The sequence below is a fragment of the Chitinophaga sp. CF418 genome (assembly GCF_900142925.1).
In the GTDB taxonomy this organism is placed as follows: Bacteria; Bacteroidota; Bacteroidia; order Chitinophagales; family Chitinophagaceae; genus Chitinophaga.
On sequence record NZ_FRCN01000011.1, the window covers coordinates 1 to 57,671 of the forward strand.

Consider the following 57,671-nt stretch of genomic DNA (forward strand, 5'->3'; position numbering starts at 1 on the left):
CCTATTATGTCAACGATGGTATGCTACATCCGGATAATAATCCGTGCGAGAGGAATATCCGTCCAGTGGCCCTGGGGCGTAAAAATTTTTTGTTCGCTGGAAGCGAGAAGGGAGCACAACGCCTTGCGATGTTATACAGCCTCATTGGAACGTGCGCTATGAACAATGTAAATCCTTTTGAATGGCTAAAAGATGTCTTCGATAGAATAAATAATCATCCAGTTAATAGGCTTAATGAACTCCTGCCACACAACTGGAAATCATGACATCAATTTTGCAAGCACTATAGTTTTATTGGTTTACCTCCAAGACGCTCTATCTCGAGTGCATACACATCGCCAAAGAGCAATGGGAAAAACTGGATTACGCTGCATTCCAATTGACGGTATCCCGTGACGATCTCCAAAAGGCAGCAGCGAATATCACCGCACAAAATTACAGCAACGCACTGCAGGTGTTACGGATTGCCATTAACGCCTACCTTACCTATGTGAACCTGCTTCCAATGTCCACAGTAGCTGGCGGTGATCCCTCCGGCCACGGAGAAGGAGTAGCCAGAGGGGAGATAAACTATTTCGAATTCGCCGCTTCACAGAAGTTCCAGAAAAACGAAGAGACGCCCTCCGGCAACAACCGCCTGGAATCCTATACTCCCCTGGATGACGAAGCACTGAAACATGAGAACTTTACGGGCATGGATACAGAACTGCGGAAGCTGTTGAAAGGTGAACTGCAGAACGAGGAGCTGGAAGTCTACAAAAAAACAGTCCGTGGAACCCTCTGGACGATGTTCGCCGCCGAAACGCCGGAAGTATTTGCGCAAGGTCACCAGCATACACAGAAAAAGGAAGTGCGGGAAGAGATCTGGGCTTTATCCCTGCAGAATTTCCTGCGTACTATCAGGGTGGCCTATCCTTTTGCCTACGATTTCAGTCAAATGCATGATACTGCACTTCTCACAACAGACGTAACACTAAAGGCCCCTGCGCTGAATGCTGCACATATCGTGAAACTTGTGAATGGAGAAGAAAAGTTTACCAACATCGCCGGGACTTATACCTTCAAAGACGCGAACGATAAGGTAAAAGTGGAGTCAGAACTAGGCGGATCGGATAAACTGGATGAATCGAGCGTACGGGGTGGCGCCTTTGGCTATTCAGATATTGCCGGTGGCGGATCCGGCTTCCAGGCGACCGTACTATTGAATAACCGGGATGATATCGGCGATATTATCACCACAGGACGTACCAAGAGTCCCTTCAGCGGTACCATGGGGGCTCATACCACCGCCTGGGCCGTTCACCAGGATGCTGTCATCAATTCTCTCCGTGGCCTTTCCCTCTCAACGGCGCTGCTGCAACTGTCACTCATGACCCAGGAAGCCATGAAAAGTCCGCAACTTGAATTTGCCGGTGTGATCGATGAAAAGCACCAGATCTTCCTGGTAGGTGCATTTAATAACGCAAAGAAATATGCAGGCATGGTGGGCGAAGTATTTAAGCAGGATATCGCGAAAAAGACTGGCTTCCTGGAGGTTTTTATTGCTGTTTATCTTCACCTCCTAAATGTCACTCCCCTGGCAACCATCTCCAAAGGAGGTGTTCCTGGTGGGCGCAAGGAAGGAATGCACCGCCAGTTCCTGAAAAAGTACGAGACTGACGGCGACGCTGTCTTTAGTCCGGATCAACTGGCCGGTAAAGAGAAAATTATTACGGATCACCTGATCGGCATGTTTGACGCCAGTGGATTGGCACATTTTCCCCCGAGCCTGGGCCAAAGGGAAAAGACAAAGATCGGTGAATATGTTGAAGGGGGCTTTGAAGAAGGGCATGAATTGTGGAACTTCATTAAGGATAGAGGAACCGATAAGGCTAATCAGAAAAAGAAAAAGTACGCACTTGATCAATTCCTGCACACCACCGCAGAAGCCTACCCACGCTCGCTTAAAAATAGCAATGTGGTAGAGGCCCTGTCAGTCAAATATGATATCAGCTTGCAGTCGCCGGAACGTCCCAGGAATATCATCGGCCAGCAGGTAATGGTCATCGGCAATAAGCAGGATCAAAACGCACAGTTGTACAAAGGCTATGCAGGCACTATAAAACAGATCAACGCCTATGGCATCTCCGTATCACTGGATGCCATTTTTAAAACCATCGTACTGCAGCCGGAATCTATAAAATTCGTTTTGCGATAAGGCTACGTCTATGGCTCGGTTTCTTCCCCAAACAGATTCCATCGTAAATGGTATCATTACAGCAAACTAACATCAGGATTCACTTAAGCCAACTCAAAGTCAATCGCGATTTCCCTCTTTCCGGCTTCTGAAAACCTGGCCTTCCTTCCCGGTAAATTTGTAACTAAAGCTAAGCCTGAACCTTGCAGCATTAAAATTGTCGGTTTGGTCTATGATGTAATTTTCCCCGGTAACCACTGACCTTATCTTACGGGAGTTCAAAACATTAGTTCCGTCCAGGGTTAGCGTACCCTTATCGTTTAGCACGTTTTTGCTTAACCCTGATGAGAGGTAGTGGTAAGCGCTTGTATGTCTTTGTGCATTGTTGCCAGGGCCCTGCAAATCATACCTGGCCTGAAACGCTGATCTCCAGGGTAGCTTAACACGTATATTGATCCTGCCATTCCAGGAAGTGTTTGTAAAATCAAAATCAGTTTCTTTATAGTAACCCTTCTGCCTGAACCCGTAAACGCCCAACTGGCCGTTGAGGTTCAACCATTCTACAGGATCATAAATAGCGGATAACTCAACACCGTAACGGTTTTCCTTGTCCAGATTGAACGGCATCGTTATAAAGGTGCCTTTATCGTTATGATAGGTGTACTGCTCAATGGGTGCCGTCGTGAAATGTGCATATACCGTCGGGTTAAAAGTAAACTTATCCCATTGCCTCAACAACGCCAGTTCGATGACATTGGTGTAAGAAGGGTTTAAGTCAGGGTTCCCGACAAATTGTGTATTGAAATCCGTTAGTTCATTGAAGGGGTATAAATACCATAATTCAGGCCGGTTGATCCGCTTTGCATAACTCATTTGAAGAGTCGATCCTTTACCCATTGCATAGCTCAGATTGATGGTTGGGAATATTCTGCCATAATACTTCTCTTTATTAAAAATGCCTCCCTTGTCCCGGATCCCGATTTGCGTCCATTCGTATCTTAAGCCCAGCAAGTAATTGAAACCACCAGCTTTGCTGCGGTATTGCGCATAGGCGCTCCAGATGCGTTCATTATAATGCAGCTTATTGTCGATGTTGTCAAATGTTACCCAATCCTTGTCAGGACGTTGCTCCGCCCTGAAATAGCTTGACACAGATCTGTTTTCCCCTTTAATGCCTGATTCCAACATCGATTTATTTTTAAAAGGGTTTACTATATCCGACTGCACGACCAGGTCTTTGCTGGCGCCGATAGCAACTGTTCTGATGGGATACAAATCGGTAACTACGGGAAATGTTTTCCGGGTCGACAAGTCCCAGGTTTTATTACTGTTCCAGAAGTCGTATTGCAAATCAATTGTGAACTTTTTGCCCTCTTTATCAAAAGTCCTCGTATAGTTTGATTCCAGTTGATTATAACTGCGGACTTCCCTGGATCTCCCCTTCCGTGTGATGCCGCTGTCGATGCCTGTACTCCCAAAATCATAATCCAGGGTCGTCCCGTCTATGTCCTTTGTGGCATTTCTAAAGAATGCCAATGTAAAGGTGTTCCGCGGGTTAATGAAGTAGTCCCCTCCGAAATAAACAAGCCTGCCATCATCATGCCTGTTTTCATGTTGCACCTTACTGAGCGAGGCAGCCGCAATACCTGTCGTCGTTTGTTTCGTGGTATACAACCCGACATAATCCGAATAGCGGCCGCCTAAGGTAGCAAACAGGTTCAGTTTGCCTGTTTTGTAGTTCAGGTTAGCATTCAGGTTATAATCGTTTGGAACACCCAATACCAACCTGGCCTGGCCGCTGAGCCCTTCTTTTATATTTTTTTTGAGCACAATATTGATAATCCCGGCAGAACCGGCAGCATCATAACGGGCAGAGGGACTGGTTATAATTTCTATCTTTGCAATACTGGCAGCTGGAATTTGTGTCATCACATTGCCGGACGTAAGCCCCGAACGCCTCCCGTTTATCAGGACAGTCACGTTGCTGTTGCCCCTCAGCCTGACAGCGCCGCCTGGTTCAACCGCAACTGAAGGTATGCCGTTCAAAATGTCGCCAGCCGAGCCACCCTGGGACAATATGTCTTTACCGATCAAATATACTTTCTTGTCAGGCCTCAGCTCCAGGTCGGATTTTTCCCCGGCCACCACCACCTCGTTGAGAGAGACAGTACCTTCTTTCATAGGTAGCGTGCCCAATTCCAACTTTGCCGTTATACCAGTCACCGTTAGTGGTTGGGTATACGGCTGGTACCCCATGTAAATAATTTCCAATACATAATTGGCCGGTGGCAATGAATCGATCTTAAAATACCCGTTCTGGTCGGTCAACGAGGCAACTATTGTTTTTCCCGCACTGTCTTTAATTATCACCGATGCATAAATGACAGGCTCTCTCCTCTTTTCGTTCATCACTTTGCCTGAAATGGCACTCTTACCCAGGTGGCCCTGGCCGGCAGTTGATGGCTGCTGCCCATAAAGGGCAAAAGGGTAAATGTATGTGGTTATACCTATCATCAAAAGGAACATCTGAATTGTCTTTCCGGATATCATTGCAGGGAGCAGCAACGATGGATAAAGCCTTTGCCCGATCCGGGAACACTTGTTTGCAGGGTATAGCGTGGACATAGTTGGTCTGAAATGTTTCATTGCAAATGAACGCCATTAAAACATCCGCTTCACAGCATTTTGCCAAACCACAAACTGCAAGCCCTATAAAGCCTGGCTGAACCGTTTTTCTGCATACAGTATGAATATGTGCTGAAAACTGCTCAAAAACGGTCGTTTGTCGAAAAGTCGCCATGTAAAATGTCAAAACACTAAATTTGGTCTGATAAAAAAGTTACGCGAACAGGCTAATAACAGTTAATGACGAAACGTTTTTATATAGCGGGGAACAGGTTACTTACCCATATCCTTTTCTGGCTCGGCTATCTTTTGGTCTATACCAGTGTACATGCGGATGGGGAAGGCGGCCTTTTCAAATATTTCCTGGATGAATTACAAAGGTTGCCGGCAGCAATGCTCGTAACCTATATTAACATCTATCTATTGTTTCCCCTCCTCTTCAAGCAAAAAAGATATATCGCTTATGCTACATCTGCCATAACGCTCCTGTTTGTGGCTTCTCTGTTGGACCGCATATTACTGGAACGGTTTATCGAGCCTACCTTTTTTCCGGATACCACCTACTATGAGGCCATCTTTGTATGGTATCTGATTTTCAAAGTGATGCTTTGGTTTCTGACGCCGGTACTTTTGTTTACGCTGCTGGTTAAAGTGCTGGAACATTGGTTTGACCAGGAACGGATCCACCAGGATACGCTACATGAAAAACTGGAAGCGGAACTGAATTATTTGAAAGCCCAGGTACATCCACATTTCCTGTTTAATACCCTGAACAATCTTTATGCCCTTACACTCCAATCTTCCTCCGATGCGCCAAAAGTAGTGCTGAAGTTATCGGGGCTGATGAGTTATATGCTTTATGATTCACAATCGGAAGGCATCTCGCTTGCTAAAGAAATAGCACATATCAGCAATTATATCGAGCTGGAAAAACTCCGTTACGGCAACAGGCTTGATGTTTCACTTAATGTATCCGGTGAAATTGAAGGTAAAAAAATAGCACCTTTGCTCTTAATCCCGTTCGTGGAAAATGCCTTTAAACATGGAGTAAGCCATGAAACAGACAACGTATGGGTTACTATTGATGTCAAAGTAAAAGATGAGTGGTTAAGCGTAAAGGTCGAGAACAGTCATACGGGGACGGATAGCAGCCCGGCCGATAATGTTACCCATGGGGGCGGGATTGGCCTGCTTAATGTAAAGCGAAGGCTTGACCTGCTATATCCGAACACGCATAGATTGATCTTACAAAAGGAACCGGAATATTATACTGTTGACCTTAAAATAAAATTGCAATAATTCGATGGCAGCAAGCAAAATCAGGTGCCTGGTTGTAGATGATGAACCCCTGGCAATAGCTATCCTGGAGGATTATATCGGCCAATTGGAAACTTTGACCCTGGTGGGCAAATGCGACAATCCCATTGAGGCATTGCTATTTTTGCAAAAGAATAAAGTGGACTTATTGTTCCTTGATATCCAGATGCCGAAACTGACAGGTATCGATTTCCTGAAAACACTATCCAACAGGCCGAAAGTAATTTTTACTACCGCATTCCGGGAGTATGCGCTGGAAGGTTTTGAGCTCAATGTCCTGGATTATCTGCTCAAACCGATTCCTTTCGAACGGTTCCTGGCAGCAATTAATAAATACCATTCCGCAAATGAGTCATCAAATCCTTTACCGCAAATTTTAATTCCTCAGGATAGCGGAACACCTGGCGAACAGTTTATTTATCTTAAGTCAGATAAGAAGATGGTTAAGGTTTTTTTGAAAGACATCCTTTACATCGAAAGCCTGAAAGATTATATCAAAGTAAAAACATCCGCTCAGGAAATAATTACCTACCAGCGGATCGGTTACCTGGAGGAAAAGTTGCCTGACATACAATTCTTGCGTATCCATCGGGCATATATCATTGCAATAGATAAAATCAAGTCATTTAGTACCTCTGTTATTGAGGTGGGGGACCTGGAGCTTCCGATTGGCCGCCAATATAAAACAGAGGTCATGAAAGCCCTGGGGATGCGGGAATGACAGTGTGATGTCTGAAGTTAAGAAATCGCGGTTATTAAACTACTTAAAGTATGCAGTATGAGTGATTGATAATTGAAAATCGCCACATTCGCGTTTTAATGTTCTTTAAAATTGCATTCCGTGAGTTAATCCGTGAGTTCATAATATAGAAAACGGTGTAACTACTTGGAATAATATAATTAGCAGGGTACATATAGGAATCCACGCTGCTCAATGGCCATCTTATCTACACAGAGTTCCTGTAGTTCATCCAGAGACGCTTTTATCCGCCGCACGCCACTATTATCCTCCACTAATTTAAAATTATCATTGAATAACACAAAATTTGAATATACATTAGGCAGATCATACGGACTCTCCTTCTGATTCTTTTCTTTTAATCTTTGATAATCGCTGTTAGGATAAAAACAGGCATCAGGGTATTGGAAGTATGAAATAAGTTTACTTACTTTGTATTACAAAGCACTTCTATGATATCAAATACGGAAAAATTCAGGAAGGAAATAAAGGTTTTGCTTATCATTTTTATCATTTCCCTTCTTTTGAGTGGTATCACCGCCTTCTCTGTAGAAACCGAGCTACGATGGGCCTGCTCCTGGTGGCCTGAGCAATATTCCGACTTTTATAAATGGTTATACGCCTGTTACCACGCAATAAAGAATACCAATGAACAATATCCTTATCTTGCTTATGGATACGACTGGCTGGCATTTGCACATATTGTAATCGCTATCGCATTCATCGGTCCTTTTAAGGATCCTGTAAAAAACATCTGGATCATTGAATTCGGCTGCATAGCCTGCATATCTGTTATTCCTCTCGCCTTTATAGCTGGGCATATCCGGCAGATACCTGTTTACTGGCGATTGATTGACTGTTCGTTCGGAATTATTGGAATAATCCCCTTGCTGATATGCCATAGAAAGATAAAACAACTGGAGAAAGCGATAGCTTAAAAAGTAATTGTGATGAAGACATTTGTAGAGGATACGTCAATTGTAAAGAAAATATGGAGCACGACAGATATTACACTTTTTATATTTGCCGGCGCCAGTGCAGAATTTGCCCTGAATAAGCAGGTTGACTGGTTATACTTTACAGGTAAATTGCCTGGTGATCCTATCGGACGTTTGTTCTCAACGGTAAAATACGCACAGTACATTATTTTCAAAGAAGAAAAAGAAGCCATCGCTTCGATTGAAAAAATAAATACAGTACACCAGAATGTTGAATCAGCGCGTGGTTATAAAATATCCAATGAAGGCTACCAGAGTGTATTATACATGTTGATCCATTATTCGATCACCTCCTTTGAATTATTGCAAAGAAGATTAACCGATGAAGAGCAGGATGAAATTGTAAGCACCTTCACCAGAATCGGTCGTCATATGCAGATCCGCGATATTCCCTCTAACTACAAGGAGTGGAAAAAAATGTATGAATACCAGTTGACACACAACCTGCTGAATAGTTCATTTACCAGTGATCTTTTTCAACAATATAAAAAGCATTTAGGCGCCTTCCGTTATTTTTTATTGTTGGATATTCAAAGAATACTGGTACCCAAACAAGTGAATCATCTACTCGATCTGGGACGTCCACGATTTGTTCAGTTGCTGATTCCGGTTTACAGGTTAATCCGCAAACACCGATGGCATAAACAGCTTATACTCATGATGGTGCCCCGTAAGTTCAAAGAGCAGGTAAAGGCGATGGAGCAAAGATAAAGCCCCCGGATTTACCAAGGGCTTTCGATGGTATGCTTATAGCCTAACCTTCGGCCTCTATTTCATTATTGGTACCGGCAAAGGATAAATAAGATCTTATAGAAATCCCTTCTGTTCGGAGAGATATAATTGTCACAAGCAATCTCTTCCGCGTTTACTACCTTGATATTCCAGTTTTGAAAGTAATCGCGCGTCACTGGCGTACGGGTGGGAAAGTCTTGAAGTTGGGAAATGTCTGCCATTTCCTTTCGCTTGAATAGAACTGCCACTAAATTAGCTATTTATCTTAAAAAGTGACAATGGAGATAGAAGCTAGCTACTCTTTCCCACCTATAGCCACAACAGGGTCGAGACACTACGGCCAATTTATGCAATCGTTGCCGGTAACGATTGCGTAAAAAAATCAACCAAAGCCTAATCAACCTATCATTTAATTGCTGAAATTCAGTTTACCCCTCATTACTATCTTTCAATAATTAAAACCCACATTATGAAAAACAATTCCCTCATTATTTTGCTTTGTATGGCCCTCGCCAGTTGTCAGAAGAACAATTCACTATCCCCCGGCATTGCTGACGAAAATCTGCCCTCTTTGGCTGTTGTTACTGCAGCCGCCAGCAGTGTAACAGTAAATACAGAGTCAGCCCTGAAATCGGCTATTAGTGCCGCGAAGGCAGGCGATATCATCACTATCAGCGGCACTATCAAACTTACCAGTACCTTACAGTTACTTAACAGCGGCACCTCCAGCGCCAAGATCAATTTTACCGGCGGCGTGCTGGATTGTTCGGGCATCTCCTCCGGCTGGGGCGTGAAATGTAATGGGAGCTACTGGAACATTACTAACATGACTATCAAGAATGCGCCTGATTGCGGCCTTGTATTCCAGTATGGTGGTTATAACTATGTATATAACGTTACCACTTCAGGCAATCACGATTCTGGTTTGCAGATCTACAACCAGTCGCATCACAACAACATCAGCTATTGTAACTCCAATGACAACTACGATACGCAGAATGCTGGTGAAAATGCAGATGGCTTTGCATGCAAGTTATCAGCCGGGGCAGGTAACCGCTTTGATCACTGCTCGGCCAATCACAATTCGGATGATGGCTGGGACCTGTACGGACAGCCTTCTACGGTTACCATCACCAATTGTACAGCCACCAATAATGGCTATGGCGGCAATGGAGATGGCAATGGCTTCAAATTGGGCAGCTCCGGGCAGAACGTACCCCATACCGTTACAAACTGCACATCAAGCTACAATAAAGCATCCGGTTATGATGGAAACGGAAATACCGGTCATATTACCACCACCGGGAGCACTGGTACAGGTAATGGAAAAACGCTGTTTTACAGGATATATTAAGACAAGGCTGGTTAGAGGAGAAGGCTGGTTTTAGACTTTCTAAAGATCCGGAAGCAACAAGAAAAGTCGAGACTCCTAAGATGAGTTTCGACTTTTTTGTTGCAAAAAACGGCGGACAATTCTGCAGCAACATATCTGCCTCGTTTCAGCTATTTAAAATCGGTAACTGACAGCTCCTTTTCATATTATTATCTATTCTTCAATTTCGTGATTTTGTAAATGCTCCATGTGGATTGCCGTGCCTATGACCAATTAAGTTCGCTGTACTTTCTTCCAATATCTCATGCAACAAACCATCTCCAACAAAAATACAAACTAGTTGGTATTTCCCTTTACCAACTTCCGGCTTAACTTCGGGCTATACGTGCTCCACACATCAATATCGTTCTATCAAATACCGATAAATCATATTTGCGATGGACTCATACCACAACCATAAACTCAGTTCATACTGGAACCTTTTATCGGGCAGCAATGGAAGAGTCAATGAGAATTTATTGGACAAAGCTGCAAAAAATTTCCAAACTCTGCTCCGGCTTATAGGCAAGATCTTAGCAGATGCTGCTGTGGAACTCCTTTATCTTATAATATTCTGGTTTGTCATAACCAAAATGAACCAGGGAAGGGACTTGATTGTAAGTTTGTTTGAGCCTGACGGCATCTATGGTGAATACAGAGTCTTATTTACAATATTAGCTGTAGTCAGCTTTTCTTTATCGATGTGGATAATTCCCGCATTTATCTTCCAACAAAGAGATGACCATTACAACAAAACCAACCCGGGGGAATATACATCCATTTTTAAGCGTCACCTCTTTTTTTTCCATAGGACCCTGCCGCTCATACCATTTTGGTTGCTGGCTTTCGCGTTGTTTAACGGGAAGCATATCTGGCTGTGGTTTATCGGATTTTCCATTATTGAACTAATCATATTGTCTGTCATTACCAACATACACAGTTATAAAGCACGCACATGGTATATTCGCATATTAGTTATTCTGACGCTATTAGCGTGTGGCAGCACATATTATCTTTTTCACCGTACATACTTTGAAGCTAAGGTTGCATTAGCAATTCTTCTCTATTTGCTCTCCTTCCTGATGCATTTCTTTTATTATAAAAGCGATAAACTCATTATTGAACGACATGCAACGGCGGGCGGTACTCCTTTTAAGAAATACAAGGAGAACAGCGATCTTTATATATTTCTATTGGGAGTACACATAGCACTGGTTTTCGCTCTTTTCTTCTATCACACAATTTCCGAATTTGCACCAGAATCAATACTACTATATATATTTTCACTCAATATCTTCTTTATCGATTTTGTCGCATACCTGATTAACGTAAGCAACAGGCGAAAGTTCATAGCAATGGTACTTGGGATACTAATAATAGCCCTCTATGCTCTTAGTGATTCGGTTAATCTAAACCTGGTACATTATACGTTAGATGCATGCAGCGATTCCATTGGCTGGAAAAATATAAACAGAGCAACATTTGAAGTCAAATATAAAATGTTAAAAGACGATATGGACAAAACCCCTGCCACAGTGCCCTACCCTATTATTCTGGTTGCCGGAGAAGGTGGTGGCTCAAGGGCTGGTATGTGGTTCAGTCAAAACATGATCAACTTTGACTATTATACAAGGGGTGAATTCCGTAAACACATTTTTTCCATCTCAACTGTATCAGGAAGTTCCGTAGGGCTAAGTACCTTGTTTGCATTCTGGCAGCAAAATGGCACAGCAACAGACGTAGATAGCAGTTGGCTGCATCTACCTTCAATGGTTTATAAGAACAACTTTGTGGGCAGCTCCATTAGCGGATTATTATTTACAGATCTGTGGAAAGCATTGTTGCCCTTGGATATCAGTTCAGATGACCGCAATAGCGAACTCCAAAATGAAGAAGCGCTCTATACCCAACAAGCATGCAATGAGATTTCGGGTGGAAAAAGTACTGATATGATACTTAAGAAGAACTTCATGAGTTTCTTTTATAACAGAGATAAGAATGGCTTAACACTGCGGGTTGACCGTCCACTTGTTTTTATTAATACATGCAGAAGCAATGATGGGCGCCGGGGAATATTCTCACCTGTTAAATTAAGTAACGATTATTTTAACGACGCCATCGATATTATTGGATATTTATATGAAGACTCCATATGCGATTTTTCAGGGCGGAAAATTCACGGAAGTTTAAAGAAAAATATTTCACTCGTACAGGCTTGTAACACCAGCGAATTATTTCCCCTCTTCAGTGCTCCTGCCTATATTGATAGCCTGGGCAATTTCGTTGACGGAGGATATCATGAAAATTCGGGATTAAAAACAACCTTAGATGTCTATAGAAAGCTACGGGCAATGTTTTATAACGATTCTACGTATAAACATGCATATGTAATTTATATTGTATACCTTAAAAATAGCCCTTCACAGAAACAACTTTATGATTCCCGGAAATCCGAAACACCGCTGGTGGGTCCTCTCCAAGCCTTTGCCAATCAGCCTTTCCAGGGTAGTGCTTCTTATTTTGAAGAACAAGCCAGGTTTCTTAGCAGAATTGATGAAAAAGTCAAATTTATTGAAGTAGGACTTGATCATCAGTGGGTAATTGATGCAGACTCAACGAAAGAAGGCATGAAGCCTTCACTAATTGATAAACAGATTTTAGAAGATCTCCGGACCAGCGCGGACACAGTAGATGGTAAGATAGCGCTGAATTTTCCGCTCGCACGATGGCTCTCAAATTCAATCATACGGAGGATGCGCGTCAATGCGTCTTTGTACAGGAACCGTAATGATAGCATTTTTGGATTGCTTAACACAGTCAATAGCGTTAATCATGTACAGACTGCTTCTCTAGAGCCGTTTAAAAGATTATCCAGCAATGTTAACAAAAAGATGGCAGTTGTCTCTGGTAAAAAGAACCGGAATTCCCCCTAACAACACTATTCAAGCCCGAATTTCTTTCGCAGCCAATTCCGATAATATTGATGCCATTCCTTCCCTAAAGGATGCGCTTTCTCTGGTAAAATATGGTATTCCTTTTCCGCCCTGATATTGCCGAATGCGGCGAAACCTATTCGCGGAGGACAATCATCGTCAAACAATCCAACTCCCATCAAAACAGGACATCTGATAAGTCCTGAAAGATTAATATTATCCACGAGGTTCATTGTTTGATACATCTGCTCAGCGCTGGTATTATAGTCGCGGGTATAATAGTTCATCTCATCCATATACACAGTCCGGATCTTAACATGATCAGCGAAATCACACAGGAACGGACTACCCGCAACGCAATACTTAACTGTAGTTGAGTTCCAATTTCGATTTTCTTTCCTTTCAAAATAGTCCACTGCGTTCGAACCAGGGAAAGATTTCACGAACTAAAAATATAAGAAAATTTGTTTAAATCTGTGGCAGTGACAGTCCCGGACACCTCCCTATGCAAGTCCGTACTATGTTTTCCCAAAGTAATAATTATATTTGTCATACTAACACTTAACTGAAACGTTATGAAAAAAATACTGGTTGCTATTATTCTTCTTGCATCCCATAAAGAGGTTATTGCCCAGTCAGTGAAAATAGATCAGCTCCTGTATGGCGTTGCATACTACGACGAATACATGCCTTATGAGCGTCTTGAAAAAGACGTACAGATGATGAAAGAAGCCGGTATTAATGTAGTTCGCATCGCAGAATCAACCTGGAGCACAGTAGAACCGCAGGACGGTGTTTTCGATTTCTCGCATATTGACCGGGTGCTGAACGCCATGCATAAAGCCGGTATTAAGGTGATTGTAGGCACTCCTACCTATGCCGTCCCCACCTGGCTGGTAAGGAAATATCCGGATGTGCTGGCCATCACGCCGCAAGGTCCCAGCCGCTATGGCCCTCGTCAGAATATGGATATCACCAGCGAACATTTCCTCTTTCACGCCGAACGGGTGATACGCAGGATCATGGAGCATGTAAAGGACCATCCAGCCATTATTGGTTACCAGATAGACAACGAGACCAAGCATTATAACTCAGCAGGTCCTGATATTCAGAAGAAGTTTGCAGCATATATAAAACAGAAATTCGGCTCACTCGACAGCCTCAATAAGATCTGGGGCCTGGATTACTGGAGTAACAGGATCAACAACTGGGAGGACTTCCCATCTATGGTTGGGTCTATCAACGCCAGCCAGACAAGCGAATTTGCGAAGTTCCAGCGAAAAGCGGTCACAGACTATCTCACATGGCAGGCAGCTATTGTCAATGAATATAAACACCCCGGGCAATTTATCACACAGAATTTTGATTTTGAATGGAAGGGGTACTCTTATGGCATACAGCCCGATGTAGATCATTTTGCTGCTGCTAAAGCACTGGATATCGCCGGTGTAGATATCTACCATCCCTCGCAGGATGCATTGACTGGTTTGGAAATTTCCTTCGGTGGCGACGTAACCCGTTCCATGAAAGGGGGTAAAAACTACCTGCTGCTGGAAACAGAAGCACAGGGCTTTCCCCAATGGGTGCCTTATCCCGATCAGCTCCGGTTGCAGGCATTCAGTCACCTGGCTTCCGGCGCCAATATGGTAGAATACTGGCACTGGCATTCCATTCATAATTCTATAGAAACGTACTGGAAAGGCTTATTAAGCCATGATTTTGAGCCGAATCCCACCTATGAGGAAGCAAAGACGATCGGCAGGGATTTTCAACGACTGAGCCCACATCTGGCCAACCTTAAAATTAAGAACAATGTAGCGGTCCTTTTCAGCAATGAAGCGCTGACAGCCTTTAACCAGTTCAAGCCCGGACGGGAAAACTATAACGACATACTCCGGCCAATGTACGATGCGCTATACAGGATGAATGTAGGCGTTGATTTTATAGACCCTTCAAGCACCAATATAGAAGACTATAAACTACTGGTGGTGCCCGCTTTATATGCAGCGCCAGACAGCCTGCTACAACGTTTAAACCGTTTTGTACGTAACGGCGGACATATCGTATATACCTTTAAAAGCGGTTTTGCAGACCAGAACGTAAAAGTGAGGGCCAGCCGCCAGCCCGGGATCATTGGTGAGGCCTGCGGCATCTACTACAGCCAGTTCACCACTCCCCAAAATATATCTTTAAAAGGCGATCCTTACCAGGTGGGCAACGAGAATAATAAAGTAAGCACCTGGATGGAGCTGATCACGCCGACCACAGCCAAGGTGCTTGCGTACTATGATCATCCTGTATGGGGAAAATATGCAGCCGTCACGCAGAATAACTACGGCAAAGGCCAGGCCACCTACATTGGTTCAATGCCCAGTAACACTGTAATGGAAAAAATACTAGCTGATGCTCTAAAAAATGCCGGTTTGTGGAGCGAAGAACAACAGCTTTATTTCCCCGTCATTACAAAAAAGGGCGTTAATAAATATAGCAAGGTGGTCCGTTATCTTTTCAATTATTCTGCACAACCAATTACAGTCAATTATACATTTGGAAACGGGCGTGAATTATTGCAAGGCGCAGAGGTTGATAAAAACAGCGTAATCAGGCTGGAGCCCTGGGGACTTAAGATAATAGAGGAATAATGCTGTGAACATGAGGGATCACAGCAATGCTTGCTCCTATCGCCATAGATGCTGCATTCAATAAACGCAACATAAAGCATATATCATGTTCGTACCGCTATCATCGTCGCTGTCATTTTTGCGATAAGTTGTTGTTCTTCTGAATCGTAAACATAACCTTCGCAAACAGTCAGCGTTTTGCCAGATTGCAATACTTTACCTAATGCAATAAGCTTAGAAGTTCTGGCCGGCTTTAAAAAATTCACCTTAAACTCTACGGTTAAAACGGCTGCATCATCAGGCATCAATGTAAGAGCCGCATAACCGCAGGCGCTGTCAACAATGCTGGTAGCAACGCCTGCGTGGAAATAGCCATTTTGCTGAGTAAGCGCTTCTGTGAAGGGGCAGGATATTTTCACCATGCCTTTTTCAACAGCGGTCAACTCTGCTCCTAAAGTCTGCATCAGTCCCTGCTTATAGAAACTTTCTTTTACCCGGTTGTGCATGTATACAATTTATTTTGCTACAGGTAATCTTGCCTGATAGGTGTAAAAACATCCAATACTTCTCCAGCTTCTATTATTTTTATAGAATGCTCAACATTAGCGGGTATGGAATAACTGTCCCCAGACGATAATTCATATTCCCTTCCACCAAAGCTTAGTACATATTTTCCCGAGATCACATAGCCGCTTTGTTCGTTAGGATGCTTGTGAACAGGTACGTTATCAGTACTTTTGTACAACATCTTTGTAACCATAGAATCATTACCAATAGCCAGTACGACAAAGTCTACCCCTAAAAATTGCCTTGATACACTATTCTCCTGTTTTACTACATTTTTCATACTACTGATCTTAATTGTATAATATTAAATGAATATTCCCCCTTTTAAATATAGCACCGCTCTTCCTCCCAATTCAACTCTGTCATTCAATAAACGGCAGGTAACCTCGCCACTTCGGCTTGACAACTGAAATGCATTCAGTTCAGTCTTATTTAACTGTTTCGCCCAATATGGTGTTAAGGTAGTGTGAGCAGAACCACAAACAGGATCTTCATTTATGCCAACTGCAGGGGCGAAAAATCGGGAAACGAAATCATATGTTGTTCCTCTTGCAGTAACTATAATTCCCCTGGCCTTTATTTTGGCAATAGCAGCGAAGTCGGGCTGTATGGTACGTATATCTTCCTCATGCTGAAACACCACCATATAGTCGGTCTTACCTTTAAATGCAGCTATTGGTTTTTTATCAGTTATTGATAACAACTCATTAGTTAGCTCAACTTCCTCAAAGTTATCTACGGGGAAGTTGAGTAAAAACTTATCTCCCTGAACAGTCACAGGTAAAGCTCCGCTGCGTGGAGATGTAAAGTTGATCACATCTGCCTTAAAACCTTCAAGGTTACGCAAAACGTATGCAGTAGCTAGGGTTGCATGTCCACAAAGGTCTACTTCTACGCCTGGTGTAAACCATCTGATTTCAAATCCATCGCCTTTAGGTACGTAAAAAGCCGTTTCAGAGAGGTTATTTTCTACTGCGATTTTCAATAGTACATCGTCCGGAAGCCATTCCTGTAATGGGCATACCGCTGCGGGATTGCCAGTGAATATTTTGTCTGCAAAGGCATCAACCTGGTATAATTTCAATTCCATAGTCCTGATTTTTTGTAAAACTAAAAAAGTAGCAATTATGGATACAGATACAGATATAACTATTTATTAGGGTACAGTTCAAAGTGCGTTCTTAACGATATTACCTAGCTTCTTAAGGTCCCTCTCCAGCTTCTCACTCCATTCAAGTGCAAAATTCAATCGCATACAATTTCTATATTGGTCACGTAGTGTGAACATTCTTCCTGGCGCAAAACTTATTTTCTGCCTGAGGGCGGTAGCGTATAGTTCTGAGGTATCTATTTTTTTATCCAGTTCAATCCAAAGTACAAATCCTCCCTGCGGTTGGGACACCTTCGTATTATCAGGAAAATAGCTCTCTATAGCCCTCTGAAATTGCAGACAATTCGCATATAAATTCTTCCGGAAAGTACGCAAATGATGATCATACCTACCGAATTCCAAAAAATCCGCTATTACTTCCTGATACAAGGTTGGAGTAGAGATGGTCTGTAATAGTTTTTGCCTGATGATCTTTTCCTTAAATTTCCCTGGCGCTACCCAGCCTACTCTGTAACCAGGAGCCAAACTTTTTGATACAGAGCTACACCACATCACTATCCCTGCTTCATCGAATGTCTTGCATAGTGTAGGTCTTGAACTGCCAAAGAACAAACTGCCATATATATCATCTTCTATTAACGGTATATCATAAGCTGTCAGCATTTTTACCAGTTCTTTCTTATGTTCCTCGGGCATCAGGCATCCTAATGGATTGCTAAAATTGGTAACAAAACAGCATGCACTGATCTTATGCAGCACTTTTTTTAGCGCATCCAGTTCCACACCTGTAACCGGATGCGTCGGAATCTCAATTGCTTTTAACCCAAGAGAGCCTAATATCTGAGGTAGCCCAAAATAAACAGGGCTTTCAATAGCTATGGTGTCTCCTGGTTTAGTAACAGCCATCAGACAATTAAAAATGGAATTCATAGAGCCGGAGGTAGTGACAATATCATCTTCTGTAACTTTCCCCTCAAGTACCAATGACCACTTTGCGATGGTCCTTCTGAGATTAATATTACCCTGAACAGGTTCATAGTTTATTCCTCCGTCCTCCAATCTGTTCAACACCTGCATTGTGCTCTTATTCAGCCTTGCAACGGGCAATAGACTTTTGTCTGGTACACCAAGTGAGAATTGTGTAATCTCCTTATCTCTTAGCGTTTCAAAAACTTTAGTAATCAGATCCTCCGGGTGTTTTTCATTATTAGATGATTGCAGTTTGCTTATACTTGGCAGCGAAAACTTCCGTCTGGATGTTTTACTGACGAAGTAACCGGATTTGGGTCTTGATTCTATCAATGATTTACTCTCCAGTTCCAGGTAAGCCTGTATAGCAGTATTTATACTTACATTGTAAAAGCTTCTTATCTCTCTGATTGAAGGCAACTTATCACCGAGTTTCAGCGTTTCATTTTCAATTTGCTCCTCAATTACCCTTGCAATTTTTGTATATAAGGTGTTCTCTTTCATTTTTCACGATTCTGTACCCTACAAAAATATGCAATTTGAATCTGTATCCACCTCAGGAATTCTCTCTCCTTCAGTTCACCCACATCTGATGCAGGCGCCATCCAATGTAATATTGGCAGGCAGGTATGTGTTTGATTCTGATCATCTTACTATATATAATAAAAAGGTCATTAGCTGTTCTAATGACCTTTGTTACTTATCTCCTAAATAACACCGCTTTAAAGAAATTCACAGGATCTGTGTTATTCCGGGATTACCTATTTCGCACGTGGCTGATAAGTAAACTTCTGTCCGCCGAGGGCAGCCTCAAGCATCAGCCCACCTTTCTCCTGGCTGAATACCAGTACACCATCCCGGTACTTAACATTGGCAGCAGCCCCCTCTTTAGCAGCGATCGCTGAAGCCTGGCCGGAAAATTCAAGTTTGTTATCCTTAAAGTGATCCAGTGCCGCTTTATCTTCGAAAAAGATCACTTCCCTGTACGCCTGACCACCAAACTGGAAACCGGCGGTTACCTGTATCATCTTTGCAAGACCAATCAATTTTCCTTTTTCATATACAGCTCCTCTGCCGGCGGCTCCGCCAACACCTGCTGCGCCTTTACCCACATTGGGAAAAATGACGTATCCGTAACTGTGGTCAAAAAGGGCGTCCATGAGTTTGTCTGTCTCAATAAAGGCCGCTTTGGCCTTTTTACTATCGCCTATAATCCTTTCTTTTTCCTGCCCTCTAACCATCAACGGAAGCAATGATCCTGCTAATAAGATAATAGCAAGTCCAATCAGATACTTTTTCATAGTAATATCTTTTGGTTAGAAATGTAACCGGGCGCGACAATCTGTATCTATTAAGCTGCCGGCACGATCTGTACCCTCAATAGTACAAGTAATATGCCATCGGGGATCATGCCGAAAGATCAAGTTATCTTTATATTTTATATGGGATTAATTTACACTTTTAGCTGGTAACATTCATTGGTTGCTTGTACGATCCATGCTCTCAATGCCTTGAGCAGTTTGCTCAAATAGCATTGCCACATGGTTGATATACCAACTATGTCAAGCTGCTCCAATTTGAAATGATAATGTGTTGAGTGAGCTTATCACTGTCTAATCATAAGAGGCCCCTTGTCAACAATTTACAGTAACCCTCAGATAAGTAGCCGGTATTACAGTACCCTTCTCCGATCCGTTCTTATTCTGGTTGTTAAAAAGCTCTTCCAACTCCTGTTGCAAATCCGCAGATCTTCCCTCCTTCTCAGCAGCTTCAAAAGCATTCATTGTAGGTCCATAAAAACTTCTAAATACCGTAACAAATTCAGCCGGCGAAAATGGGGCAACAAAAGTATAGGTGTCTCTGGTAAATGATATATTCTCTTTTGCGATACCCGCGTTGCCAAAGCGTTCAATCACATTACTCTCAATACCCCAGGTCATCGGACTGATAAAACCTTCTGGCGGAGGTGGTGTGTAAGATGAACTGATCTTCAGTATCTGGGCCACGAGCGTTGGATCGCCGGGAATCCAGTTCCCCATAACTATTTTCCCTCCTGATTTTGTCACACGAACCATTTCCTTCGCCACATCAAAAGGCTTTGGTGCAAACATGGCCCCGAAGATGCTCACCACCATGTCAAAGGACTTATCCTGTAATTCATTTAAGTTACTGGCATCCCCTTCCTGGAATACGCAATTAGTGAGCCCCGCTTCTTTAGCCCTCTGCTTGCCCGCTTCTACAAGATTTCCTGCAATATCAACACCTAAAACCTCGGCGCCAATTTTTGCCTCAGGAACTGCTGTAGTGCCATCGCCACAGCCCAGGTCAAGCACTTTCATTCCTTTCGTAACACCAATTTTAGACACCAGCTCCTCCCCACTTTGACGCATGGTCTGAGCAATACGTGTAAAGTCTCCTTTTTCCCATAATGCTTTGTTTGGATTCATACTGTTTCATTTTAAATGTTCAAAAAATTGCTGCCACTTATTTGAGCCGGACGACCGGACAGGCATACCGGAAAATGTCAGCCGATAACAAAGTAACAAAAGCCAGCTGCGACTGGTTCAACCTGCCTGTAAAAATTACAGTAACAAAGGATGCAAGCAGGAGTTTTTTGCATCAACTAAGATCTATATAGGTAGAAAAGTTTATTTAACATTAGCAAATGTTTAGCATAACCTGTGTCCGAAAAACACTTATATTCGTTACGATATTTTTTTTTAACCCAGACACAAAAAGAACCATTATCTATGAGAAAGTTGTTCCCTGTTGCATTAATGCTATGCGCATTCTTTTCCTTATCCAGTTTTGCTCCTGTACGCTCTGACGCTCCCGTAATCAAAGAAAGTGCACGCAGGTACTCCTTTCCGATTACCGGCACCACTGATGGTACACCGGGACAAGGCCAGCCTGCCGGCACCATTGCCTACGAAGTAAATGGCAGTGGAACTATACCATCTTCTATTACGTTCAAAACGCTGTCCGGTACTGTACTGGGAACTTATTCTTTTAGCCTGAGCTCTCCCGGAAACTACCTGGCTGGAGGCATGAAAACACAAACGTCTATTACAGCCGTGTATTTTCATATCAGCAGCGCTTGTGGTACTGGATACTGCCTGGAGTTCATTGGCGCAATTTGATGCTTAGTTGATCGTGCTACGAGACACAATCAGGCATCTCCAGCATAGCCGCTGATGCCGCTGCTTTTTAAAAACTCAATGTACTATTTATGAAAAAATTGTTGTCCATTGCACTATTACTGTGCCTGTCCTTCTCTTTGTTCAGTTTTGCACCTGCGCGCCAGCCCCCCCCGGTGGCAAAGCAAAATGTCGCTTCCGTTACTTTCCCGATCACCGGGCAGACCGGCAGCAAACTTGGTACACTGGATTATGTGATAGACGGTAGTAGTAATGTACCTTCGAGTATCACTTTCTACCTGGCTGGTACATCAACGCAAGTTATTTCCAGGCCTTTTACCGTTTATCCGTCGAGCGCCAATACCTGGATTGCAGACGACCTGAAGACAACTACAGGTATCACAGCCGTCCTATATCATAGTATAAGCAGCTGGCCAGAATATGCTATTGAGATCATCAGCCCATACTGATCCTTTAATTTGTTCAAATAAAAAGACCTTCCCGGTACATGGGAAGGTCTTTTTATTTTCATTTTCACACATCATTTCTATTTCCTTCCACTGCAAGACAGCATCCATCTGATAACCGAAAGATATAACCATAATAATGAAGGTTAAATTCATTACACACCGGGTTTCTATCCCTCCGTCTGAGCAGTATCAGCCATTCAAATCCTCAGAATCAGTAATACCCCTGCTCTTAGTCACCTTTTTCATATTGTACCTTCTCTAGGTTTGTGTCCACAAGAAACCAAATTACAATTATGAAAAAGGTACTATTATTCAACATCTTATGCTGCCTCAGTGTATTAGGATTTGCTCAACAGAAAGGAGAATGGCGTGCACGCCTGAGAGCCACGGCGGTAATTCCTGACGCCAGCGCCACTATCAGTACAATAGGCGGCAGCGCTGACATATCCAATACTGTTATACCAGAACTGGACTTTACCTATTTTCTTTTTGACCGGGTATCTGCAAACCTCATCCTGGGAACCACCAGGCATAAGGTAACTGCTACGGGCACCGCCCTTGGCGATGTAGACCTGGGGAAAGTATGGCTGCTGCCTCCTACCCTGACCTTTCTGTATCATCAGCCTGTAAGTAAGGGGATACTACCATATGTTGGTGCAGGTGTTAACTACACAATATTCTACGGTATAAAAGAAGGTCCTGCTATTGCAGATATTTCTTACAAGAATAAATTCGGCTTTGCTACTCAGCTGGGTATTGATATAGACATCAGTAAAAAATGGTTCATCAACATAGACGCAAAGAAGATCTGGCTGAAAACAGAGAATACGGTCACCACGGTTCCGGAAGTAGCCGGCGGCGCGACCGTATATGCAGATACAAAGATTAATCCCTGGCTATTAAGCGTAGGCGCAGGATTTAAGTTTTGAGAAAGGATACACTAAAGCAGGAAGTACCCTGCAGCACTTCGAATATGATGACACACATAAAAAGAGCTGCACTTAAGAGCAGCTCTTTTTATGTGTGTCTCCCCCAAAGTCACGCCTGACCTATTACAACCTTCTCTCATTAATATTTAGCATCAGCTTTTAAGTGGATATTCTTCTTTTCGGTTTGCTTCTGAATACTTTTATATATCCGGTTTGTAAACGAGCTATCTACTTCCGCTGACTTACGACTCTTAAGATCCTTCTCTATAAACTCCTGCCGCTGTTTTGTAAATTTGATTAATTCCCTGTCTAAGCTATCTCTCTCAGCAATTTTCTGTTCAATGAATACTTTCCTTTGAGTTGCAGTCATATTTTTCATAACATCAGGCAATTCTTCCTCCTTGATAGTATCAAAGCTCACTGACTTATCTCTGTAACTCTCTAATAATTCCTTCTGACCATAATATGCAACCTTACCGGCTTTGGTCGAATTATATTCTGCCCGCTGCGCTTTTACATTTGCCTTAACTCCACCTGCAATCATTTTACTATTAGAGATTTTTTTATAGGCAACAGACTTTTCATTTGCATCGCCATAATAGATCCTTGTATCATCCAGCTTGTCCGATAAATCAGCAATCGCAGCATCATACGGGGTATTCACAGCTATATCATTGGCGTCCATTCCTACCTGCGCATAGCTGCCCTGATTACATGACGCAATTTCCTTCCATATACGCATTGCTTTGCTGTCATTTCCCATCAGAATGGTGTTTAACACAATATCTCTCTGCTTAGCCAGCCCACAACTCACCGGGTATTTCACATCATCCTGGTAATCCATATGCGGTGAGCGGTCTCCTACCAGGAATACTGTTTTATATGTGTCATTAGACGTATCCCAGTTAAACTTTGTCACTGCCTCATACAAGGCCTGATTAACACTTTCCGGCTCATCTCCCCCACCTTCTGCGGCTATCTGCATCAGCTTTCCATATACATCGTCTATATCGCTTGATAAAGCGACCTTTCTGGTCACAAATACATCTCCCTTATCCCGGTAAAACAATAACCCTATCTCAATTACGGGCGCCGGTTCTGCCTGTGCGAGACTCCCTGCAATTGACCATATCTTTTCCTTTGCGGCGCCTATAAGGCCACTCATGCTGCCTGTAGCATCTAAGGCAAATACTATCTGGATCCTTGATTGAGCAGGATTCGGCTTATCCGGAGTTTTATCCGGCTGTACCGTCAAAGTCCGCTGATCTTCAGTCCGGGGTTGCTGCGTATAAGGATATAAGTAACTGATAAACAAAGAGGCTCCAACAATTGTCAGAATAGGAAAGAGAATCTTCTGGCTCATGAAAAGTTGATTTTAGGTGATACATTAGAGGATTCCCCGAAAATCAGTTTTCCATAAACGTAATTGTTAAGAAAATCACAAAAGGAGAATACATTGATTTCCATTCAATTGCCAATTGAAAAAGTGTCTCCTTTTGTAAAAACGATCGAAGTATTTTAGCTTTGATGTGTTTATTGCTTTAAATCATATGTATGCCACTTTTCGCCCCACGATCAGAACCAGTCAAAAAGCGGGAACAGGTACAGCAAAGAGAGATGGAGCTGGTCCTTGCTATAAAGAATCAATTTCCGGATAACAAACTGGAAAAGCTTGCAGAGAGATACCGTCAGGCTCAATTAAGCTTGTTAAAAGCCCAACTGCATACCATTCAGGAAATGGAATTTCAGGGGAAGAAAACAACTCTCAGACAAGCCAAAATTGAACAGGAGATTTTGATTTATTCAAACAAATCGCTTGCTGAATTAATTACGGAGGTTCAAAAGTTACCAAATCATCCGTCATCTCTTTGAATCCTATAGCGTTTTTTTTAAGTAAAAAAGTTAAAACAGTTATTCCCCCAGAGATGAACACAGCATTAAGTCCAAGTCAAAGACATGGTAAAAGCGTATTAACAATCCGTAAAAACACACTGAGAGATAAGAGGTATTGACTTCTTTTTACTTCCTTCGGAATACCCCTTCCAGGTTCATGATCCTGATATTCCTGAAGTCTATCGGCTGCCCCTCGCTCTGCAAGGCAATAAACCCTGCATTCAGGATCTTCCCGTCCTGCTTCTGCTTAGGATCATACCTGTTCACCACCGGACCGCCGATCTGTGGTTTGGAATACCGTAATACCGTATCACCATTGATAATATGTGTGATCAGCGAATCGCCCAGCACGATCAGTTCCGCCTGTACCCATTCGTTCTTGCTGTAGGTTTTAGAGCTGGAGTTGATACAATGGCGGGTATCCAGTTTTCCCTCGTATACGATATGTGTACCCGGAGAGCACATATTCCCGGTGGGTCTCGGCTTACCATCGTCCAGGCCAGCCAGCAACTGCATCTCAATAGAAATAGGCCAGTCCTGTTCCTTCGGCATAGTACGAGGGTCCTGTGAATGATACATCACTCCGCTGTTAAGGACGGTATAAGAAGGGGCTGTTTTTACCCATTCTCCTGTAAAACGGTACTCCAGTTTAAGATGGTAATAGGAAAACGGGACTTTATAATACAGATGTCCGAACTGCTCGTTAAAATCACCGTATTGGTCATAGCGCACCTGAATAGTGCTGTCCTGCACCCGGAAGGTATTCCCGAAATTATCTCCGGTTTCATGATGGTGGATCTTTACGATCCAGTCACTAATATCTTTGCCATTAAATAAGGGCGTCCATTGTTCCTGCGCCCGCGCAGCATATTGAAAGATGAGAACTGACAGCAGAAAGGTCAGCATTCCTGGTTTGTTTATCATAACGGTTAATGAGTGGTAAGCTTAAATATAATCAGAAATTATTTCTTTTTCATTTCTGGCCACTGGTGAACCCATCCTCTTATTTCTTGTTATAGATTAATATTCCCGGCTGGGAATACTGCCAACTTCGTGATCATTAGTCAAACCATACATCATTTCTTAACCGGCTTGCAAACCACAAAACACACAATCATGAAAGCTGTCGTAATCGGGGGCACCGGCCTCATTGGTAGAAAACTTGTTGAAATATTAAGTGATCGTGGCCATCATGTAATTGCTGCTTCCCCATCTTCTGGAGTCAATTCTATCACGGGTGAAGGCTTAGACGAGGCATTTGACGGAGTAGATGTTGTGATAGATGTTTCAAACTCTCCATCTTTTGAAGATAATGCAGTGCTTAATTTCTTTCAAACCTCACAAAAAAATATTGCCGCAGCGGAGGCGGCTGCAGGTGTAAAATTCCATGTAGCCCTGTCCATTGTTGGTACGGACCGCCTGCCGGATAATGGCTATTTCCGGGCTAAAGTGGCCCAGGAAAAACTGATCCGGGAATCCGGTATACCTTATACCATCGTACACGCTACCCAGTTCATGGAGTTCGCAGGCGGAATCGCCGACTCCTCCATGAAAGGTAATGATATATACCTGTCTACCGGCGCCATCCAGCCGATTGCAGCTGCAGAAGTGTCTGAAGCCCTGGCTGATGCGGTCGAAGCAGGGCCTATTAACGGCATCACCGAGGTAGCAGGACCTGAGCGCTTCAGTATGGCAGATTTTGTACGCCAGTACCTCACAGCAAAAGGAGACAACCGGAAAGTAGTCGCTGATCCGCAGGCCCTTTATTTTGGAAGCGTAATTGATGCTCAGTCCCTCGTTCCGCTTGGAGAAGCGCGGCTGGGTAAAATCACCTTCCAGCAGTGGCTGGACAAACAGGCTGTTCAGGCCTGATCCGCCTATGCAGAATAACGTTGTTTTCAGGTGCCTCACTTCGCAGCGGATTCTGAATTCGCAATTATCCATTGCCTCAGACAGTGGATGACCAGGAGCAGCAGAAATAGCGTTTCTCAATTAAAGCAAGTTATTACAGGCCCCTTTCAAATTGAAAGGGGTTTCTTACATTCTTAACTAACATCCCGCGGATCTATAAGCCGCCAAACGCAAAACCAGCATGTATTAAAACCGGACATCAGCCGTTCACAAATGGTCAGGTCCAATAGTGCCCGACACCAAACAATCAATTGATTTACGTACAATTAATACATTGGCATATATCTGGCTAAAAAGCTTCCGGCATCACCTTACTGATTATTCAAGCCATAACGAAAAAAATGAAAAGAGCGCTGATATTCCTTTTATTGAGTGGATTGATTTTTTCAGCCAATGGGCAGACCGACAACAAAGCAAAACGTGCAGACGATTTTATGTCTGCAATATTTAACCAGGGACAATTCTCCGGCGCTGTTTTACTGGCTGATCATGGCAGGATCATTTATAATAAACGCCTGGAAAAAATGTATGGGATAGCAAAATGTATGGAAAACAGGGCTATGGTTATGGCTGGTTTATAAGCGGCGATAAGGACGATAAAATCATTCAGCACGATGGTGGGTTTGCCGGATTTCGTGCATACATAGAACGTCAGGTGAATAAACACAACACCATCATTTTCATCAGCAATGTACGTCATGAGCTGGTAGGCAACATCAGGGAAGCCCTTGTGAATATTCTGAACGATCAACCATATACTATTCCTAAAATTTCAGGAGCAAACTGGATAATGAGCAAAGCGAAGGAAACAGGGGTGAAACAGGCTATCGTTGATTATAGATCCTTATTAAAAACCAAAGACAGTAATAACTATTATTTCAGTGAAAGGGAATGTAATTCTCTTGGTTATTATTTACTCAGGAATAACAGGCTGGATGATGCCATTGAACTGTTCAAACTCAACACAGAAGAATATCCTGCATCCGGTAATGTCTTTGACAGTATGGGCGAAGCTTATTTAAAAGCTGGAGATAAAATCAATGCATTATCAAGCTATAAAAAAGCGCTTGAACTGGATCCGGGTAATGGCAACGCAGCAGACGTCATCAAAAAAATGGAGCTCCGGCAGTGAACCATCTTCCATCCCCAGGGGTTATTATCTATAGTCAATTGGTTAATTTTCCTTAACTTAAGGAACACGTGCAGATTAAAACTATTGTTTACCGCACAATACTCATCAAATGCCCCGCTCATTAGAAGACCCCATTATGCAGGACGTGTTGAACGCACAACAGTCCACCATACTCACTTCATCAGGAAGTGCAATTCCTTATCCATTCCCCTCGCCTGCTGACTGGCGTGATCACTGGATCTATTTCTTACTGGTAGACCGGTTCAACAATCCTTCCGGACCACCATCCCCCAACGTGTATCCCTGCTCTGTATACCAGGGAGGTAAGTTCTCCGGTATCAAACAACAGCTGCCCTACCTTAAAAAGCTGGGAGTTGGCGCCCTATGGCTTTCTCCGGTACTAATGAATCCGCAGTGGTTCCATAACTATTGGGGAGGCTATGGCACCCTTGATTTCCTGCGCATAGAGCCCCGGTTTTGTGATGATCCTGATGCCGCATTAAAGAACCCCGCTGCCGCCGATGCAGAATTCCGCAGCCTGGTAGATGAGATCCATGCCCATGGCATGTATGTGATCCTGGATATTGTCCTGAATCATACCGGTGATGTGTTTAACTATGAAGGTATGCGCGATGAAGCACCATGGAACGACGCAAGGGAATATACAATCTATTGGCGCGACGGACAGGGACAGGCAAAGGGCGACTGGACAGATATCGACAATATTCAGAATCCACCCGGCAATGGTCTCATCTGGCCAGAGCAATTACAACAGAACGACTTCTTCCGGCGGCGTGGTAATGATGGCCTTCGTGGCGATTTCTCCCGCATGAAAGAACTGGTCACAGAATACCTTATTCCAGGCACGAGCATCTATCCCGTGCGTAATCACCTGATTAAAGCCTATCAATACCTGATGGCCAGGTTCGACCTCGACGGCTACCGTATCGATACACTGCAATATGTGGAAGCCGATTTTGCCCGTGTATTTGGCAATGCCATGCGCGAGTACGCGCTATCGATCGGTAAAAAGAACTTCTTCACCTTTGGTGAAGTGTGGCAGGACGATGACGAAGCCAGAATTGCCGAATTTATTGGCCGTAATACCGAAAAAGATGAGGAATTCATCGGTGTGGACGCGGCTATCGATTTCCCGATGCGTAAGCGCCTGGTTGATGTCTGCAAAGGCTTTGCAGCTCCCAAAGACCTTGCGGACCATTTTGATTACCGGCTCAAAATCCTTCGTCAGATTGTGAGCTCTCATGGCGATGCAGGTAAGAACTACGTCACCTTTATCGACAACCACGACCTTGACCGTCGCTTCCATAATAAACAGTTCCCCGGACAAACAAAACTGGCCCTTACCTGCCTTCTGTGCATGCAAGGTGTTCCATGCATATACTACGGCACCGAACAGGGGCTCAATGGCGCCGGTAACATGCGCGAGTACGCCAGAGAAGCCTTATGGGGCATGCGGAATGCATTTAATGAGCAGGAAGACATGTATAAGTTCCTCTCTGAGCTAAGCAGCTTACGCGCTGTCGTACCGGCACTGCGCTACGGCCGGCAGTACTTCCGTCCCAGCAGCGGTGATGGTATTAATTTCGGACATTCACCCTATAAAGGCGGTGTCGTTGCTTTTTCCCGCATACTGAACGACGAGGAAGTGTTGATCGTCGCGAATACAAATACGGAAAGCGATGCACTGGTGGATGTCGTGATCGACAAGAACCTGCATCCTGAAGGCAGCGAATGGGAAGTACTTTTTCCATTTGCAAAACGGGGAATACTCCCGGCACGCAGCAGATCGCAGGGCGTTTTCAGAACGATACAGGTACAATTATCACCGATGGAATGCTTAATTCTTAGCTGACAACTACCGTCCTGTTTATCCCTGTACCTTCAAGCTACTAAAGCAAGAGAAACACCGTTCATCCTATTTCGCTGATAAACAGCGAAGCATCTGAAAGTCTGCCGGTGAGCCAATGGCTTTAACCCACTTTGATTTGTCTGTAAACTATGAAAGAAGTCCGGGTGCCCGATACCGCCAGGACTAAGATATCCTGCCATTAAATTAAATATGGACAGGTGGCAGAACTCCAGTACCTTTGACACAAATTTTCTCCCCAAAAACCGGACTCTCAACCTAACCATCCTATCTTATTTAAACCCCATATTACAAACAACGCTTTGCAGAAATTATCGGATCAACCTATAAATTCTTGTTATGAAAAAGAATTACCTGCTTCTGCTAATTCTGTTCTGTAGTATAAGCCCTTTGGAGGCTCAAAAACGGTTTATAAGAATATATGACCAACAGGGTCAAATGATTGCCAAGGGGGATTTTACGGCCACCACAGACACCTCCATTGTACTTCAGGCTCACAAAACACAGCTTGAGATTCCGCTGAGAAACATCGGCACCATCAAAACAAAAAGAACATTTGCTCATGCAATCGCAATAGGGGCAACTATCGGAGTGGTGTCCGGCGGGCTTCTGGGTTTAGCATCCGGCCAGGCAAATGAAGACGTATATGGCTCATTGGGATATGAGAGTTCCCCCGGTGATGACGTTGCTGCAGGCGCGCTTATCGGGCTTGCGACCGGTGCTGTTGTAGGCACCATTATCTCCGTAGCCCAAAACAGAAGTACAATCGTCATAAATGGAAATACGACTGACTGGCAACTGAAAAGAAAAATCCTTGATCAGTGGCATTGATGCTCATATAATTGCTTACAATCTATGATTAACCACCTGCCGGCTTTGTTAAAAAGGCCGACCTATATTTGTAGTACCTCCATCTCCCAATAATTTGATTGCAACAATCATTAAACACAAACTATTGCTTCTCAACTTTCTCCCATTTCTCCAGGTTGATCAGATATTTTTTTTCAATTTCTTTTGCCATATTGTTAAGCCTTCTGGCTATTTTTTAAAGTCATAAATATTGTTACTCCTGTCCACATCCGGATAAACCTGATCCGGATCGATAACAATCCTGGAAACCCCCTCTTTCCTGGACGCCGCAAAGGTATACACAGTATTATATTGCCATATCTCCACGGGGAAGGACCTCCGCTCATGTACGCCGCTGACGTATGCGATATCAACCACAAGTGGCATTGCCGCCCTCTCTGTATTTTCAATGGTCACAAAGGTGCTTTGCTTATCAGCATTTTCAACTTTAGCAATCTTCTGATCCATCTTAAAATTCTCAATAAACATGGATTTCCAGAACCAGGTCAGGTCTTCTCCTACAGAAGCATTCATACTTCTGAAAAAATCCCATGGAGTAGGATGTTTATACGCCCAGTCATTGACGTATTTCCTGAAAGCAGCATCAAAACGTTCAGTTCCGACGATTTCATTGCGGAGTAAGGCCAGTAAATAAGCCACTTTCTGGTACTGGATACTATATACCTGGTTACCAGGTATAATATCAGGACGGCTTATAATGGGCAATAACGTATCCGCAAAAAGGGCGGTGACAGGCATATCAATTTCAGCATAACCTTTGAATTCTCCTTTATTAAACTCCTTTGTTGCTATATTATCCATAAAGAGGTTGAATCCCTCATCCATCCACGCATATTTGCGTTCATTACTACCCACTACCATAGGAAACCAGGTATGCCCCAATTCATGATTCACCACTGCCCAATAAATATTACCGGTATCCCTGGCTGAACAAAACACTATACCTGGATATTCCATACCATCCAGGTTGGAAGCAACATTGACAGCTTTGTTAAATGGATAGGTAAACCACTTTTCGGAAAAGTGCTGTAATGTAAATTTGATGTACTCGCCGGATCTTGCCCAGCTATTAGTTTTATCAGATTCAACAGGATATAAAGAACTACCCATCACCTTTTTTCCATCTCCCAAGCGGAACGCTGACGCCTCCCAGATGAATGAGTTAGACGCTGTCCATGCAAAATCCCTGGTACGATCCATCTTAAACTTCCAGGTACATGTAGGCTTTGCAGGCCTGGAAGAAGCTTCCAGCACTTCTTTTGCTGACCTAATAAATACACGGTCGGCACTTTCCTTAGCTGCTCTCCACCGTTGAAGCTGAACAGGAGTTAACACTTCCTCCGGATTCATCAGATCGCCGGACGCCTCTACGAGGTAAGATGAAGGCAATGTAATATTCACCTGAAAATTACCGAAGTCAAGATAGAATTCCCCATTACCAAGATATGGCAATGTATTCCAGCCCTCTATATCATCCAATACACACATCCTTGGATACCACTGTGCCACAGCATAGATATTACCATTCCGGGAAGGCATGATATCCGTTCTGTTCACCTGAAAATCAGCATTCTTATAATTGACAGGAAAGAGATAGCTATATTGTATCCGGAAAGTTAACTGCTGTCCTTTTTGTAGCGGCTCAGACAAAGATAACTTCATCCTGGTATCATAAATATCATAAGAGATACTACCTGTAGTGTTACCGGCAGGTTTTACATCCTCAATCTGAAATCCGCCATCCGCTACGTGTTCATCAGCGTTCTTGTATTGAAATAGTCCTGACAGGATACCTCTGGAATTATGCTTATAAACATTCTGATCCAGCTGCAGCCATAGTGAAGAAAGCGCCCGGGGACTATTATTCGTATAAGTGATCGTTGCAACTCCTTTAATAACATTTCGCTGGTCATCAAGCGTTGCATCTATTACATAATCAGATTGATTCTGCCAATAGGCGGATCCCGGTTCCCCGGTAGCCGTCCGGTATTCATTGCCTGGCGGTAACAAGGGAAGTGCCGGAAATAATACTGCCGGATCGTACCTGGATTGACTACGTGATATATGACCGGTAAAAACGATGATAATAATGGCTGCAATTTTTACAAAACTCTTATCCATGTTGTAATTAGGTTACGAATATTACCGGGAAACAGCCATTCAGCTTCTCATCTGTATCAAAACCAGTTCAACATCTCATTATTCACCTGCCCGCACATCCCCATGACAGCTTAGATCGCGGAATTCTGACTCCGGATGCCCAATATAGGTAAACTACAATAATTTTTTACCAAAATGGAATGTCCACCATTATAACTCCCTTCGCATCGCTTTTCTCATTACCCTATCGATAAACCCTGCCGGCAAAAGCGACAACACATAGGTCTGAACAGCATGAGGCCAATATGGATAAACACTTTTTCTCCCGGCGCCTGCCATTCTTATAACCCTCTTTGCAAAAACTCCTGCATCAGGGCGCATGAAAGAAACCGGCTTAGTGTTGCTGCCTGTATGCACGCTGCCCACCAGCATAGATATTACCGTCGCGTTCTCAAGTTCTACAGAAAGCGCCTTGGAGAAAGCATTGTTGTATGCTTTAGTGCCAGCATAGACAGCAAGGAATGGCGGCGGAAACAGGCCGGCATACGAAGAAATATTAATGATGAGAGATAGCTGATTTTCCAGCGCAAGCAGAGACCGCGTAAGATAAGTAGGAAAGAGAATATTCAAATTTACAGTCCGGCCAATTTCGCTGACAGGGAAAGTGGCAAGGGAGCCAATAGGTCCAACACCCACATTATTCACCAGCACGGTCACAGGTAGCCCTTTTATGGATGATATATCCGATATTGGTTCCTGACCACCGTCCCGGCAAATAGTAGTGATCCTGCAATCCGGATACATTGCATTGATCTCATGCTGAACAAGCTCCAGCTTTTCAGTGTTCCGTCCATGTAAAATAAGATTAAATCCATACGCTGCAAGCTCGATAGCGATAGCCTTACCAATGCCATCTGTAGCACCTGTGATCATGGCATAGGCATTTTCCTGGAGATGACACTTCAGAGATGAAGGTGAGGAACGTATATACAGGTATATAAATGACAGCAGCTGATACCCCCTATATGTAATTGTGATACATACCAGAACAAAGCAAAAACTGAAAAATGCAGAATGGTCCATGTTACCTTTTTGCCTGCAAAGCAACGATCTGGCAACACTACTTCAAATGGATAAAACCGGGTACATCCTGGATTATTCCCTGGAAGCCCTCCGAAAATGTAAAGGGGCAGCTCCTGACAATTTGGTAAAAAATCTTGAAAAGTAATTGTGGTCCTCAAATCCAAGCAGACAAGATATTTCTTTGATAGAAAGATCTGTAAAGAAAAGAAGTCTTTTTGCCTCCGTAGTCACTTCCAGCTGGATCCAGTAAATTGGCGGAAAGCCCGTATGTTCCTTTATTACCTCATACAAATATGTATAGGATATATTGAGCATCTTTGCATAGTCTGATGGCGCCTTATTGTCTCTGTAGTTTTTTGAAACAAGTGATCTGAAAGAGCTGCTGATCGCCGCTGACCTGGACATGCCGGCTTTGGCAGATCTCTCCTGACTCTCATATCCCTGCGCTATCATTCCTAAGGCAGCATGTATCAGCGAATGGAGTATACTGGCATTCAGATCCCCCCCTTTATACAAAGCCCGGGCCTTTAGCAACAAAAGCAATGTTTCTTGCAGCATAGCTGCCATCGATGGCTCCAGGGATACCATCGGTAGCAGCGGAACTTGTACGCCCAGGGCATTACGATGCGCCTCACTGATGAATTCTGCCTTTATAGCTATAAACCAGGCCACAGTGCTCTCTGCTGAAATTGCCCCGTGCACCTGTCCCGGCAATATGCAACCCAAAGCCGCTCCGCTAAGTGATACCTCCCGAAAATCAATCGTCACTACACTCTTTCCCTGCTCCTGGATGATAAAAATATAATGATCATCACGGTGAACCACCTTGTCGATCAGACGCACAGTTTCACTTTCCACATATCTTCCGATAAAAAAACCGCCGTCTGCTACTTCGTCTATTGAAAAAACAGGTATCATAGCATTGTCACATAAGTAAATAAAATTCGGCTATTAAATTAATATAATTTAACTTTATTACTCATTATCCACGTATTTATTAGTATCTATTACCCCTCCTCCTTTCTACCTTTTTTTTAATTTTTAAAAACCAAAGTCGATGAAGCAATTAAGATTCTCATGTGTCCTCGTTTATGCAACTATGATAGGTCTACTGACCGCCTGCGGTGGCGGTGGCAGAGAGAAAACCAACACAGACTCCACTGCTATGGACACTACTCCCCCCGCTGAAGTTGCACCTGTGACAAGCACCATTGTAACAACACCTCAAAGTATGATGGTAGCAAAACACAAGGTTGCCAACTTCGACAAATGGCTGACCTCGTACGAAGGGCATGACTCCATGCGTATGGCAAATGGAATACACAGCTATGTAATTGGCCGCGGCTTACAGGATCCAGACATGGTACTGGTTGCTGTAAAGGTTGATGATATGGACAAAGCAAAAGCATTTAGCAAAGACGCCAGCCTGAAAGAAGCCATGAAAAAAGGAGGTGTTATGGGGGCCCCAACCTTTAATTTTGTTACCATGGTATTTCAGGACACAGCCATGTCTAGTACAGACCTCCGGTCCAGTACAATGTTTACCGTGAAAGACTGGGATACCTGGCAGAAAGCATTCGAAGAAGGTAAACAGAATAGAATGGATAATGGTATAGCAGTAAGAGCTTATGGCCATGATGTAGACGATAACCATAAAGTAGTCGTGGTAACGGCATTGACTGATACCGCCAAAGCGTACGCATATTGGAAATCAGATATGCTTAAAAAGAGAATGGCAGATGCAGGCGTAGTAGGTGAACCTCAACGGTTTCAATTCCGCGTTGTAAAACGTTATTGATAGAGATAATTTAGCTAAGAATCCCAGATAATCTCCCCGTGCTAAACTGATAGTGTTATAGTGTAACCCACCTGAAAAAAAGTGGGTTACACTATAGTAGCCTTATTTTTGTATAACCCGTTGCACTGCACTCATGTCTCCTTCCAACATCCGCTGCATATTATCCAGCTAAACAGATTCATATACTGCTTTCTCCTCAAAGACATTAAAAAGGTCTTCGCAGTAAAGAAAAAAGACAGACTGTCTTTGTCGTGTTCACCCCGTAGAGATACTTTAAAACTTAGAAGATAATGTTAATAAGAAAACTGCCGGTTCATCACCGGCAGTTTTCTTATTTGATAGATTATTACCATTACTTCCGACTGCAGCCCTGACACTTTAAATATTTTTAATATATTATACTACATTAACAGCACTATGAAAGTACAGGACAGTTAAAACTGATCATTTTTTATCTTGAGCAATCAAATTATTAATCATAAACTCCCCGTTATGCAAAAACTGGTGCTTTTGTGCCTGATCTTCTTTAGCTTTTTTGCCGGCGCCCTGGGCCAAACCCAGGTGAATAGCCTGCTCTGCGAGAACCGCATCAATCCAACCTGTGTCGACATATCCCAGCCCCTGCTCAGCTGGCAGTTATCCGGTAACCGTAGGAATATCCGCCAGTCAGCGTATGAGCTGCGTGTCAGCACGTCCTCAAAACTGCTGAACCAGGGGAAAGAACTAACATGGAACAGCGGCAAAGTAACGGCTGATCAATCCGTGCACGTGGTCTATGGAGGTAGTCCTCTCAGCTCAGGTAAAAAGTATTTCTGGCAGGTCAGGATATGGGATGACAAGGGACAGGCTTCCGGCTGGAGCCCTGTAGCTGAATGGCAAATGGGATTGCTGCAACCCGGCGACTGGAAAGCCAGCTGGATTGAACCCGGTTTCATCCAGGACAGCATTTCACGACCCAGTCCCCTGTTCCGTAAAACATTCCAGGCAGGTAAAAAAATACAGTCCGCCACGGCCTATATCACTGCTCGCGGTATGTATGAGGCGCGTATTAACGGTCAGCGGGTAGGCGATGCCCTCCTTACTCCCGGGTGGACCAGCTACCGGAAAAGACTGCAATACCAGCAATATGACGTAACCAATCTGCTTCGTCAGGGAGCCAATGCCATTGGCGTAACATTGGGTGTGGGATGGTATAGCGGTTACCTGGTATGGGAAAATAGCAAGAACCACTTTGGCTCCAGAACAGGACTCCTATTCCAGTTAAACATCCAATATACCGATGGTACCGAAGAAGTGATCACTTCTGATAACAGCTGGAGATCGTCCACCGGCAGTATTCTTAATTCTGAGATCTACCACGGCGAAACCATTGATGCCAGAAAAGAAAAAGAAGGCTGGTCTGATCCCGGCTATGATGATCATGCCTGGTCCGGTGTTCAGCTAAGCAGTGATAACAATAAAAGTATCCTGATCGCCACTATAAATGAACCAGTGAGAAAGCATGAACAATTCAAACCTGTACGGATATTCACCACTCCTGCCGGCGAGAAAGTGATGGATTTTGGTCAGAACCTGGTAGGATGGGTACAAGTACAGATCAAAGGTCGCGCAGGCGACAGTATTGTGCTCCAACATGCAGAAGTACTGGATAACAAAGGAAACTTCTATACCGAAAACCTGCGTAGGGCCCAACAGAAAAACACTTACATTTTTAAAGGAAATGGCACTGAGCTTTTTGAGCCCCACTTCACTTTCCAGGGCTTCCGTTATGTTAAAATAACCGGCTTTAACGGTGAATTAAACCCGGATAACTTTACCGCTTTCGCGCTCTATTCTGATATGCCTGCAACCGGCGACTTCAGTTGTTCCAATCAACTCATCAATCAGTTGCAACACAATATCCAGTGGGGCCAACGCGGCAACTTCCTCGATGTTCCGACAGACTGCCCTCAGCGCGATGAACGGCTTGGCTGGACGGGTGATGCACAGGCTTTTTTCAGAACTGCAGCATACAATCGCCAGGTGAATAACTTCTTCGCCAAATGGCTGAAAGACGTAGCAGCCGACCAAAGGTCAGATGGCAGCGTTCCTTTCCTTGTGCCTAATGTGCTGGGCGATCAGTCCATGGGATCTGCCGGCTGGTCGGACGTAGCCACTATTGTTCCCTGGAACATGTACCTGGCTTATGCAGACAAACGATTGCTGGAACAGCAATATCCCAGCATGAAAGCCTGGGTGGAATATATGCATAAACAAAGTCCGCAGGACCTCTGGAATACCGGTTTTCATTTCGGTGACTGGCTGTTCTATCACCCTGATGATGACCTGGATGGACGAGCCGCTATCACGGATAAATATCTCATTGCGCAATGCTTTTATGCCCATTCCACACAACTGCTCATCAATGCGGCACAGGTGTTGGGCAAAACGGCCGATATAGCCGAATACACCCCACTGTTGCAACGTATTAAAGCGGCATTCTTAAAAGAATATGTCACCCCTAACGGTCGCCTGGTATCCAGCTCCCAGACAGCATACGTGCTGGCCTTAAATTTTGATATGTTACCAGAAAGCCTCCGGGAACAGGCCGCCCTCCGATTAGTAGAAAATATCAAAAGTTATAATAACCACCTTACCACGGGCTTCCTGGGCACCCCCTATTTATGCCACGTTTTAAGCCGTTTTGGCCACCTGGACATGGCTTATACACTTTTATTGCAGGACACTTATCCTTCATGGTTATATCCTGTTAAAATGGGTGCTACAACTATCTGGGAGAGATGGGATGGAGAAAAACCGGATCATACCTTTGAAAATGCTGGCATGAACTCATTCAATCACTATGCTTATGGCGCTATCGGCGATTGGATGTATAGAGTTACTGCGGGAATTGATACGAAGGAGGATGCTCCCGGGTACCGTCAGATTATTATCCGGCCACGTCCTGGTGGATCACTTACACAGGCAACCGGCACCTTGCAGACTTATTATGGGCAGATTAAATCATCCTGGCAGCTGCAAAATGGTCAGTTTGTGCTGGATGTGGAGATACCAGCTAATACAACGGCTACGGTTTATATGCCGGTGAAAAGCGGTAATGCGATAATGGAAAGTGGTAAGGCTGTTAGCGAGCAGAAGGATATACGGCTTGTTAGCAGTGATAAGGAACAGTCGCTGGAAATAGGATCCGGGAAATATCATTTTACAGCAGCGCAATAAACAGGTATTGCCTCAATACAAAGGGACCCGCAATTGTAATCCATAGACAATGCGGGTCCCATTATGATATAACGTAAATAATGTTGGGCGCCTCACTCCGTCCTCAAACTCTTTATCGGATCAGCCACCGCCGCCTTTATTGATTGATAACTCACCGTTAAAAACGCTATTGCCAGCGCCACACATCCGGCTAATGCAAACATCCACCAGCCAATATCGATGCGATAAAAGAAGTTGTCCAGCCATTTATTCATTGCCCACCAGGCCACAGGAAAAGCAATTACAAGTGCAAAGGCCACCAGCCGGATAAAGTCTTTCGTAAGCATAGCTACAATGCCCGCTTCACTCGCCCCCATCACTTTTCGTATACCTATTTCCTTAAAGCGTTTTTGCGTAGCAAAGGTTGCCAGCCCGAAAAGCCCCAGGCTGGAAATGATGATAGACAAAACGGAAAAAATATTAAACAGCTTGCCCATACGCTGTTCTGCGAGATACAGCTTTTGCAGGTCTTCATCTACAAAACCATAGGAAAATGGATAATCGCCGTATACCTTTTCAAACACTTTTTTGATAGAACCTATAATAGCCTGCATATTGCCCGGTGTTGTGCGCATCACCACATAGCCACCCGCAAAATTATTTTTCATTACCAATGGCTCAACAGGTTGCTGTATAGGTTTGAAGTTGAAATCTTTCACTACACCAATGATAGTGCCTACAGCGTCATTGAACGTTATTGTCAGACCAATCGCTTCTGAAGGGGTAAGATGCATGGCCTTTATCGCGGTCTCGTTTACTACATAAGTAGTATCATCGCCTTTCATATCTTTGGAAAAGAACCGGCCGGCAACCAGCTGCATGTTAAAGGTCTTTATAAAGTTCGCGTCAGTACGCAGGCGATACCCCATCAGATAATCCGTCGACTTCATGGCAGGCCCCCGAAGTTCCATACCGTTTGAAATATAAGTTGGCAGATTATCGGCGATTGTATAGGAACGGATACCTGAATACTGATCGAGTGTAGTTGTAAGCGCCTCCTTGTTAGCATGCAGATCGCCCACTTCAGGCATTTTTACATACAACAGGTTCTCCTTATCAAAACCGATGTTTTTGTTCTTTATAAATTGCAGCTGTCTATATACCACCAGTGTACACACCATTAAAATAACAGATATAGCAAATTGTACGATCACCAGCCCATTCCTTAAAAAGGACTTTCGGCCATGTAGCCCTGCTACACCTTTTAAAACCTTCACCGGTTTGAAGGAAGAGAGGAAGAATGCAGGATAACTGCCGGATACTACACCTACCAATACTGCTGTCGCTAAAAGCGATGATACGATCCTTATACTTAACAGGTTAAGGGAAATACTCTTTGAAGTCAGATCATTAAATAGGGGTAATAGTAATGCCGCAAGCGCAATAGCTATCACCAATGAAACAGCTGTAATTAGTAAGGATTCGCCCATGAATTGCAGAATGAGCTGAAAACGTTCAGCGCCTATGGTCTTACGTAGTCCCACTTCCTTAGCCCTCTGTGAAGAAAGTGCTGTTGACAGGTTCATAAAATTGATACAGGCAATCAGCAAAATAAAAATCGCTACCAGTGAAGATATCATTACGTAGTCTTTATTCCCCTGGCCGGGCACATCCAGCATATAATGCGAGTACAAATGAATATCAGTGAGCGGTTGTGCAAAGAATGACACAGGGAGCGGGAATTTGTCGTTCCTGGCGCGTATCTCATAGGCCTGTCGCGCAATTTTACTAAGTGCAGCATGATCCGACAGCTCCAAATAAGTATACACATCAAAATTGGTCCAGGCCCCATCGGGACTGTTGATCTTATCATACAGCTGCATGGGCAGCAACAGATCAAATTGCAAATGGGAATTGGCCGGAACATTTTTTAAAATGCCTGTTACTGTCAGGTTCGTCCCTTTTATGTCATTGTCGATGTAGATAGTTTTTCCAATGGCGCCATCTGCGGTACCAAAGTATCTGATAGCAGTTGCTTCCGTAAGTACTACGGCATCCGGCGCGGCAAGTGCAGTATTTACGTTTCCGCTGAGTAAAGGATAGCTGAAGATCTTAAGAAAGTTGGTATCAGCGAAGTAAATATCCTTCTCATCAAATTTCGTTGTTCCCACCGTCACCATCCTGTGAAACGGGGCAATTCTTGTTGCATTCTTTACACCGGGGATCTCCGCTTTCATCGCTGCCGCCATCGCCGGCGGAACAGTGGCGGCTTCATTATCACCTATTCTGGCCGTAAGCCGGTATATATTACCTGCATTCTTATTGAACTTGTCAAAGCTCAGCTCATCCTGTACCCACAAAAAAATAAGTAAACTGCAGGTCATCCCTGTAGCCAGTCCGAAAATATTCAAACCGGTAAAGAGCTTCTGGCGAACCAGGTTGCGAAACGCGATCTTAAAATAGCTTTTAAACATATATCAGGTGCTGTGTAAAGTTATCCTTTTTCAACAGCCATGCCAATTATGAAAGCCATGCGGAGCAATAGTTTCAGAAAACATTCTCCTGCTAAACGTCCGGAAACGAACACGGTATGTCCGCTCCGTAGCGCCTATGATCAATACTTTCTTCATTAATTAAATTGGTATGATTGTTATTTACCAACCCTGGCCTGTAAATGTTGCGGATACCTCTCCCCCTGTACCTTGATCTTAGCCGCAGCATTCTCTATAGCCTGCAGATCATCCTGGGAAAGCTCAACAGATACTGCACCAATGTTTTCCTGCAGACGGGACAACTTTGTAGTTCCAGGTATAGGCACTATCCATGGCTTTTGCGCCAGTAGCCATGCCAACGCGATCTGCGCAGGGCTTGCCTCCTTTTCTGCTGCTATATCTTTTAGCAGGTCTACCAATACCTGGTTGGCTTTCCTGTTCTCTTCAGAAAACCTGGGCACAATATTGCGGAAGTCAGTACTGGATTTACCAGCTGCTACCCCTCTCCCAATGATCAGAAATATCATCAATTGGCGCAGGTTTTGAGCTTCTATATTTATGGAAAATCAGATCGCAGGCAAAGTCATCGTAATAACCGGCGCTTCAAGCGGCGCGGGCCGTACCATCGCCCTTCATCTGGCACAGGATGGGGCATTTCCTGTACTGGCATCCAGGAATGAAGCTGCCCTGGAAGAACTGGCCACGGAATGCAGGGACTTAGGTACAAAAGCACTGGTCGTCCCGACAGACGTGACCGACCACTCATCCGTACGGCACCTGGCAAGGGCTGCCTTCGAATGGAAAGGCAGGATCGATGTATGGGTGAACAATGCAGGCGTCCTTGCTGCCGGCGCCTTCGAGAAAATGCCCTGGGAAAATCACCAGCGCGTGATTGCTACCAATCTGCTCGGTTATATGAGCGGAGCACATGCAGTGCTACCCTACTTTAAATATCAGCAAAGAGGCATCCTTATCAATAATATCTCCATCGGAGGTTTCCTGCCCGTGCCTTTTGGCGGCGCCTACAGTGCCAGCAAATTCGCATTAAGAGGCTTTTTTGAGGCGCTTAAGGGAGAATTGACCAGTTGGCCCCATATTCATGTGGTTGACCTGTTTTCCGCCTTTCTGGACACGCCAGGCATACATCACGCCAGCAACTATACCGGCAAGGTATTAAAGCCCGCTCCGCTGGTATACGACCCCCTGATAATGGCCCAGGCTGTCAAAGCTTCTATCCTGCATCCAAAGTCTACCAGGTATCCCGGCGCGGCCTCTCTGTTGTTCAAACTCAGCCATGCTATTGCGCCGGAATTGACCACAAAGCTCTCAGGACTGCTGATGAAAATGTACCTTAAAAGAGCGAAAAAAGCTTCTTCCACCGACGGCAACCTCTTCAACACAGTGAATTTTGCCATGTGTACTAATGGCAACACAAAGCCACACATTAAACCGGGTATCAGACGTCTGCTAAAAGCCGGGGCCCTGCTCGCCGGAGCGGGGATTGCCGTATATTTGATAGCAGGAAAAAAAACCAGCAGACATGTCAGATAAATTACCCGTACATGCAGTAACTACCGGTTTATTCTCAGCAACACCGGACCAGGTTTTCACTGCATTCCTCGATACCCGGCAGATCGCGCAGTTTATGTTCGGGCCATGCGTCAGGGATGAAGAGATCCTCAGCCTTACCAACGAACCTATTGTTGGAGGGAAATTCACCTATTCGGTACGCAGACAGGGTAACCAGTTCGATCACATAGGTGAATACCTCGCCATCAACCGGCCAGTTCACCTGTCATTCACCTGGTCTGTCAAACAGGACCCCAGCGGCAACCAATCACGGGTAGTGATCGATATCGCCCCGATCCTGGAAGGATGCGAGTTAACATTAACGCATCAAATGCCTCCCGGATCTGAGGATTTTATCGAGCAATCCAAACAGACATGGGGGAAAATGCTGGATGTGTTAACGGAAGTACTATCCTAAAATTCCTACATCAATAAATATTCGCTGCTTAAAATGGATAATGCCGCATTCCTCCATCCACTACAGCAACCGAACCTGTAATATACTTTGCCCTGGGCGACACCAGGAACACAGCCATATTAGCCAAATCCTGCGGCTCTCCGAAATCACCCAATGGAATCTCTCTTTCTGCAAATTGTCTCCGTTCATCCCCCGGAAAGAAACGACGGATATTATTCGTGTCGATAAGTCCTGGCTGCAGACAATTGATCCTGATACCATGCTTACCCAATTGTCCGGCAAGCTGTTTAGACCATACAACTATCGCCGCCTTTGCAACAGCAGAACCATTCACTGAACGCAACTCATAAGTACTGATCACATTCAGGATAGCCCCCAGCCTACGTTCCATAAAATGGGGTAAAAACTGTTGCGTCAGTTGCCGATGACGATCGAAATCCAGCGTCATAGCTCCTTCCCAATCTTCTTCCGATCCTACAACATCCATCGGAGCACTACGCCCTGTATTATTAACGAGAACGTCTACATGCCCCAGCGCCGACAACGCAGCTGCTGCGATATGCTGCGGTGCATCAGCTGCAACAAAATCCTGTACGAAAACCACAGGTTCTATCCCTCCTGCGGCCACTATTTCATCTTTTAAACTATTCAGCAGGTCCTCATTCCTCGCGGTGGCAAAAACCTTCACACCCTCTATTGCTAATTCCTTTGCTATCGCACGGCCAATGCCCTGACTGGCGCCGCTGACTACTGCCGTTTTTCCTTTTAAATACAAGTCCATATCTGATCGAAAAATTTCGATCAAAGGTATCTGATACTGATCAATTGCCGGATACCTACAAATTTGTTAGTACGGCTAGATAAGTACCCCGGTTTTGACTACAACAATATTAGATCCGGCTACATCCGTTCTTTTATCGCGGCTGACCTTTGTAGCGTAAAAATCAGCAACATGAAAATAATCGTAACAGGCTCCTTAGGCAACATCAGCAAACCACTCACAAAGGAATTAATACAGAAAGGTCATGCTATTACCGTTATCAGCAGCAACCCTGAAAAACAGCAAGCCATCGAAGCGCTGGGCGCTACTGCCGCTATCGGCTCAGTGGAAGATGCTGATTTTCTTACGAAGACATTCAGCGGTGCCGATGCCGTATATGTTATGACACCTCCCAACCACACAAAGACTGATGACCCAAGAGCATATTACCGGGAAACGGGCATCCAATATGCACAAGCCATCCGGCAGTCCGGTGTGAAGAGGGTAGTCCATCTGAGCACTATGGGCGCCCATCTGGATAAAGGTACCGGCCTCCTTCTTGGTGCTCACGATGTAGAGCAGGTACTGGGCGAATTACCAGGCATCTCCCTCACTAGCCTGAGACCCGGGTACTTCTACTACAATCTTTACAACTATGTACCGATGATAAAAGGCGCTGGCATTATCCAGGCAAATTATGGCGGAGAAGATAAGATCGTACTGGTATCACCGGCTGATATTGCTGCTGTCGCTGCGGAAGAATTAACCATTACCGGCACAGCAAAAAAAGTGCGGTATATTGCAAGCGATGAACGTACTGTCAACGAGATTGTCTACCTTTTAGGTACAGCTATCGGAAAGCCTGATCTGAAATGGGAAATATGCACGGATGAACAAATGCTGAATGGCCTGCAAAAGGCCGGCGTACGGCCAATTATTGCAGCCAGTCTCGTCGAGATGTATGCTTGTCTCCACAGCGGCGCCTTTGCTGAAGATTATGAGCAGCATAAGCCCATTACCCCCGGTAAGGTAAAACTGGAAGACTTTGTAAAAGAGTTTGCCACTGCTTTTAAACAAGGATGATAATGTCTTAAAGAATGAAGAACAAAGAACCACATCAACTCAAAACAATAAGCGACTATCACAGTTTCAGGGGCTTACCGAAGCCGGAACATCCCCTGATCAGCGTAGTAAACTTAGAAGCCGTAAGACAACTCCAGGATAATGAACCGAGAGGTCTTACGCAGCACTTCTATTCCATTGCATTGAAAAGAAATTTCACCGGCAAGCTGAAATACGGTCAGCAGGAATACGATTTCAACGAAGGTGTGATGTTCTTCATTTCTCCCGGACAGGTTTATTCCATCGAATCAAAAAAAGCATTAGAACACTCGGGATGGTTGCTGTTCTTCCATCCCGATTTCCTCTGGAATACACCGCTGGCCAAAACAATAAAGCAGTATGAGTATTTCAGCTATGCGGCCAATGAAGCCCTGCATCTTTCAGAAAAAGAGGAAGCCATCATTGCTGGCATCATTCAGCAGATAGAGCAGGAATATCACTCCAACATTGACAAATTCAGTCAAAGTGTGATCATTGCCCAGCTGGAATTATTACTGACCTATGCTGAGCGGTTTTATCACCGTCAGTTCATTACCCGTAAGATCAGCAGCCATAAAATTCTTACCAGGCTGGAAGCATTCCTCACTGCTTACTTCAACAGTGTTGATCTGATAAAAAAAGGACTGCCCACCGTTCAGTATATCGCCCAATCCTTAAACGTATCTCCTAACTATTTAAGCAGCTTACTGAAAGTGCTGACGGGGCAGAATACCCAGCAGCACATTCACAGTAAACTGATTGATATAGCCAAGGAAAAACTCTCTACCACAGCACTGTCGGTAAGTGAGATAGCCTACGAATTAGGCTTTGAACATCCTCAGTCATTCAGCAAGTTATTCAAAACAAAAACGAATCTTTCACCCTTGGAATTCAGGCAAACATTCAACTGACAGATCATTTCGTTCCTGCCAGGACTGATGACTGATGGCCATACTGCTTTGTCCGTTCATCGCTGATAACGCCTTTCCAGTTCAGCCCAAAACCAAAATCATAACGATGCCCGTCAGCATCGAGATGACATTCCATGTCAAAAGGAATGTCTTCTTTCTGCATTTCTACGGTATGCATGTTGGCCGGCATCTGCACTGGCAAGAGGCCGGAAGGTGCCTGTTTTCCGGAGATAATATCCAACACTGCCTGCGTAGATACGCCAAAGTTCAACACAATGCCATCTGCCTGCGATTCAAATTCTCTGAATACCATAGGCTTCGAAGCAGTCACAGAAACGATCACCGGCTTTCCTCTCATCATCTCCTTTGTATCGAGTATGGTTTGCAGGTCTGTGAAGTTGGCTGCCGTGACTGACTTATCCCTGTAAGAGCGGTCCATCACTGATGGATCAACCACAGGATCTCCGGCTGCAATACTTTTTTCACGGGCATCAGTAGCTGTATAAGTCTGGTATTGCAATGTAACAGGTACATAACCATTCCCGCCTTTCCTGCGGTCATTGCTGTCGTAACCTCCGGAAGGGCTCTGCGGACTGTTCACGAACACAATCGCAAAATCGGCGGCATTCGGATCAGTGGTTAAATTGTAATATTTCTTTATAGTATTCGTATCTACAGGGTATTCAAACTTCGCCGGATTAAAATTCCCCCACCAGTCCCTTGCAGCAGCAGTATACATTTTCGGCACATACACTGTTTTCTTTTGTTGCACAGGCAATACAGACTGATGATTCTTCAACAGGATCACTGATTTTACCTGCGCGTCATAACCCGCTTTCATAAAATCTTTGTTCCCTACCGTCTGCACACTTTTCTCAACATCGAGATAGGGATTCTCAAACAACCCTGTACGGAAAATGTTCCTCAGCAGGCGGACACCCGATTGCTCGAAACGTTCCCTGAATGCCTGTTCCCCGAAAGCTTTCACCCCCATTTGATACGCTTCAACAATAGGCTTTATATCATTGTTGCCGCCAAACTGATCTACACCCGCCAGCAGCACTTTGTAGTGTCTCTCAGCAACAGACAGCTTTTCAACGCCCCACGATTTTCCCGCAAACTGATCAGGCGTTTTTCCCTCATCCGCGGTAATTAACCAGTCAGTACAAACCACGCCATCGTACTTGTATTGGGTTCTCAACAGGTCAGTAATGATGTATTTACTGAACCCATTCCCCACGTTTTCCCTGTTCTTTGTATCTTGATTGTAGGAGATCGTATAATAAGGCATAACAGCCGCCGCCTGCAAGGTTTTCTCGTTCAGCTTCAGTGCACCATTTACGAAAGGGGCGATATGTTCCTGCAGGTTATTGCCTGGATACACGGCAAACTTTCCATATGCCCAGTGTGCGTCTCTCCCACCTTCCTCCGGACCGCCTCCCGGCCAGTGTTTTACCATTGCATTCACACTATGATATCCCCAGCCGTCTTTGATCTCAGCAGCTCCTGCAGAGGTCTGGAAACCATCAATATAAGCCCTTGCCATATCGGTAGCCAGCAGACTGCTCTCCCCAAAGGTCATGTTAATACGGTACCAGCGTGGTTCTGTTCCCAGGTCTATCTGTGGAGACAAGGCGGTAGTGATACCCAAAGCCCGGTACTCTTTTCCGGCAATCTCTCCAAACGCCCGCACTATTGAAGGGTCAAATGTTGCCGCCATGGCCAGTCCGTCGGGCCATAAAGAGATCTGGCCTCCTGCGCCCTCATTGAATTCAGTTGTTGCTGTAGCCATATGCCTGGGATCACTGCTGTTATTGGCAGGAATACCCATATCCAGTCCTTCGGCATAAGCCTGTACATTATTATTCCATTCTGCAGCTACAGCGGGCGACTGTAAAGAAGTGACCAATATATGCCGCAGGTGATCATTCTTCAGAAATGCTTTCTGCTGATCCGTCAGCTCAGAAGGCCGTACCCCGCTGTGCAGGAAGGTTTTTCCATTATAGGTACCCGAACGGAAGCCCATTTCCGCTGCCGGGATAGACTGATGAATACTATACAGCATCAACCCTGCAATTTGCTCTACAGACATCTTCCTCACCAGGTCTTTCGCTCTCTCATCCGCAGGAAGCCGCCAGTCCTCATACTTGTCCAGCTTACCGTTCCTGTTCAGGTCCTTGAACTTCAATCCGCCCACCGTCAGTATCTTCACCCCCGATGCAGGTGAATACCCTAATGTGGCTCCATTTTTATTATTGACAATTGTGAATTGGGTTTGCGCTGATACCCTTATGCCGGTACATGCAATAGCGAAGGCAATAAAAAGTCTGGCTTTCATGTCAGATGTTTCATAACGGTGAGAAAATATGTGGCATATCGACACAATTCCGGCATACATGCTTCATTGTATCATTTTGATACAATAATAAAAATATTCCCCCTGGACTCCAAATATTATATTTTTGGGTATGGATGAAATTTCACTGTTTGAGGAACGGAGCCAGGAGTTTTACAGGGATTATTTACCTCATGTATCCATTGATTGCGTAGTGTTCGGTTTCCATTCCAACACATTAAAAGTATTGCTGATCAGGATGAAAGGTCTGCAACACTGGGGATTGCCGGGAGGATATGTCGGCAAGGACGAGCATCTTAACGATGCGGCCATAAGGATCCTGAAGACCCGTACAGGGGCGGAAAAGGTCTTTCTTGAGCAGTTTAAAACATTCGGCAATGCGGGAAGATCAGAAACGGATCTCAGCTATCTGCCCGAATCAATATGGTTCAGACAGCGCTTCATCTCTGTCGGATATTATGCATTGGTAGATTATGAGCAGATCATTCCGGTAGTAGATGACATTTCCACTGACTGTGAATGGAAAAGTGTGCATGAACTGCCTGGTATGATGATGGACCATCGCCAGATCTACGAAGCAGCACTGGAAACCATGCGTTTCCAGTTAAACTACAAGCCCATTGGTTACAATCTTCTACCGGAGGAATTCACCATGCCTGATCTCCAGAAACTGTATGAGACCATCCTCGGTAAACCATTAAGCAGGGGCAATTTCCAACGTAAAATGCTCGGGTACGACATCTTTATCAAACATGATAAAGAACGAAAGGGAGGCGCGCATCGTAGCCCTATTTTATACAGTTTTGATCAGGCGAAGTATCAGGCCGCGTTGAAAACAGGACTAAAGGAAGCATGGTAAAAAGTTGGCAGGGAATGTCCTGTTATGCACTACCTTCATTAAACAAGCCATCCAACTCTTTCTCCCTGTAAAACTTATCCGCAAGACTAAACAACCACTCCTTCAATACCTGCAACGGGCTGTCAACGACTGCACCATGTGCCACTATTCTGTTATGCAACGCTGCAATCTTCCGCAATGCTTGCCCATCATGTTCACGCATCTGCTCCACTGTTTCATCAGTAATGAGTGCAAAGGCTTCCTGAAAACACGCTTTAAGAAAAGCATCAGCGTTATAAGCAGTTGTTGCCCCGATGTGGTTTGTCAAAAGCACTTCCGGATGATATACTCCCCACGCACAATACTGACCATTGCTAAAGAACAAGGACACTTCATTGGAAATGGCTATTTCCTGCAACTGCTCCACCTCCATGAATCTATCATCAAAACACAACAACAAATCTCTTTCTTCCTGATAATACCGGTACTCAAAAGGAATAAGCTCAAAGGCTGGCGCATCAGTTTCTAGCTGTGGAATACCAACTGTTTTCTCAGCTGTCTTCAGCAGATGTAAATTACCCGGATCCCTGTTCAGTTCAGGATAGTAAAAAGATACCGCCTTCAGTAATCCTGTACCGGCATCAAATGCCAGTGAGTCCGTTCTCGACATATGCAGCCAGTCTTCCACACTACCGATGGCGTCCATCATCTCTTTTTCCATGGCGTCAATACTCTGCTGCGTGCTAAGCACCATCATCAGGCTATCGGGCAATATCCTTGCCCTGGCAGGTATTTGCTGTCCATTTATGAATCTTACCGGAATATCTTCTGTAATACTAAACATGTCAATAAAATTATGGATATATTTTTGTTGCCGGAGGAATAAATCCTTTTTTCGCCGGTATTTTTCCTTCCGTTATTATCAGGTCTGTTACAGCTTCTCCCGCATCTTCCGCTTTACCACCTAATGCTGTAGCGCCACTTTCTCCTTTTACTCCCGATTTTCCATATGCGGTTATCACGTTACCCCTGGCGCTTTTTGTAGCTTCCATTACTACAATATCACCATCTTTAAGGTAGATCAGCCTTTCCCCATTCCTGGTTTCATATATCGCATCAGGGTTTGATATAATTTTCTGCACCACCTCATCCTTCATATTATGCGTACTGTCGCCATGATAATTAGAAGCCTTTTTGAACTTACCTTCTGCACCTACCTCTTCCATAATTTCTTTCGCCGTCTGCTTATTTTCTACCGTGAGGTCTGCCCGTCTCACCACCTTGTTCATGGCTTTTATTTCCTCCTCAGTTGCCTTGCCGGCCTTTTCAAATGCCTCCTTGAGTATATTCAGTTCATCCGGCGACAAGTCCTTCGCATCTCTCAGCAGCTTTTTAAGATTCCGGTCAAGCAGAAATTTCTCAAAGCTGTTAATACCCTTTTTTATGGCTTCATAGGCAATGACCGTCAGCCTTGGAAGCGCTTCCGCCGTACTGGTGATGTCATTCAAGCGACTCCCTATAGCCATGAATTTGTCTACAGATTCCTGCAGTGCCGCATCTGCTTTTGCTGCGCGGATGATATTCTGCCTGATCTTCGCATCCAATTCCGTCAATTGCGCCAGCGACTTTTCAAGCGTCACCACATCCTTGCTTTCATTGAATGCTGCTGTTGCTTTGGCAATAGGGCCGGCTGCCTTAAATGCCGCTGCCAGTGCTGCAGCATCGGCTCCTGCCCCCACTATAGCCAACACTACCCAGGTCAGCGATGGCTCTTTTGTCAATAGTTCTACATCATGTGCACTGACATCCAGCTTGTATTTCTCAATCTCCTCTTTGACCGCATAAGCGCTTAACGCCAATGAGCCACCAGCCGCCAGCAAAGCAGGTATACCTGTACCAAATGAAGCAACAGCCAATGCGATGCCAATCACTACGAAACAAACAGCTTTCAATATCCTGGCACTTCCCAGATCTTTGATCTTATCTTTGATGATCAGGTCATAGATGCTGCTGTCCGTAATGTCCTGCATCTGTATGGAAGCTCCGATCAATTTGTCCAGCTCATACACACGATCCGGATTGGCGTTTATATCTGCCCAGGTCTCATCAATGCTTTCCTTCTTCTTATCTATATAATCCTGCAACAGCTTTCTCAGTTCCTCCTTACTCTTCACGCGCGACAGCTCTTCATTTCTGAACGTGTCTTCTTTCATGAGCGGACTTGCAGAAGGTAGTTGCTGCATCACCTGGGTGCCTGCTGCATGTGCAGCACCAGCTTCCTCATTCAGTCTCATCTGCCTTTTCAGCTGCGCATCGGAAACGTTATCCTTTGTACCCAAAGCCATTACAGCCTGCATCCCTTTGCTGCTGGCCTCATCATAGTGTTTGCTGGCACCTGATTGGGAAATCTCTGTAAATAACCTGGTTATATAAGCATCGTCTGCCAGCTTCTTCTCTTCCTGAAACAATACATGCCTGTAACGTTGCAGGTGATCACCGGCTATCGCAATGGTCTCTTTTCTGAAAGCAGCTTCATAATTATCTACATACTTTCCAAACTCGTCAAGGCTCTTAAAACCATACGCTTTGAGAGATGCTGTTAAACGCTCTCTTTCATTTTCCTCCGCCTCTCTGAAATAATCATAATTGGGATCATGTACACCAAATTCATCCCTGGAAGGAGGCAAGGCTCCTCTCTTTTTGAACTGCCTGTATCTCTTATACAACTCCTCCAGTCCGAATAATTTCGTCTTGAGGGATTCCCGCTCCCCGCCTGCCTTGCGCCGCTCCTGCCTGGCTGCCATGTAAGCAGCAATAGACTGCTTCAATGCATCAAGATCCGTCGTTTCTAAATTGACCTTACTTTTATAATCCTCGAAATCAGCCGCAGTAAACTGGCTCAGTAAGGCAGCTATTTCACTCAGCTTTCCGTAGTTAGCAGGCACGAATGTCTGATCTGATTGCAGGAACGCCTTGATAGCCGGAGGCAGATCATTCAGTGTTTTCCGCTGCTGCATCAACTGATTCCGCAGATCATTCCACACAGCAGCCCGGCCTTTTTCACCAGGCTTTATTTTGCTACCCGGCGCTATACCGGTACTCTGATAATACTGCTTATCCGTCTCTTCATTGATAGCATCCCTGCTATCTTTATCCAGTTGCTTGTATTCCGCATCTCCGGCGCCATCTGCTTTTTCTGCAACGCCGTATTGCGTAAGCATCGACTTAGGCACTTTGAACAGGATCGTTTTGCCGATATGCTGACTAATGTTCTGATAGATCTCTGCTGTCCCTGTGCCTTGCCAGTCCAGGTTCAGTACTTTGTGGAATATGATCAGCTCTGCATAGCGGTGGAATTCCTGTTTCGACGCCGTTCCCGGAGGGATCTGTATCGGATAGCTTTGCCAGTCTTCTCCATCTCCTGGTTTTCGTTGAATGCTTGCCTGCAATCCTGCGCCCTTACGCTGAATACTATCATCCGGCGTAGCGGCAATGGGGCCTTTTGTACCTGCTACTTTATCCGCCACCTGGTCTGCCTCCTTCTCCAACGGATCATCCGTTTCAGCCTCCACCGGTTTTCGCTGCACCTTCGGCGAAAAAAAAGTAGGCGAATCCTGTTGTTCGGAATGCTCTTCTCCCTGCCTGGAGAAAAATGGTTCTTTGGAATCACTTTGCTGGTTGCGTACAGGAATTTTGGGGCTTTTCAAAAATCTCTGGGTCATAAAACAATCTCGGTCATAATTGGGATCAAAAACGGCACCGAAGATACTAAATAATCGACTTCAAATATTCAAACAACGTATGCGTATCCGGAAAAGCGTATTTCCCGCAATTCTCCTTTTCCGGATACGTAACAAGCATATATCTTTTAAGGGATGATCTGCCATAGTTCGGCATCATACTGGTTTTCAAACCATTGTTCCAGTTTAGTACCCGGCGTCCGTTTTAGACGGCTTTGAGATTCGTTTGAGATGGCTTTGAGCTTCGTTTCTCCTATGTCCATCTTACGTTGATCTTACGTTCATGAACGTAAGATCAACGTAAGATAAAGCCATCTCAAACGAACCTGTAACGAGTCTCAAACAAGGAGAGTCGTTCAGACGGGCAAGTTGTCTTAGTACAACACGCTGAATAACAAAGTCTGCCAAAACATTATATATTAGCATAATATTCATCCTTATATATGAAATTTATTATACTCCCGTTGCTGCTCATGATGACCTTATCTTCTGTTGCGCAGCTAAATAATCATCAGGCAGATTCCATTCTGTTAGGTCAGATCGAAACTCTTGTTGAGGCCAAAAAATATGATGAGGCGTTAGATGTCGTAAATCAACTGATCAGTATCAATAACACCAATGCAGAATATTTTGATCTCAGAGGGAGTTTATACATGCAAAAGCAAATAGGGGACACTGCTCTGTTTAATTTCAGCGCAGCGATTTTATTGGCGCCCCAAAATCCCTTGTTTTATTATCACCGGGCGCATATTTTTTATCTTATGCAGATGCCGGATGAAAGTATTGAAGACTACAATAAGGCGATAAAATATATAAACAATGACACCTTGAAATACGGGCTTATCTGCAACAGAGGAAATGCCAGGAAGATGAAAAGAGATTTCCAGGCTGCCTATGAGGACTATAAAATGGTACTCGATTTTGATTCAACCAATGTGCAGGCCTTGGTAAGTCTGGGCGGTGTGCTCGATGATCAGGGTAAGTTGCAAGAGGCCATCATGTACCTGGAAAAGGCCATTCGTCTGGCCCCGAATGAAGTTTCAGCTATCGGTAACCTTGGATTCCGTTATATGGATGTGGGCGATTATAAAAAAGCGATTAAACAGTTCAGCAGGGTGATCGAATTATCACCCGATGATCCACTTGCGTATAATAATATGGGATATGCAAAGTATAAAATGAATGATCTTAAGAATGCTTTGAAGGACATTCAGCATTCTATTAAACTGTACCCGGCGAATTCCTACGCCTACAGGAACAGAGCATTGGTATATCTCGCTATGAAAGAAACAGACAAAGCCTGTGAAGACCTCCAGCAAGAAATAAATCTCGGTTATACTCCCAGGTATGGGAATGATGTTCAGCAATTGATAGAAAAACACTGTATTTTGAAAGATCTCTGAACTTTTTAAGTAAAATTGGGCCCTGATAACCAACAACTTTCTCCTGATGAGAACAGCCACTTACAACGATAAAAAACTAATCATCGACATCCTGTCTGCGTCTTTCGACAGCAACATCAGCGTCAATGCCGTTATCCCGCAAGACGCCCGGCGGGCTTACAGGATCAGGGCCCTCATGGCCTATGCATTTGAGCAATGTTATACTTCAGGAACAATATTTATTAATCATTCCCACGATGGATGTGCATTAGTGCTCTATTCCTGGCAGGAGGTAACGAATCTCCGCTCCATATGGCAAAGCCTGCTGTGCACATTCCGTGGGCCCGGCATTTCCATGCTACCTTCCCTCCTGAAAAGACAAAAAAAGATCAGGGAAAAATACCCTTATGAAAGCTACGTATACCTATGGTTTATCGGCGTTTTACCCTCGCAGCAAAATCAGCATAAAGGCGCAGTATTACTTGACGCCGTCATCGATCATGCGATCGCTGTAAAGCATCCTATCCTGCTGGAAACATCTGTGCCGCGGAATGTCAACTGGTATCAAAGATCAGGGTTCGACCTGTATCAGACTATTGAAATTCCCCATCAGCTGTATTTTCTGAAAAAAGAATTTACTGCAAACACAACGCTCCTACGGAGTCTTTTAGATACATAAAAAAAGGGCCCCCGGAGTAAAGGGAGGCCCAACATGCAACCGAGTCGACGTCTCACGATCGCCCGGCCACAATAGCTTATGATGATCAGATCATTTTTCTATATTTTCCGTACAGTCTTGCCACTGTCTTCACCGCATCTCCCTTAGGCTGTGCAGCATATTTATCATGACTGTTCACCCATTTCCACTCAAATGCCCTTACCTGCGTTTCAAAAGCCGTTAAATCGGCCGTTTTACCGCTTTGCAGGCTGGACTCAAGCAATTTAAAGAACTGCTCCCAACGGGGCTTATAAAAGCCTTTAATGAGACCGTTCCACTGGCGATTGGAATACTCATGCAGCGGACTATCCTTATCACCCCACAGCGTTACCAGGTCTTTCGCATTGAACTCATACAGGTTACGCTCCGCGTCGGTGATACCATTGGCGCGCGCATCGCTTACCCATTTGCCCAGCAGGAAGCCCTCCTGGGTACCCAGTAAGGTATCCATATCATCCAGCAATGCTAAGAACTGTTTGCTGTATTGCTGAAAAGCAGCCAGGTCCTTCTGCTGATAGGCCGTAGCAACTTTCTGCTGTAATGGGCTGGCATAGTTGCCCAATACCTGTCTTGTAAGATCTACCAGGTCATACCTAAATCCGGCTGTAGGTTTTACCTGCGGAATAGCCTTTACAAACAAGTCCCAGGCAGGTACCAGTTTCGCCGGATCATAATTGAGCTTCGTTTTCACCCTGTCCGCCGCAATGTCCAGTGTAGGACGGGCTACGATAATAGACTCAGGTGCTCCTTCCGTTGGGCCGCCACTGTACACCGTATGATACAGTATCTGCCAGGCCTGGTCTATCAACTCATTATGTGTATTGTAACGTCGTCCGGCATAGGTTTTCAGCCATTCGTCCACGTTCAGCGGCTGGTCGCGCCATACATTGTCCAGCATCAGATGATATAAAGCCGGATTCTGTTCAATGCCTTCTGGCGTAAGACCTATACCCGCCATTTTACCGGAAGCAGGATTATGTAGTGCAGCGGCAGGGTTATGTGCCACTGAATCCATTCCTCCCCACATACCGGTATTTCCCCCAAAGTTATGTAACATATTCCATATCCACGGCTTTCCGTAGTATGCGTTTGTGTTATACCATACCGGGTGACTTTCACTGTACAGGTCCAGTACTATCATATTATCATCAGGAACCGCCTTCAGCAAGGCGCTGATCTGCGTTGGATGCCAGTAACTTGCGTTATAATGGAACATCCATCCCTGCATTACCCACACCGCTTTTGGATCTGCTGATGCCATGGAAGCAAATACTTTTTTGCTCATCGCATCCAGGAAACTGGAATCATTAGATGGCGGTACATTCTCATTAAAAGTATCTGCAGAATAAAAATGGTCTGTACCAAATGCCTTTGTCTGTACCTCAATGAAACGTTTACCGATCTTATCAAACATCGGGCTACCGGGGTCGAGGATGTAAACATCCGGAAATCCCGCATCCCAGTTGGTTTTCTTCACCGTCTCACCAGGGAATTTATCTTTGAAAGCCGGCGGTACATGCCCTGTAAAGGCTGGTAATACGGGCATCATACCCATGTTGCGTTCCGCCGCCAGTATCTTTTGCTGCAAAGCCTTATGACTGTCCTTCCAGTGTTGCGGAAGAGGACCGCCCCAGGCATCGATATTTCCCATCCACAACCAGGAGAAATAAGCCGGGCCGCTGAAGAATTTATCCAGCTCAGCATCCGTGAATCCCATCTCCTTATACACTTCCTGCCAGATGGCTTCTTCACCGGTAAGCGCCAATGGCATGTTAATACCATTCATCGCCATCCAGTCAATTTCCTGTTGCCATCTTTCCCAGTTCCACCAGCACATACTGTAGTTAAACGTACAGTAATTGATATAATAACGATACTTGTAAGGAGTGGCATGATGCACTTTCTCCGTCACTGTTGGCAATTTCACCGGCAATTGCAGGTTACTGCCATTCCAGGTAATGCTGCTGTTACAATAATTCTTCAGGTAATAGTTCAATGCAGATGCAATGCTAACGCCATTGTTACCCCGTAGTACGATATGCCCTGCCTTACTCTCTATCTCAAATACATCCCTGCCACTGTCTGCAGCCAGGTATTCAAAGGTAAAAGCAGCAGCCCTGTCTTTAACGATCCTTTTCAAAAATGCTTCCGTGGCTGTCTTATTTAACTGCGCCATGGCTGGCACACTCAGACCGCCCACCAATAAGGCAACAATGATTCTTTTCAATTGCATGAAGGAAAATTACTTTAAAGGAGATGGCTGAAATAGTGCAGCCATCTCCGGTATAAATTTATGAAATGCTATTTATAGTTTTCATTCTGGATCAGTACACCATTACTCCTGTCTATTTCAGACTGTGGCAGTGGGAAGTAATAATGTTTAGGACGGATAAATGTACGTGCGGATACCAGCACATTACCACCCTTTCCATACTTGGGTTTGTTGTAATAGGTAGTGATATCGATCAGACCAGCTTTATCCCAACGCATCAGGTCCTGGTGGCGCTCATTTTCACCACTCAGCTCACAGCGGCGCTCGTGGATGATAGCAGCCATACCTGCGCCGCTTACATCTGCCAGGCCTGTTCTTTTACGTACCATGTTGATCTCATTATCACCAGCGCCAACACCCTGCGTACGGATCTTTGCTTCTGCTACCAGCAGGGCAATATCAGCTGTTCTTAACAGTGGATATTTCAGTGAATAGTTCAGACCACCGTTGGGTTTCCAGTAAGAGAACTTATGGAAGTGATAACCGGTTTCAGACATATCAGCACTATAGGTAGCAATGCTGGAACCAATATTGATCTTGTCACC

The 57,671-nt window shown here is 44.4% G+C and carries 49 protein-coding genes (1 of these 49 running past the window's edge); 27 read left to right on the forward strand and 22 right to left on the reverse strand.

What is annotated here, in order from left to right; translation table 11 throughout:
* Positions 1-266 (forward strand): transposase domain-containing protein (locus tag F3I09_RS22730; protein ID WP_149697353.1); only part of this gene is annotated, 266 nt, incomplete at its 5' end.
* A gap of 113 nt (positions 267-379) precedes the next feature.
* Positions 380-2,197, forward strand: coding sequence for a hypothetical protein (locus tag F3I09_RS22735; RefSeq protein WP_149697354.1), 1,818 nt, complete (start codon positions 380-382; stop codon positions 2,195-2,197).
* A gap of 99 nt (positions 2,198-2,296) precedes the next feature.
* Here the strand turns inward: F3I09_RS22735 and F3I09_RS22740 are convergent, their stop codons facing one another.
* Entirely contained in the window at positions 2,297-4,690 is a 2,394-nt protein-coding gene (locus F3I09_RS22740) for a TonB-dependent receptor domain-containing protein (protein WP_223233345.1), read from the reverse strand.
* Between the two features lie 351 nt (positions 4,691-5,041).
* Between F3I09_RS22740 and F3I09_RS22745 the strand changes: the two genes are divergently transcribed.
* The 6 genes from F3I09_RS22745 to F3I09_RS22775 all read left to right on the forward strand — a co-directional run bounded on the left by F3I09_RS22745 (position 5,042) and on the right by F3I09_RS22775 (position 12,892).
* Complete coding sequence (locus F3I09_RS22745; protein WP_149697355.1) at positions 5,042-6,100, forward strand: sensor histidine kinase; 1,059 nt, start codon at positions 5,042-5,044, stop codon at positions 6,098-6,100.
* A gap of 4 nt (positions 6,101-6,104) precedes the next feature.
* Positions 6,105-6,839 (forward strand): LytTR family DNA-binding domain-containing protein, encoded by a 735-nt coding sequence (locus tag F3I09_RS22750; RefSeq protein WP_149697356.1) that lies wholly within the window; start codon positions 6,105-6,107, stop codon positions 6,837-6,839.
* A gap of 470 nt (positions 6,840-7,309) precedes the next feature.
* Positions 7,310-7,795: a hypothetical protein gene (locus tag F3I09_RS22755; RefSeq protein WP_149697357.1), complete on the forward strand. Its 486-nt coding sequence runs from the start codon at positions 7,310-7,312 to the stop codon at positions 7,793-7,795.
* Positions 7,796-7,807: 12 nt separating this feature from the next.
* On the forward strand, positions 7,808-8,566 hold the full coding sequence (locus F3I09_RS22760) for an oxygenase MpaB family protein (RefSeq protein WP_149697358.1): 759 nt from the start codon (positions 7,808-7,810) through the stop codon (positions 8,564-8,566).
* 490 nt (positions 8,567-9,056) lie between these two features.
* Positions 9,057-9,941: a right-handed parallel beta-helix repeat-containing protein gene (locus F3I09_RS22770; protein ID WP_149697359.1), complete on the forward strand. Its 885-nt coding sequence runs from the start codon at positions 9,057-9,059 to the stop codon at positions 9,939-9,941.
* A 416-nt stretch (positions 9,942-10,357) separates the two neighbouring features.
* A complete protein-coding gene (locus tag F3I09_RS22775; RefSeq protein WP_149697360.1) occupies positions 10,358-12,892 on the forward strand; it encodes a hypothetical protein in 2,535 nt (844 codons plus the stop codon).
* Positions 12,893-12,897: 5 nt separating this feature from the next.
* Here F3I09_RS22775 and F3I09_RS22780 read toward each other — a convergent pair whose 3' ends face one another.
* Positions 12,898-13,335, reverse strand: a complete 438-nt coding sequence (locus F3I09_RS22780; RefSeq protein WP_149697361.1) for an acetylxylan esterase — start codon at positions 13,333-13,335, stop codon at positions 12,898-12,900.
* A 132-nt stretch (positions 13,336-13,467) separates the two neighbouring features.
* On the opposite strand from F3I09_RS22780, the gene F3I09_RS22785 reads away from it, so the two are divergent.
* Complete coding sequence (locus F3I09_RS22785) at positions 13,468-15,534, forward strand: beta-galactosidase (RefSeq protein ID WP_223233346.1); 2,067 nt, start codon at positions 13,468-13,470, stop codon at positions 15,532-15,534.
* An 83-nt stretch (positions 15,535-15,617) separates the two neighbouring features.
* Here F3I09_RS22785 and F3I09_RS22790 read toward each other — a convergent pair whose 3' ends face one another.
* The 6 genes from F3I09_RS22790 to F3I09_RS22815 all read right to left on the reverse strand — a co-directional run bounded on the left by F3I09_RS22790 (position 15,618) and on the right by F3I09_RS22815 (position 20,607).
* Entirely contained in the window at positions 15,618-16,019 is a 402-nt protein-coding gene (locus tag F3I09_RS22790) for a PaaI family thioesterase (protein WP_149697362.1), read from the reverse strand.
* 17 nt (positions 16,020-16,036) lie between these two features.
* A complete protein-coding gene (locus F3I09_RS22795) occupies positions 16,037-16,360 on the reverse strand; it encodes a cupin domain-containing protein (RefSeq protein WP_149697363.1) in 324 nt (107 codons plus the stop codon).
* Positions 16,361-16,384: 24 nt separating this feature from the next.
* Positions 16,385-17,170 (reverse strand): PhzF family phenazine biosynthesis protein, encoded by a 786-nt coding sequence (locus F3I09_RS22800; RefSeq protein WP_149697364.1) that lies wholly within the window; start codon positions 17,168-17,170, stop codon positions 16,385-16,387.
* A gap of 78 nt (positions 17,171-17,248) precedes the next feature.
* Positions 17,249-18,664, reverse strand: coding sequence for a PLP-dependent aminotransferase family protein (locus F3I09_RS22805; protein WP_149697365.1), 1,416 nt, complete (start codon positions 18,662-18,664; stop codon positions 17,249-17,251).
* Positions 18,665-18,921: 257 nt separating this feature from the next.
* Positions 18,922-19,461 (reverse strand): YSC84-related protein, encoded by a 540-nt coding sequence (locus F3I09_RS22810; protein WP_149697366.1) that lies wholly within the window; start codon positions 19,459-19,461, stop codon positions 18,922-18,924.
* A 333-nt stretch (positions 19,462-19,794) separates the two neighbouring features.
* Complete coding sequence (locus F3I09_RS22815; RefSeq protein WP_149697367.1) at positions 19,795-20,607, reverse strand: class I SAM-dependent methyltransferase; 813 nt, start codon at positions 20,605-20,607, stop codon at positions 19,795-19,797.
* Positions 20,608-20,910: 303 nt separating this feature from the next.
* Here F3I09_RS22815 and F3I09_RS22820 point away from each other — a divergent pair, with 303 nt between their 5' ends.
* The 3 genes from F3I09_RS22820 to F3I09_RS22830 all read left to right on the forward strand — a co-directional run bounded on the left by F3I09_RS22820 (position 20,911) and on the right by F3I09_RS22830 (position 22,696).
* On the forward strand, positions 20,911-21,300 hold the full coding sequence (locus F3I09_RS22820; protein WP_149697368.1) for a hypothetical protein: 390 nt from the start codon (positions 20,911-20,913) through the stop codon (positions 21,298-21,300).
* Positions 21,301-21,389: 89 nt separating this feature from the next.
* Positions 21,390-21,767, forward strand: a complete 378-nt coding sequence (locus tag F3I09_RS22825; protein ID WP_149697369.1) for a hypothetical protein — start codon at positions 21,390-21,392, stop codon at positions 21,765-21,767.
* 293 nt (positions 21,768-22,060) lie between these two features.
* The gene (locus tag F3I09_RS22830; RefSeq protein WP_149697370.1) at positions 22,061-22,696 is read left to right on the forward strand and encodes an OmpW family protein; all 636 of its coding nucleotides are present in this window, start codon (positions 22,061-22,063) and stop codon (positions 22,694-22,696) included.
* Between the two features lie 139 nt (positions 22,697-22,835).
* On the opposite strand, the gene F3I09_RS22835 is transcribed toward F3I09_RS22830, so the two are convergent.
* The gene (locus tag F3I09_RS22835; protein WP_149697371.1) at positions 22,836-24,059 is read right to left on the reverse strand and encodes a vWA domain-containing protein; all 1,224 of its coding nucleotides are present in this window, start codon (positions 24,057-24,059) and stop codon (positions 22,836-22,838) included.
* Between the two features lie 191 nt (positions 24,060-24,250).
* On the opposite strand from F3I09_RS22835, the gene F3I09_RS22840 reads away from it, so the two are divergent.
* A complete protein-coding gene (locus tag F3I09_RS22840) occupies positions 24,251-24,568 on the forward strand; it encodes a hypothetical protein (protein ID WP_149697372.1) in 318 nt (105 codons plus the stop codon).
* A gap of 147 nt (positions 24,569-24,715) precedes the next feature.
* Here the strand turns inward: F3I09_RS22840 and F3I09_RS22845 are convergent, their stop codons facing one another.
* A complete protein-coding gene (locus F3I09_RS22845; protein ID WP_149697373.1) occupies positions 24,716-25,513 on the reverse strand; it encodes a DUF1080 domain-containing protein in 798 nt (265 codons plus the stop codon).
* 192 nt (positions 25,514-25,705) lie between these two features.
* On the opposite strand from F3I09_RS22845, the gene F3I09_RS22850 reads away from it, so the two are divergent.
* The 5 genes from F3I09_RS22850 to F3I09_RS22870 all read left to right on the forward strand — a co-directional run bounded on the left by F3I09_RS22850 (position 25,706) and on the right by F3I09_RS22870 (position 30,351).
* Positions 25,706-26,461 (forward strand): SDR family oxidoreductase, encoded by a 756-nt coding sequence (locus tag F3I09_RS22850; protein ID WP_149697374.1) that lies wholly within the window; start codon positions 25,706-25,708, stop codon positions 26,459-26,461.
* A gap of 380 nt (positions 26,462-26,841) precedes the next feature.
* Positions 26,842-27,081 carry a hypothetical protein gene (locus tag F3I09_RS22855; protein ID WP_149697375.1) on the forward strand — a complete coding sequence of 80 codons (240 nt, stop codon included), beginning with the start codon at positions 26,842-26,844 and terminating at the stop codon, positions 27,079-27,081.
* The gene (locus F3I09_RS22860; RefSeq protein WP_149697376.1) at positions 27,042-27,632 is read left to right on the forward strand and encodes a M48 family metallopeptidase; all 591 of its coding nucleotides are present in this window, start codon (positions 27,042-27,044) and stop codon (positions 27,630-27,632) included. Before F3I09_RS22855 ends, F3I09_RS22860 begins: the two co-directional genes overlap by 40 nt.
* Before the next feature lie 109 nt (positions 27,633-27,741).
* On the forward strand, positions 27,742-29,505 hold the full coding sequence (locus F3I09_RS22865) for an alpha-amylase family glycosyl hydrolase (protein WP_149697377.1): 1,764 nt from the start codon (positions 27,742-27,744) through the stop codon (positions 29,503-29,505).
* Positions 29,506-29,859: 354 nt separating this feature from the next.
* Positions 29,860-30,351 carry a hypothetical protein gene (locus tag F3I09_RS22870; protein ID WP_149697378.1) on the forward strand — a complete coding sequence of 164 codons (492 nt, stop codon included), beginning with the start codon at positions 29,860-29,862 and terminating at the stop codon, positions 30,349-30,351.
* A gap of 207 nt (positions 30,352-30,558) precedes the next feature.
* On the opposite strand, the gene F3I09_RS22875 is transcribed toward F3I09_RS22870, so the two are convergent.
* From F3I09_RS22875 to F3I09_RS22885, 3 genes are all read right to left on the reverse strand, one after another.
* On the reverse strand, positions 30,559-32,511 hold the full coding sequence (locus tag F3I09_RS22875) for a M1 family metallopeptidase (protein ID WP_149697379.1): 1,953 nt from the start codon (positions 32,509-32,511) through the stop codon (positions 30,559-30,561).
* A gap of 189 nt (positions 32,512-32,700) precedes the next feature.
* Positions 32,701-33,423, reverse strand: a complete 723-nt coding sequence (locus F3I09_RS22880) for an SDR family NAD(P)-dependent oxidoreductase (RefSeq protein ID WP_188133924.1) — start codon at positions 33,421-33,423, stop codon at positions 32,701-32,703.
* A 222-nt stretch (positions 33,424-33,645) separates the two neighbouring features.
* The gene (locus F3I09_RS22885; protein WP_149697381.1) at positions 33,646-34,491 is read right to left on the reverse strand and encodes a helix-turn-helix domain-containing protein; all 846 of its coding nucleotides are present in this window, start codon (positions 34,489-34,491) and stop codon (positions 33,646-33,648) included.
* 139 nt (positions 34,492-34,630) lie between these two features.
* Here F3I09_RS22885 and F3I09_RS22890 point away from each other — a divergent pair, with 139 nt between their 5' ends.
* Positions 34,631-35,371: a hypothetical protein gene (locus F3I09_RS22890; RefSeq protein WP_149697382.1), complete on the forward strand. Its 741-nt coding sequence runs from the start codon at positions 34,631-34,633 to the stop codon at positions 35,369-35,371.
* A 492-nt stretch (positions 35,372-35,863) separates the two neighbouring features.
* Positions 35,864-38,590: a glycoside hydrolase family 78 protein gene (locus F3I09_RS22895; RefSeq protein WP_149697383.1), complete on the forward strand. Its 2,727-nt coding sequence runs from the start codon at positions 35,864-35,866 to the stop codon at positions 38,588-38,590.
* Between the two features lie 92 nt (positions 38,591-38,682).
* Here the strand turns inward: F3I09_RS22895 and F3I09_RS22900 are convergent, their stop codons facing one another.
* A complete protein-coding gene (locus tag F3I09_RS22900; protein WP_149697384.1) occupies positions 38,683-41,043 on the reverse strand; it encodes an ABC transporter permease in 2,361 nt (786 codons plus the stop codon).
* Positions 41,044-41,219: 176 nt separating this feature from the next.
* Positions 41,220-41,588, reverse strand: a complete 369-nt coding sequence (locus tag F3I09_RS22905) for an aldo/keto reductase (RefSeq protein WP_149697606.1) — start codon at positions 41,586-41,588, stop codon at positions 41,220-41,222.
* A gap of 31 nt (positions 41,589-41,619) precedes the next feature.
* Between F3I09_RS22905 and F3I09_RS22910 the strand changes: the two genes are divergently transcribed.
* Complete coding sequence (locus F3I09_RS22910; RefSeq protein ID WP_149697385.1) at positions 41,620-42,612, forward strand: SDR family oxidoreductase; 993 nt, start codon at positions 41,620-41,622, stop codon at positions 42,610-42,612.
* Positions 42,602-43,048: an SRPBCC domain-containing protein gene (locus F3I09_RS22915; RefSeq protein WP_149697386.1), complete on the forward strand. Its 447-nt coding sequence runs from the start codon at positions 42,602-42,604 to the stop codon at positions 43,046-43,048. Before F3I09_RS22910 ends, F3I09_RS22915 begins: the two co-directional genes overlap by 11 nt.
* Before the next feature lie 28 nt (positions 43,049-43,076).
* Here F3I09_RS22915 and F3I09_RS22920 read toward each other — a convergent pair whose 3' ends face one another.
* Entirely contained in the window at positions 43,077-43,829 is a 753-nt protein-coding gene (locus F3I09_RS22920) for an SDR family NAD(P)-dependent oxidoreductase (RefSeq protein WP_149697387.1), read from the reverse strand.
* A 171-nt stretch (positions 43,830-44,000) separates the two neighbouring features.
* On the opposite strand from F3I09_RS22920, the gene F3I09_RS22925 reads away from it, so the two are divergent.
* Entirely contained in the window at positions 44,001-44,891 is an 891-nt protein-coding gene (locus tag F3I09_RS22925; protein WP_149697388.1) for an NAD(P)H-binding protein, read from the forward strand.
* Positions 44,892-44,905: 14 nt separating this feature from the next.
* Complete coding sequence (locus F3I09_RS22930; protein ID WP_149697389.1) at positions 44,906-45,820, forward strand: AraC family transcriptional regulator; 915 nt, start codon at positions 44,906-44,908, stop codon at positions 45,818-45,820.
* Between the two features lie 4 nt (positions 45,821-45,824).
* Here the strand turns inward: F3I09_RS22930 and F3I09_RS22935 are convergent, their stop codons facing one another.
* Positions 45,825-48,158: a glycoside hydrolase family 3 N-terminal domain-containing protein gene (locus F3I09_RS22935; protein ID WP_149697390.1), complete on the reverse strand. Its 2,334-nt coding sequence runs from the start codon at positions 48,156-48,158 to the stop codon at positions 45,825-45,827.
* 130 nt (positions 48,159-48,288) lie between these two features.
* Between F3I09_RS22935 and F3I09_RS22940 the strand changes: the two genes are divergently transcribed.
* Positions 48,289-49,035, forward strand: a complete 747-nt coding sequence (locus tag F3I09_RS22940; RefSeq protein WP_149697391.1) for an NUDIX domain-containing protein — start codon at positions 48,289-48,291, stop codon at positions 49,033-49,035.
* Positions 49,036-49,057: 22 nt separating this feature from the next.
* Here the strand turns inward: F3I09_RS22940 and F3I09_RS22945 are convergent, their stop codons facing one another.
* From F3I09_RS22945 to F3I09_RS34630, 3 genes are all read right to left on the reverse strand, one after another.
* Positions 49,058-49,858, reverse strand: a complete 801-nt coding sequence (locus F3I09_RS22945; RefSeq protein ID WP_149697392.1) for a hypothetical protein — start codon at positions 49,856-49,858, stop codon at positions 49,058-49,060.
* A 10-nt stretch (positions 49,859-49,868) separates the two neighbouring features.
* Positions 49,869-52,736 carry a hypothetical protein gene (locus F3I09_RS22950; protein ID WP_149697393.1) on the reverse strand — a complete coding sequence of 956 codons (2,868 nt, stop codon included), beginning with the start codon at positions 52,734-52,736 and terminating at the stop codon, positions 49,869-49,871.
* Between the two features lie 146 nt (positions 52,737-52,882).
* The gene (locus F3I09_RS34630; protein ID WP_255479933.1) at positions 52,883-53,017 is read right to left on the reverse strand and encodes a hypothetical protein; all 135 of its coding nucleotides are present in this window, start codon (positions 53,015-53,017) and stop codon (positions 52,883-52,885) included.
* 180 nt (positions 53,018-53,197) lie between these two features.
* Here F3I09_RS34630 and F3I09_RS22955 point away from each other — a divergent pair, with 180 nt between their 5' ends.
* Entirely contained in the window at positions 53,198-54,157 is a 960-nt protein-coding gene (locus F3I09_RS22955) for a tetratricopeptide repeat protein (protein ID WP_149697394.1), read from the forward strand.
* A 46-nt stretch (positions 54,158-54,203) separates the two neighbouring features.
* Positions 54,204-54,815, forward strand: a complete 612-nt coding sequence (locus F3I09_RS22960; RefSeq protein WP_149697395.1) for a GNAT family N-acetyltransferase — start codon at positions 54,204-54,206, stop codon at positions 54,813-54,815.
* A gap of 85 nt (positions 54,816-54,900) precedes the next feature.
* Here the strand turns inward: F3I09_RS22960 and F3I09_RS22965 are convergent, their stop codons facing one another.
* Positions 54,901-57,087 (reverse strand): alpha-N-acetylglucosaminidase, encoded by a 2,187-nt coding sequence (locus F3I09_RS22965; RefSeq protein ID WP_149697396.1) that lies wholly within the window; start codon positions 57,085-57,087, stop codon positions 54,901-54,903.
* A gap of 68 nt (positions 57,088-57,155) precedes the next feature.
* Positions 57,156-57,671, reverse strand: the final stretch of a protein-coding gene (locus F3I09_RS22970; RefSeq protein WP_149697397.1) for a RagB/SusD family nutrient uptake outer membrane protein. Its footprint extends 954 nt past the window's final position; only the last 516 of its 1,470 coding nucleotides appear in the window; its start codon lies off the right edge, out of view; it ends in the stop codon at positions 57,156-57,158.

Bases quoted from the DNA above. Each gene is read 5' to 3' on its own strand.
- F3I09_RS22755 (WP_149697357.1), top strand. From the start codon at position 7,310: ATGATATCAAATACGGAAAAATTCAGGAAGGAAATAAAGGTTTTGCTT.
- F3I09_RS22815 (WP_149697367.1), bottom strand. From the start codon at position 20,607: ATGAATCCAAACAAAGCATTATGGGAAAAAGGAGACTTTACACGTATT.
- F3I09_RS22890 (WP_149697382.1), top strand. From the start codon at position 34,631: ATGAAGCAATTAAGATTCTCATGTGTCCTCGTTTATGCAACTATGATA.
- F3I09_RS22945 (WP_149697392.1), bottom strand. From the start codon at position 49,858: ATGTTTAGTATTACAGAAGATATTCCGGTAAGATTCATAAATGGACAG.
- F3I09_RS22915 (WP_149697386.1), top strand. From the start codon at position 42,602: ATGTCAGATAAATTACCCGTACATGCAGTAACTACCGGTTTATTCTCA.
- F3I09_RS22840 (WP_149697372.1), top strand. From the start codon at position 24,251: ATGCCACTTTTCGCCCCACGATCAGAACCAGTCAAAAAGCGGGAACAG.
- F3I09_RS22795 (WP_149697363.1), bottom strand. From the start codon at position 16,360: ATGAAAAATGTAGTAAAACAGGAGAATAGTGTATCAAGGCAATTTTTA.
- F3I09_RS22745 (WP_149697355.1), top strand. From the start codon at position 5,042: ATGACGAAACGTTTTTATATAGCGGGGAACAGGTTACTTACCCATATC.
- F3I09_RS22800 (WP_149697364.1), bottom strand. From the start codon at position 17,170: ATGGAATTGAAATTATACCAGGTTGATGCCTTTGCAGACAAAATATTC.
- F3I09_RS22790 (WP_149697362.1), bottom strand. From the start codon at position 16,019: ATGCACAACCGGGTAAAAGAAAGTTTCTATAAGCAGGGACTGATGCAG.
- F3I09_RS22930 (WP_149697389.1), top strand. From the start codon at position 44,906: ATGAAGAACAAAGAACCACATCAACTCAAAACAATAAGCGACTATCAC.
- F3I09_RS22820 (WP_149697368.1), top strand. From the start codon at position 20,911: ATGAGAAAGTTGTTCCCTGTTGCATTAATGCTATGCGCATTCTTTTCC.
- F3I09_RS22935 (WP_149697390.1), bottom strand. From the start codon at position 48,158: ATGAAAGCCAGACTTTTTATTGCCTTCGCTATTGCATGTACCGGCATA.
- F3I09_RS22870 (WP_149697378.1), top strand. From the start codon at position 29,860: ATGAAAAAGAATTACCTGCTTCTGCTAATTCTGTTCTGTAGTATAAGC.
- F3I09_RS34630 (WP_255479933.1), bottom strand. From the start codon at position 53,017: ATGGACATAGGAGAAACGAAGCTCAAAGCCATCTCAAACGAATCTCAA.
- F3I09_RS22835 (WP_149697371.1), bottom strand. From the start codon at position 24,059: ATGAGCCAGAAGATTCTCTTTCCTATTCTGACAATTGTTGGAGCCTCT.
- F3I09_RS22875 (WP_149697379.1), bottom strand. From the start codon at position 32,511: ATGGATAAGAGTTTTGTAAAAATTGCAGCCATTATTATCATCGTTTTT.
- F3I09_RS22740 (WP_223233345.1), bottom strand. From the start codon at position 4,690: ATGATAGGTATAACCACATACATTTACCCTTTTGCCCTTTATGGGCAG.
- F3I09_RS22830 (WP_149697370.1), top strand. From the start codon at position 22,061: ATGAAAAAGGTACTATTATTCAACATCTTATGCTGCCTCAGTGTATTA.
- F3I09_RS22810 (WP_149697366.1), bottom strand. From the start codon at position 19,461: ATGAAAAAGTATCTGATTGGACTTGCTATTATCTTATTAGCAGGATCA.
- F3I09_RS22895 (WP_149697383.1), top strand. From the start codon at position 35,864: ATGCAAAAACTGGTGCTTTTGTGCCTGATCTTCTTTAGCTTTTTTGCC.
- F3I09_RS22885 (WP_149697381.1), bottom strand. From the start codon at position 34,491: ATGATACCTGTTTTTTCAATAGACGAAGTAGCAGACGGCGGTTTTTTT.
- F3I09_RS22770 (WP_149697359.1), top strand. From the start codon at position 9,057: ATGAAAAACAATTCCCTCATTATTTTGCTTTGTATGGCCCTCGCCAGT.
- F3I09_RS22880 (WP_188133924.1), bottom strand. From the start codon at position 33,423: ATGATCACAGGTGCTACAGATGGCATTGGTAAGGCTATCGCTATCGAG.
- F3I09_RS22910 (WP_149697385.1), top strand. From the start codon at position 41,620: ATGGAAAATCAGATCGCAGGCAAAGTCATCGTAATAACCGGCGCTTCA.
- F3I09_RS22900 (WP_149697384.1), bottom strand. From the start codon at position 41,043: ATGTTTAAAAGCTATTTTAAGATCGCGTTTCGCAACCTGGTTCGCCAG.
- F3I09_RS22775 (WP_149697360.1), top strand. From the start codon at position 10,358: ATGGACTCATACCACAACCATAAACTCAGTTCATACTGGAACCTTTTA.
- F3I09_RS22950 (WP_149697393.1), bottom strand. From the start codon at position 52,736: ATGACCCAGAGATTTTTGAAAAGCCCCAAAATTCCTGTACGCAACCAG.
- F3I09_RS22825 (WP_149697369.1), top strand. From the start codon at position 21,390: ATGAAAAAATTGTTGTCCATTGCACTATTACTGTGCCTGTCCTTCTCT.
- F3I09_RS22965 (WP_149697396.1), bottom strand. From the start codon at position 57,087: ATGCAATTGAAAAGAATCATTGTTGCCTTATTGGTGGGCGGTCTGAGT.
- F3I09_RS22850 (WP_149697374.1), top strand. From the start codon at position 25,706: ATGAAAGCTGTCGTAATCGGGGGCACCGGCCTCATTGGTAGAAAACTT.
- F3I09_RS22955 (WP_149697394.1), top strand. From the start codon at position 53,198: ATGAAATTTATTATACTCCCGTTGCTGCTCATGATGACCTTATCTTCT.
- F3I09_RS22960 (WP_149697395.1), top strand. From the start codon at position 54,204: ATGAGAACAGCCACTTACAACGATAAAAAACTAATCATCGACATCCTG.
- F3I09_RS22750 (WP_149697356.1), top strand. From the start codon at position 6,105: ATGGCAGCAAGCAAAATCAGGTGCCTGGTTGTAGATGATGAACCCCTG.
- F3I09_RS22855 (WP_149697375.1), top strand. From the start codon at position 26,842: ATGAAAAGAGCGCTGATATTCCTTTTATTGAGTGGATTGATTTTTTCA.
- F3I09_RS22905 (WP_149697606.1), bottom strand. From the start codon at position 41,588: ATGATATTTCTGATCATTGGGAGAGGGGTAGCAGCTGGTAAATCCAGT.
- F3I09_RS22865 (WP_149697377.1), top strand. From the start codon at position 27,742: ATGCCCCGCTCATTAGAAGACCCCATTATGCAGGACGTGTTGAACGCA.
- F3I09_RS22805 (WP_149697365.1), bottom strand. From the start codon at position 18,664: ATGAAAGAGAACACCTTATATACAAAAATTGCAAGGGTAATTGAGGAG.
- F3I09_RS22860 (WP_149697376.1), top strand. From the start codon at position 27,042: ATGTATGGAAAACAGGGCTATGGTTATGGCTGGTTTATAAGCGGCGAT.
- F3I09_RS22785 (WP_223233346.1), top strand. From the start codon at position 13,468: ATGAAAAAAATACTGGTTGCTATTATTCTTCTTGCATCCCATAAAGAG.
- F3I09_RS22920 (WP_149697387.1), bottom strand. From the start codon at position 43,829: ATGGACTTGTATTTAAAAGGAAAAACGGCAGTAGTCAGCGGCGCCAGT.
- F3I09_RS22925 (WP_149697388.1), top strand. From the start codon at position 44,001: ATGAAAATAATCGTAACAGGCTCCTTAGGCAACATCAGCAAACCACTC.
- F3I09_RS22760 (WP_149697358.1), top strand. From the start codon at position 7,808: ATGAAGACATTTGTAGAGGATACGTCAATTGTAAAGAAAATATGGAGC.
- F3I09_RS22845 (WP_149697373.1), bottom strand. From the start codon at position 25,513: ATGATAAACAAACCAGGAATGCTGACCTTTCTGCTGTCAGTTCTCATC.
- F3I09_RS22940 (WP_149697391.1), top strand. From the start codon at position 48,289: ATGGATGAAATTTCACTGTTTGAGGAACGGAGCCAGGAGTTTTACAGG.